We start from the raw sequence: 54742 nt of genomic DNA on the forward strand, positions 1-54742 counted from the left end.
TCCAGATCGGTCGCCATCAGCTTCAGCGTGCCCTCGGCCGTCGCCTCGATCAGCACGTTCGACAGGATGGGGATGGTGTTGCGCCGTTCCACCACGGACTGGACATGGCTCAGCCCCTTGAGGAGCGTTGCGCGTTCGATCGTCGCCTTCATCAAAATTCCCCCGGCCTCCACAGCCGGATTCGGGGCTGGGGGCAATCCGCAGATGGCTTACCCAACAATAAAGGGTCGGAGCAAGCGCCCCGACCCTTCTTTGATCACGGTAAACGTCGCGTTAAACCGCAATCAGAAGCGGAAGCCATAGCTGGCAACGACTTGGTGACGATCGGTGTCGACGTCGAATCGGCCGCTGGTGCCGCCGGTCGCATAGTCGATGTTGCTGCGCTCATAGTTCGAATAGCGATATTCGAGCTTGGCATAGCTGTTCGGGCCGACCGCATGCTCGGCACCCGCGCCGATCCGCCAGCCGTCGAGGTTGAAGTCGGTGTCGGTGGTCTGGTTGGTGTCGCCCGCCAGCACGTTCAGCTTGGCGTTGGTGTAGCCGCCCTTCGCATAGATCATGGTCGTCGGCGCGACGACATAGCCGACGCGACCACCGACATAGATGTCGCGGCCCTGCTTGACGCGACCGAAGCCGAAGTCGCTGGTATAGTCGTTGCGGTCGCTCTTCGCGGTCGAACCGGTCAGTTCGGCCTCGGCGCCGAGCACGATGTTGCTCGAGGTCGCGATGTCGTAGCCGATGCCGCCGCCGTACAGCAGGCCGTCGATCTTCTGGTCGTCGCGCCCGTTGTTGTTGGACACGCTGCTGCCGGCGCCGGTGTGGTCGTAGCCGAGCGTGGCCTCGACGCGCGGGCCGGTGAAGGTCGGGTTGGTCTGTGCCAGCGCGGGGGCGGCAACGGCGGTGGTCGCGAACAGCGATGCGGCGATAAGCTTACGCATTGGGATACTCCATTGATCTTCGTCACCCCCGAACGCGGGGTGGATGGCTCCAATGGACCAATCCGACAGGCGTTGCATGAACCCCAGATAAACACGGAAATCCGTTGCTTTTGCGCAACAGGGGGTTGAAATGCGGGCCATGATTCCAAGCCCTCGGCAACGTGCAGCGGACCTCGGTCCAACCGGCCAACCGCCCGTCAGGCTCGGCCGGGATTTCGTCGCACGGCACGGCGAAACCGTGTTCAACGCTGCGCACCGGTTGCAGGGCGATGCCGCGCACACGCCGCTGACGCGCGCCGGATTCGCGCAGGCCGACGAGCTCGGCCGTGCGCTGCGGGATCTGCTCGGGGCCAGGCCTGCGCTGACCCTGTGGGCGTCGCCGACCGGGCGTGCGCTGCAGACGCTGGCGGTGATCTGCGAGCATCTCGAGCTCGACTGGCACGATGCGCGCACCGACCCACGGCTGGTCGAGATCGACATGGGGTCGTGGGGCGGCCGCTATTATGCCGATGTCGTCGACGAGGTCGGGCCGGTGATGATGCCCGGCGGCACGCTGAAACCCGCACCCGACGGAGAGACCTATCCGCAGATCGCGGCGCGGGTCGGCGGCTGGCTGGCGGACACTGCGCAGGATCCGGGCGACCGGCTGGTGATCATGCACGGGATTTCGAGCCGGGTGATGCTGGGCGCGATGACGAGTGCGCCGGTCGATCCGATGCTCGGCACCGCGGTTGCGCCCGGCTTGCCGCAGGGGTCGGTGACGCTGGTCGAGCAGGGCCGCGCGACGGTTCCGCACCGCGGCACCGGCTTCGCCCCCGCGTGAGGCTGGCGGTCCTGCTGGCCTTCGCGGTCGCTGCACCGGCGACGGCGCGCGACACGATCGGGATCTACCGGGGATGGGGCGCGTTCCGCGACGCGGCGCCGCCGCGCTGCTACGCGATCGCGCGGCCGGTGATGGCGGGCGGACGCACGACGGGTTTCGCGACCATCGCGACCTGGCCGAAGCGCGGCCTGCGCGCCTCGCTGTACATCCGCCTCAGCCGCGAGCGCGATCGCTCCGCCGGGGTGACGCTGACGGTCGGCGAACGCCGGTTCGCGCTGGTCGCGAACGGGTTGGACGCGTGGGCGAGCGATGCCCCCAGCGACCGCGCGATCGTCGCCGCGCTGCGATCGGGGCGGAGCATGAGCGTCGAGGCGGTCGGCGTCGGCGGGCGGCCGTTCGCGGATGTCTATGCGCTGTCGGGCGCGGCGACGGCGATCGATGCCGCGGTGCTGGCGTGTCGCGGGGGATAAGAGCGCGCCCAACACCTGCGCCTCCCCGGCGGAGGCCGGGGCCCAGGTGGAAAGGTGGTCGTCACGACGGGCTGACCGTCCTTACCTCCGTCCCCCAACTGGGCCCCGGCCTTCGCCGGGGAGGTGCTATCATGTGGGGCCACGCGTGGTGTTCATGGCGGCAACTTTTCGCTCCACGCAGCCTGTAGAAAAATCGGCAAAATTCCGCTATGCGCCCGGCCATGCAGACCGCCGCGAACCTCATGCCCATCCCCGGGCACATCGATCCCGTGCCCGTTCCCCGCAGCTTCGTGCCGCGCAGCGACGGGCGTATCGACCTGCTCGGGCTGTCGCTCGCCGATCTGCGGATGGCGCTGGAGACGTCGCAGCTCGAGGAGAAACAGGCCAAGCTGCGCGCAAAACAGTTGTGGCACTGGATCTACAATCGCGGCGCGACCGAGTTTTCGGCGATGACCGACATCTCGAAGACGATGCACCCGTGGCTCGAGCAGCGCTTCGTCATCAGCCGGCCCAATGTGGTCGAGGCGCAGGTGTCGACCGACGGCACGCGCAAGTGGCTGCTGCGATCGGACGACGCGCAGGATTACGAGATGGTGTTCATCCCCGACGCGGATCGCGGCACCTTGTGCGTGTCGAGCCAGGTCGGCTGTACGCTCAACTGCACCTTCTGCCACACCGGCACGATGCGGCTGGTGCGCAACCTGACGCCCGCCGAGATCGTCGGCCAGGTGATGCTCGCGCGCGATTCGCTGGGCGAATGGCCGAGCCAGCCCGAGGGGCGCATGCTCACCAACATCGTGATGATGGGGATGGGCGAGCCGCTGTATAATTTCGAGAATGTCCGCGACGCGCTGAAGCTGGTGATGGACGGCGCGGGGCTCGCGCTCAGCCGCCGCCGGATCACGCTGTCGACCAGCGGCGTGGTGCCGATGATGGCGCGCGCGGGTGCTGAGATCGGCGTGAACCTCGCGGTGTCGCTCCACGCGGTGACCAAGGAGGTGCGCGACGAGATCGTGCCGCTCAACCGCAAATACGGCATCGAGGAACTGCTCCAGGCGTGTGCGGACTATCCCGGCACCAACAATGCGCGCCGCATCACGTTCGAGTACGTGATGCTGAAGGACAAGAATGATTCGGACGCCGACGCGCACGAACTCGTCCGGCTGCTGCGCAAATACGAGCTGCCCGCCAAGGTGAACCTGATCCCGTTCAACCCGTGGCCGGGTGCCGCCTATGAGTGCTCGACGCCCGAGCGGATCAAGTCCTTCTCGAGCATCGTGTTCGGGGCGGGCATCTCTGCGCCGGTGCGCACCCCGCGCGGTCGCGATATCGATGCGGCGTGCGGGCAGTTGAAGACCGCGTCGGAGAAGAAGAGCCGCGCGCAACTCGATCGCGAAGCCGCGCTTGCCTGATTTGGGTGTGGTGGCACTGGCGGCGGGTGCGGGGTTGCTGGGCGGCGCGATGAACGCGCTGGCGGGTGGCGGCAGTTTTGCGACGATGCCCGCGCTGATCGGGCTTGGCGTGCCGTCGACCTTCGCCAATGCGACGAGCAACGTCTCGCTCCAGCCCGGCGCGATGGCGAGCGCATGGACCTATCGGCACGGGCTTGAGCCGGTGTCGGGCGTCGGCATGCGGACGATGGCGGGGATCACCTTCGTCGGCGGGCTCGTCGGCAGCCTGTTGCTCGTCGCGACCTCGGCGCGCGCGTTCGACCTGATCGTGCCGTGGCTGCTGCTGTTCGCGACGCTGGCGATCGCGTTCGGCACGCAGGCGTCGCTCTGGCTGCGGTCGCGGGTCGAGATCGGACCGAAATCGCTCGTCGCTGTGCAGGCGATGCTGGGCGTCTATGGCGGCTATTTCGGCGGCGGGGTCGGCTTGATGCTGACCGCCGCCTGGGGGCTGTTGTCGGGCGCAACGCCCGCCATGCTTGCGGCACCGCGCACGCTGATGCTCGCGGTCGCCAATCTGGCGGCAACGATCATCTTCATCGCCACCGGCATGGTCTATTGGGCGCTGTGCATACCGATGCTCCTCGGCGGGATCGTCGGCGGGCATTTCGGCGCGAAGCTCGGGCTGGTGCTGCCCGCCAAGGTCATTCGGGTGTGGACGCTGCTGGTGACGATCGCGACGACGATCGTGTTCTTCTGGCGAGCGTATGGCTGAGAATTGTTTCCCCGCGAAAGCGGGGATCCAGTCTGGGCACCCGCCTTCGCGGGTGAACCAACCTCCTCAGGTCAGCCCGGTCGGCGCATCTTGAAGAGCGACTCCTCGGTGATCGCGAAATAATCCGCCGGGCCGCCGCCGCGCAGGATCGGTTCGCCGCGCGCGGTCTGGTACACGCCGTCGTCGAGCATCGCCGGGTCGATATGGATCGCAACCGCCTCGCCGAGCACCAGCCACTGGTCGAGTTCGCGCCCCTCCTTGGTTTCCAGCCGGACGATCTGCGTCACCTTGCATTCGAACTGCGCACGGCTCGCGGCGACGCGCGGCGGCTTCACGTGCAACGACGCGAGCGTCTCGAGCCCCGCGAGCGCGAATTCGTCGACGTCCGCTGCGACATTGGCCGCGGTCGCGTTCATCGCCTCGCCAAGATCGCGGCTGACGAGGTTCCAGACGAATTCGCCGGTCGCGGCGATGTTGGCGACGCTGTCCTTCCACCCCATCGACGAAAAGCCGATCAGCGGCGGGGTGTAGTTGAACAGGTTGAAGAAGCTGTAGGGCGCGAGATTGGGCACGCCGTCCGCCGACAGCGTGCTCACCCAGCCGATCGGGCGCGGCGCGACGATCGCGTTGAGCGGATCGTGCGGCAGGCGATGGCCGCTCGCCGGTTTGTAAGAATGCCATTCGGTCATACGCGTATCCCTGCTATGGTCGGAGCTTGTCGCCTAAAGCGAAGGCCAAGCATGAACGATCCCGCCCGCCCTATCGCCACTGCCCCTGTCACCGTCATCAAACGCCACCGGATCGCGACGCGGCTGTGGCACTGGATCACCGCGGTGGCGATGTTCATCATGATCGGCAGCGGGATCGGCATCTTGAAGGCGCATCCGCGATTCTACTGGGGCCGTTATGGTGCGAACTTCGATCAGGCGTGGACGACGCTCGACCAATGGCCGGGCTGGGTGGTGACGCTGATCAACCTGCTGACGATTCCGGCGAGCTACAACCTCGCCATTTCGCGCCGCTGGCACCTGTTCTTCGCGCTGGTCCTGTCGTTCGCGCTGCTCGGCTTCATGATCGTCAGCCTGTTCAACCGGCATTTCCAGCGCGACCTTCGCGTCCGAGCGGGCGAGCTTGCCCCGCGCGAGGTGGCGCATGACGTGCGCGAGCATCTGGCGCTGCGCTTCCACGATCCGAAGCGGCCGGCCGCGTACAACATCCTGCAGAAGCTGTCCTATGTCGCGACGATCTTCATCCTGCTGCCGGTGATGATCCTCACCGGGCTGGCGATGTCGCCGGCGATGGATGCCGCGTGGCCGTGGCTGCTCGACATTTTCGGCGGGCGGCAATCGGCGCGGTCGATCCACTTCATCGCGATGGTCGCGCTCGTGCTGTTCATCATCGCCCACCTCGCGCTCGTGATCCTGGCGGGCGCGTGGAACGAGGTGCGGTCGATGATCACCGGACGCTTTACCGTTCCGGGGCACGTCCCCGCGCATACCGGGGAGGACGCCGCATGAGCACCATCATCACCCGCCGCTCGCTGGTCGCCGGCGCGGCGGTCGGCGCCGGCGCGTTGCTCGCCGGGTGCGACAACATCATCCAGCATCCCGAGGCGCGCAAGATCCTGTTCATGGGCGAGGAGATGCAGCGCGGGCTGCAACGCGCGCTGACCGATCGCAACGCGCTCGTCCCCGAGTTCACCGCGGCGCAGATGTCGCCGATCTTCCGGTCGAACGGCACGCGCAACCCGGGCACCCCGGCCTATACCGAGCTGCTGGTGAACAACTTCGCGGACTATCGGTTGCGCGTCGGCGGGCTGGTCGACCGGCCGCTGTCGCTCTCGCTGCCGGAGCTCCGCCAGATGCCCGCGCGCGCGCAGATCACGCGGCACGACTGTGTCGAGGGCTGGTCGGCGATCGCCAAGTGGCAGGGCCCGAAGCTTGCCACGCTGTTGAAGGCCGCGGGGATCCGCGACACCGCGCGCTACATCGTCTTCACCTGCGCCGACCTGTACCGGGGCACGCCCTATTACGAGTCGATCGACCTGATCGACGCATTCCACCCACAGACGATCCTCGCCTGGGCGTTAAATGACCAGATTCTCGACGTCGCGCACGGCGCCCCCGTCCGGCTGCGCGTCGAACGCCAGCTTGGCTACAAACATGCCAAATATATCATGGCGATAGACGCCGTCGCCAGCCTGGCCGGGATCGGCAAGGGCAAGGGCGGCTATTGGGAAGATAACGTGGATTATGATTGGTATGCGGGAATCTGACGCCGCCCGGGGGGTGGCGCATTTCCGTACCAGTCATTAGCTAACGCGACATGGCCCTATTTGATCGCTTTCTCGCCCGGCAGGTAAAAACCGGCGAACTCACGCTGATCCACGCGGACGGTACCACCAAGCAGTTCGGCACGCCCGACCCTGCCTACAACCCCGTCACGATCCGCCTCACCGCCCCCGGTGTTGCGGGCGCGATCGTCCGCCACCCGGCGCTGGGTGCGGCCGAAGCGTTCATGGATGGCCGCCTGGTGATCGAGCGCGGCGACATCCGCGACCTCGTCAACCTGCTCAAGGGCAACAGCCCGTGGGAGCGCGGTGGCGGGCTCAATCCGTCGCTGCCGATCAAGCTGCTCGACAAGGTCGTCCACCGCGTCGACCGGGTGAACATGGCACGCCGGTCGAAGAAGAACGTCGCGCATCATTACGACCTGTCGGACCGGCTCTACGACCTGTTCCTCGACGCCGATCGCCAATATTCGTGTGCGTACTTCACCGATGCCGGCAACAGCCTGGAACAGGCGCAGGACGACAAGAAGGCGCATATCGCCGCCAAGCTCGCAATCCAGCCCGGCATGCGCGTACTCGACATCGGCTGCGGCTGGGGCGGCATGGCGCTGTACCTGCACGCCAAGACGGGCGCCGAGGTCCTGGGTGTCACGCTGAGCGAGGAACAGCTGAAGGTCGCACGGCGGCGTGCCGAGGAGGCCGGCGTCGCGGACAAGGTGAAGTTCGAGCTGATCGACTATCGCGCGCTGACGGGGACGTTCGACCGGATCGTGTCGGTCGGCATGTTCGAGCATGTCGGCCCGCCGCAGTACAAGACGTTCTTCCGCAAGTGCCGCGACCTGCTGAGCGCGGACGGGGTGATGCTGCTCCACACGATCGGCCGCATGGGCGGGCCCGGCGTGACCGACACCTTCACGACCAAGTACATCTTCCCCGGCGGCTACAACCCCGCGCTGTCGGAGATCGTCCGCGGCTATGAGGGGCTGAAGTTCTTCCCGACCGATATCGAGGTGCTGCGCGTCCATTACGCGCTGACGATCGACCATTGGTACGACCGGACGGTGGCGGCGAAGGACGCGATCGTCGCGCTGTATGACGAGCGCTTCTACCGGATGTGGACCTTCTACCTCGCGGGCGCGGCGGCGGCGTTCCGGACCGGGGGGATGGTCAATTACCAGATCCAGCTGTCGAAGAGCCGGATGACGCTGCCGCTGACGCGCGACTATATGATCGAGGGCGAACGGGCGTTGCGCGCGGGCTGGTTTCCCGCCGTTCGTCATTCCCGCGGAGGCGGGAATCCAGACTGGCAGGCTCCGGTGATGGAGCCGAAAAGCCAGCCGGTCTGGATCCCCGCCTCCGCGGGGATGACGACTTTACGGGGGGACTCCGTAGATGGATGACCGCCCTATAGGCGTGGCCTCAGCGGCTGCCCTGCATCTGTGATTTCGCGGCCGACCGCTCGTCGCCGCCGATCTTGCCGTCCTTGTTCGCGTCATATTTCGCAAAGGTCGCGGCGAGCAGTGCCTGTGCCTCGGGCTGCGTGACCTTGCCGTCCTTGTTGGTGTCGGCGCTGCTGAACCACAGCTCGGCAAGCCGCTTGGCGTGGACCGGATCCGGGCGCCCCGGCCCGACCTTCATCTGGCTGATCCCCGCCTGAACCTCGGCGCGCGTCAGGACGCCGTCCTTGTTGGTATCGCGCGCGGCGAATTCCGCCTTGAACTTGGCGGAAACGGAAGCGCGGGTCTCCTGCGCCAGCGCGGGCGTCGCGAGGCCGGCAAGGACGAACAGGGTAAGCGTTTGACGTAGCACGGTCGGGACACTCCAAATGATCTGGGGGCGCACGTAGCGCGGGTTGGTTGTACGCGCCATGAATGCGGCGGGTTGCATGCTCCGGTTGCATGCAGGGCGTCCAGCGCATAGGGGCGCGGGCATTGGATATTGCCCAAAGGATCTTGCCCGTGACCGATCAGATCAACCGCGCCGCCGGCGACGCCGGCATCAATCGGGTCGTCCTCGCCTATTCGGGCGGCCTCGACACCAGCGTGATCCTGAAATGGCTCCAGCAGACCTACAACTGCGAAGTCGTCACCTTCACCGCGGATCTGGGCCAGGGCGAGGAACTCGAGCCCGCACGCGCCAAGGCCGAGATGATGGGCGTCAAGCCCGAGCACATCTTCGTCGACGATCTGCGCGAGGAATTCGTGCGCGATTACGTGTTCCCGATGATGCGGTCGAACGCGCTGTACGAAGGGCTGTACCTGCTCGGCACGTCGATCGCGCGCCCGCTGATCGCCAAGCGCCAGATCGAGATCGCCCGGATGGTCGGCGCCGACGCGGTCAGCCACGGAGCGACCGGCAAGGGCAACGACCAGGTCCGCTTCGAGCTCGGCTATTATGCGCTGTCGCCCGACATCAAGGTGATTGCACCGTGGCGCGAATGGGACCTGACCAGCCGCACCAGGCTGATCGAGTTCGCCGAACAGCACCAGATCCCGGTCAGCAAGGACAAGCGCGGCGAGGCACCCTTCTCGACCGATGCGAACATGCTCCACACCTCGTCCGAGGGGCTCGTGCTCGAGAATCCGTGGGACGAGGTGCCGGACTATGTCTATTCGCGCACGGTGAACCCCGAGGACGCGCCCGACGTCCCCGAGTACATCACGATCGATTTCGAGCGTGGCGACGGCGTCGCGATCAACGGCGAGGGGATGAGCCCGGCGACCCTGCTGTCGACGCTCAACGACTATGGCCGTCGTCACGGGATCGGCCGTCTCGACCTGGTCGAGAACCGCTTCGTCGGGATGAAGAGCCGCGGCATGTACGAGACGCCGGGCGGGACCATCTATCACCTCGCGCATCGCGGCATCGAGCAGCTGACGCTCGATCGCGGCGCGGCGCATCTGAAGGACGAGCTCGCGCCGCGCTATGCCGAGCTGCTGTACAACGGCTTCTGGTTCTCGCCCGAGCGCGAGATGCTACAGGCAGCGATCGATCACAGCCAGGAAAAGGTCTCGGGCACCGTCCGGCTGAAGCTCTACAAGGGCGGCGTGTATGTGGTCGGCCGCAAGTCGCCCAACTCGCTCTATTCGGAAAAGGTCGTGACGTTCGAGGACGATCAGGGCGCCTATGACCAGCGCGACGCGGCGGGCTTCATCAAGCTGAACGCACTGCGCCTGCGCCTGCTGGGCCGCCGCGACCAGGTGTGAGCGATACCGGCTCCCGTCCCCCGACACTCGGGGGCCGGGAGGCCTAGCGGTGTATTCCGTCGCAATGCGGCGCGGTCGGCGCTTGTCGAATGCCCCCCTGCGGCGCTAGGCGTCGAGGGATGGCGCGGGGGACAACAACGGAACTTCACTGGTGGCAGACGCGCACGTTCGTCGCGTGCGTCGCGCTGGCATCGATTATCCCGCTGCTGTGGCCGGAGGTGCCGCCGCTGGTCGATCTGCCGGGGCATATGGGGCGCTACCGCGTCCAGCTCGCGATCGGCGACAATCCCTGGCTCAGCCAATGGTATGACTTCCGCTGGCAGCTGATCGGCAATCTCGGCATCGACCTGTTGATCGTGCCGCTCGCGCCGATCTTCGGGTTGCAGCTCGCGGTGAAGCTGATCGTCATGGCGATCCCTGCGCTCACCGTCACCGGGCTGCTGTGGATTGCGCGCGAGGTGCATGGCCGGATCCCGGCGACCGCGCTGTTCGCGCTGCCGCTCGCCTATAGCTATCCGTTCCAGTTCGGCTTCGTGAACTTCGCGCTGGCGATGGCGCTCGCGCTCAACATGTTCGCGCTGTGGCTCCGCCTCGGGCGGCTCGAGCGGCTGCGGCTGCGCACGATCCTGTTCGTGCCCGGATCCTGCCTGCTCTGGCTGTGCCATACCTTCGGCTGGGGCGTGCTCGGCGTGCTCGCCTTCTCCGCCGAGCTGATCCGCCAGCACGACATCCGCAAGACCGGGGTGCGCGGCGAAGGCGCGATCAAGGGCTGGATCGGCGCGTTCATCCGCGCCGGGCTAAGCTGCGTCCCGCTGGCGCTGCCGATGGTGATGATGGTGCTGTGGCGGTCGGGCGACCACGTCACCGGCAAGACGCAGGACTGGTTCAACTGGCGCTGGAAGATGAACTGGATCACGATGGTCCTGCGCGATCGCTGGATGGCGTTCGACATCGCGTCGGTCACCGTGCTGTTCGTGATCCTGTTCCGCGGCGTGCGCGACCAGACGATCGAATATTCGCGCAACCTCGCGCTGTCCGCGCTGTTCCTGGCTTTGGTCTATATCCTGTTGCCGCGCATCGTATTCGGCTCGGCCTATGCCGACATGCGGCTCGCGCCGTTCATGCTGGCGTTCGCGATCATCGCGCTGCGCCCGCGCAACCGCCTGTCGCTGCGAGGCGCCGCAACGCTGGCGGTACTGGGGTTCAGCTTCTTCGCGGTCCGGCTGGCGGGCACCACGATCAGCTTCCTGATCTATGACCGCAGCTACGACCAGGCGATCGCGGCGATCGACACCGTGCCCGAGCGGGCGCGCGTGGTCTCGTTCGTCGGACGGCGCTGTCGCGACGACTGGGCCTATTCGCGGCTCGAGCATGTCCCGGCGCTGCTGCTCGAGCGGCGGCTGGCCTTCACCAACGACCAGTGGTCGATGGCGGGCGGACAGCTGATGACGACGCGCTATCCGATCGCGCGCGGCTTCGCGCATGATCCGTCCGAGATCGTTACGGATATCCGCTGTCGTGGCCAGTTCTGGCGGCCGATCGCGATGGCGCTGGAGCATTTCCCGCGCGACGCGTTCGATTATGTATGGCTGATCCATCCGCCGGCGTTCGACCCCGCGCTGATCCGCGACCTGACCCCGATCCGCCGCGACGGCACCAGCGTGCTGTACAAGGTCAACCGGTCGGCGGTTCCGCCCGCCGAAACGGAGTAAGCTCGCCGAGATACTCGCGGTCGGAGGCGACCGCCTCGCGTTCGCGGACGAGAAAGTCGGCGATCGCGCGGCGGAAGCCCGGATCCGGGATGTAATGCGCCGAATAGGTCGCGACCGGCGCATAGCCGCGCGCAAGCTTGTGTTCGCCCTGTGCGCCCGCCTCGACCGTCGTCAGCCCGCGCGCGATCGCCGCATCGATCGCCTGATAATAGCAGAGCTCGAAATGGAGGAACGGCACCTCCTCGGTCGCGCCCCAATAGCGGCCGTAGAGCGTGTCCGCACCGATCAGGTTGAGCGCCCCCGCGATCGGCACGCCGTCACGCTCGGCGAGGATCAGCAGCACCCGGTCGCCCATCGTCTGACCGATCCGATCGAAAAAGGCGCGCGTCAGATAAGGCTGGCCCCATTTGCGGCTGCCCGTGTCCTGGTAGAAGACCCAGAACGCGTCCCAGTGCGCGGGCGTGATCTCCGCGCCCGTCAGGTGGCGGATCGTCAGTCCCTCGACCGCGGCGGCGCGCTCCTTGCGGATCGCCTTGCGCTTGCGGCTGGCGAGCGCGGCGAGGAAATCGTCGAAGCTCGCATAGCCGTCATTGGTCCAGTGGAACTGCGTGCCCTGACGGATCAGCCATCCGGCGGCCTCGAACAGCGCGACCTCGGCTGGAGCGATGAAGGTCGCATGCGCGGAGGACAGACCGCTCTGATCGGTCACCGCCTCGAGCGCGGCGATCAGCGCGGGCGCGACCGCCGGGTCGCGCAGGAGCAGCCGTGGGCCGGGTACCGGGCTGAACGGCGCGGCAATCTGCAATTTGGGGTAATACTGCCCCCCTGCCCGCTCCCACGCATCGGCCCAGCCCTGGTCGAAGACATATTCGCCCTGGCTGTGGCTCTTGGCATAAGCGGGCGCGATGCCGGCCGGCCTGCCGTCGTCGCCATCGACGACCACCGGCAGCGCCTGCCACCCCGATCGTCCACCGACGCTTCTGGACGCCTCGAGCGCGGCGAGGAAGGCGTGGCCGACGAACGGATTCGCGTCGCCGGCGCAGGCGTCCCAGTCCTCCGCCGCGATCGAGGTAACGCCTTGGGCGATGCGGGCGGTGATGGCTGTCATGCGCTCCTAAAATAGGCGCGCAGGCGTCAGGCTCAAGCGGCTGGGCTCAAGCGGCCGAGACCTGGACGATCGCATCGATCTCGACCGCGGCACCCAGCGGCAGCACGGGAACGCCGACGGCCGAGCGGGCATGCTTGCCGGCCTCGCCGAACAGCTGGACCATCAGGTCGGATGCGCCGTTCGCGACCTTGGGCTGATCGGTGAAGTCGCCGTGCGAATTGACGAACACGCCGAGCTTCACGATCCGCTCGACGCGGCCGAGCGAGCCGAGCGCCGCCTTCATCTGCGCGACCAGCATCAGCGCGCAGCGCTGCGCCGCGTCCTGCCCGTCCTCGAGCGACACGCCGTCGCCGAGGCGGCCGGTGACGATCTGGCCATCCTTGAACGGCAGCTGGCCGGAGATGTGGAGCAGCCCGTTCGCCTCGACGGCGGGAACATAGGATGCGACGGGGGCGGCGGCCTGCGGCAGCGTCAGGCCAAGCTCTTCGAGCTTGCGGTCGATACGATCGGTCATGTGCGCGGTCTCACCACAGCCACGGGGGGCGGGTCAAGCGTCCGCGGGCACCCCGGCGGCGAACCGCGCGGCGATCCAGGCCTGCGCCTCGCGCCAGTCGTCGATCCGGGCATGCGCGGCGGGCGCCCTGGGCACCGCCCCCGCCAGCGTCGGCTCGGACACCATGTGCAGCCGGTGGACGCCCGGCGCATGCCGCGCGACCGATTCGTGATGCACCGCAAGGTCGTCGACGAACACCGTGACGGGGTTGCCATATTCGGCGACCAGCCGCGCGACGGGGTCGCCCTTGCCGCCCTGGTTGCACTCGACACGGTGGGCGATGTCGAACGCGGCGAGCTGCTCGATCCGCGGCAGGCGACATTCGTCCTGCAAATTGGTCAGGATCACGATGTCCGCGATCTCGGCGAGCGTCGCGAGCGCCTCGCGGGCATGCGGCACCAAAGTCTGGCGGTGCATCTCTGCAGGAAAGAACCCGCCGAGCAGTGCCCACATGTCCTCGCGCGTGGGCGCGGGCCCGCCGTCGCGGCGCGTCATGCTGTTGGCGAAATCGCCGTGGCCAATCTCGAAATCGATATCATGCGCCTCGTCGAGCCAGGTGCCGAAATGCTTGACCATGTGGAGCAGCACTTCGTCGCAATCGCTGATCAGCAGCGGCTTCATGCCTCGAACCCCGGATCGAGCGTCATCCGCGCGCGGACCAGCGCCTCGGGCCTGATGCCGAGCGTTTCGGCGCAGGCGACAAGATCGGGTTCGTGCGATTCGAGGAAACCGAGTACCGCCGCGAGCACGGCGGGCTCCCCTGCCCGCGTGCGCAGGTCGGCAGGGTCGAGTCCGGTCACCGACAACAGGCGCATCGCTCGGTCCGGCTCGCTCAGCGTCCATACCAGGGCTTGCAGCGCCAGGGCCTCAGCGTCTTCATTTGTAACGGCGCCGCGCATTGCCTATTGTCATCCTTCTTGAAACGAATGGTGGCTCGCGTGGCAAAGAAGGTGCTCGTTGTCGAGGACAACGAACTCAACCTGAAACTATTCTGCGACCTTTTGCGGGCGCATGATTACCTTGCCGAACCTGTACGCGACGGGCGCGAGGCGGTGGTGCGGGCGCGCGAATTCGCCCCCGACCTGATCATCATGGATATCCAGATGCCGCACGTCACCGGCTATGAGATCATCCTCGAGCTCAAGGCCGACGACGTGCTCAGCACGATCCCGGTGATGGCGGTCACCGCCTATGCAGGTCGCGAGGACGAGGACCGGATCCGTGCCGCGGGCGCGGACGCCTATATCTCGAAGCCGATCAGCCTCGCCCGCTTCATGGAAGCGGTGCGCGCGTTCGTCTGAGCGAACCGCGAGACCCGCCGCGCAGGAACGCCAAAGGCCGCGAGTATCGCTACCCGCGGCCTTGCGATCGCATCGTAAACGCGCGACGGCATCGCCGCCGCGTCGACTTACTTGATCTTGGCTTCCTTGAACTCGACATGCTTGCGCACGACGGGATCATACTTGCTGAACGAGAGCTTCTCGGTCTTCGTGCGGGGATTCTTCTTGGTGACGTAGAAGAAGCCGGTGTCCGCGGTGCTGACGAGCTTGATCTTGACGGTAGTCGGCTTGGCCATGAGCCCAATCCTTAAGGCTGAAAATGCTAGGGCGGCAGCACGCATGCCACCGCCCGATCTGTCGCGGCGCATGGCGCATGCTGCCGGCCAAGTCAACCATATCACCCCATATTCGCCCCGGAATCCCGCATCGCAGGGTGTTTAACCCCATCTTTATCGGCATGGGCGCATGATGCATCCCATAAGAAAGACAGGAGGCGGGATCATGGGGCAGGTTGCCGAGCGAGTCGCGGAATTCCAGGATCTGGCACTGGTAAAGGCCGAGCTTGCGGCCCGGATCGCCGCGATCGACGTCCGCGCGCCCTATACCCGCGCGACCGATCTCGCGCCCGATATCGACGCGATCCGCCTGATCGCGCATCGCAACGGCATGAACCCCGCGGTGACCGTCACGCATTTCATCGATTCGGCGCTGTCGCGCGGCGAACATGGTGCGCTCGTCCATGGCTGGCTGATGACGCTGAGCGACGCGATCTACAGCGAGCGGCAGGACGTCCAGGCCTGCCATGTCTTTGCCGCCGCCTGTTCGGTGCGGCTCGCGGGATGACCCGCGCGTGACGCGTTAGCGATGGACGCGCTGATGGCGGCGCTCGTCGCCGCCGCGCTGGCGCAGGTCGGCGATCGGACCGCGTGGCTCGCCGCGATCCTGTCCGATCGGTATCGCAAGCCCCGGCTGGTCATCCTCGCGGCGGCGCTCGCGCTGCTGCTCGCTGGCAGCCTGGCGGTCGCGGGCGGGATCGCGGTCGCGCCGTTGCTGACCCCCAATGCGCGCCAGCTGATGCTGGCGCTGGCGCTGATCCTCCAGGGCGGCGGTGCGCTCCTGCCGGTCAAGGCACCCGATCCGCTGCGCGGGTGGCGGACCGGCGCGGTTGCCACCACGATGCTCGGGCTGTTCATCCTCGCGTTCGGCGACGGCATACAGTTCATCGTGGCCGCCCTCGCGCTTCGCAGCGCGGTGCCGATGCTGGCGGCGGTCGGCGCGACGATCGGATCGCTGGTGGTGATCGTCCCCGCGGCGATGATGGGTGAAGCCGCGTGGCGCCGATGGCCGCTAGCCCGACTGCGCACCGGCATCGGGCTGATATTCGTGATCCTGGGGGTCATTCTGGGCCTGAGCGCTGCGCGATTGATCTAGCGGGGCGATCACTCAGATGAGGAATGGCGCATGCGCAGCGGGAGCATTTCGGCTATCGCTTCGTTGATGCAACGATCCACAGACATTCCCATGCATGGAGTTTTCGATGCCCGCCACCAACCCCGCACTCGACACGCCCACGGATCTCGTCAGCAACAGCACGAAGACAGTTGCCGAAGCGCTCAATGCCTCGCTCGCCGATTGCTATGCCTTGTATCTGAAGACCAAGAACTTTCACTGGCACATGTCGGGTCCGCATTTCCGTGACTATCATCTGTTGCTTGATGACCAGGCGGCACAGATCCTGGGCGTGACCGATGCCATCGCCGAGCGCGTCCGCAAGACCGGCAACACGACGTTGCGGTCGATCGGTGACATTTCGCGCCGTCAGAGCATCCCGGACAATGACAAGGATTTCGTCGGACCGACCGAAATGCTCGCCGAACTGCGCGAAGACAATCTGAAGCTCGTCGAACAGTTCCGGATCGTCAAGGACGCCGCCGACGAGGCCAAGGACAATGCCACCAGCGGCATCGTCGACGAGTGGACCGATCAGGCCGAGGAACGCGCCTGGTTCCTGTTCGAAGCCAGCCGCAAGGCCTGAACCCCGGCGCCCGTCCCGCCCGTGTCGGAACCGACATGGGCGGGACGGGTTCTGTCAGGAACAGGAGAATGCCCATGTTGAAGCTCGCCATCACCTTCTTGATCATCGGCCTCGTGCTGGCCCTGCTCGGATTTGGCGGCGTCGGCGGGGCGTTTATCGGCATCGCCAAGGTGCTGTTCTTCATCGCGATCGCGCTGTTCGTGATCTTCCTGGTGCTCGGTCTGCTGGCTGGCAAGGGGATCAAGAACGCGATCGACTGACGCGACGAGATCGCATCGGCTCGCGCCGATGCCAAGATAAGGCTCTCGCCGGTAACGGCGGGGGCCTTTTTGATGTAGCGCCCGCAGCGACGTGGACGCCGGCCCGGAGCCGAGTGCCGGGCGGCGCGTTGTCGGATGATGCATGCTTTCGCCGCGCTCCTCGATGCCCTCACCTATACGCGGTCGCGCAATGCGAAGCTGAAGCTGATCGGCGATTATCTGCGCGTTACGCCGGACCCCGATCGCGGCTGGGCGATGGCGGCGCTGACCGGCGACCTTGATCTGCCGGGCGTCAAATCGGCGGTCATCCGCGGGTTGATCGAGGACCGGGTCGATCCGGTCCTCTTCCGGATGAGCCGCGATTATGTCGGCGATACCGCCGAGACCGTCGCCCTGCTGTGGCCCGAGCCCGAGCCCTTGGGCCCGGATCCAGTGCCGCCCGAACCGCTGTCGATCTCGCAGGTGGTCGACCGGCTGATGACGCTGTCGCGCGCCGAGGCGCCGGCGGCGCTAGCCGCGATGCTCGATCGCTCGGATGCGGAGGAGCGCTTCGCCCTGCTCAAGATGGCGACCGGCGGGCTGCGGATCGGCGTTTCGTCGCGCCTGGCGAAGACCGCGCTGGCGGATGCCTTCGGGCTCGACGTCGATGCGGTCGAGGAGGTCTGGCATGGCCTGGCAGCCCCCTATCCGACGCTGTTCGCCTGGGCGGAGGGGCATGGCGCGCAACCGACACCCGCCAACGTCCCCGTCTTCCGTCCCTTCATGCTCGCCCATGGTCTGGAGGATCTGCGCGTCGACCTCGCCGACTATGCGGCGGAGTGGAAATGGGACGGGATCCGCGTGCAGATCGTCCATGTCGCGGGCGAAACGCGACTCTACAGCCGGACCGGCGACGACGTGACCGCAAGCTTTCCCGAGATCGCCGCCGCCTTCGTCACGCCGGGGACGGTCGACGGCGAGCTGCTGGTCAAGGGCGAGCATCAGGGCGGCACGCTGGAGGAGGGCGGCGGGGCAGCCAGCTTCAACGCGCTGCAGCAGCGGCTGGGGCGCAAGACCGTGTCGGCGAAGATGCTGGCCGAGTATCCGGCCTTTGTCCGCCTCTATGACCTGTTGATCGATGGCGACGAGGATCTGCGCGCACTGCCCTGGACCGAGCGACGCGCGCGGCTCGAGGCGTTCGTGCCGCAGCTCGATGCCGAGCGGTTCGACCTGAGCCAGGTCATCGATGCGGCGGATTTCACCGCGCTCGAGGCGGTGCGCGCGGGTGCGCGCGACTCGGCGATCGAGGGCGTGATGCTCAAGCGCCGCGACTCGCCCTATGTCGGCGGGCGCCGCGTCGGGCTGTGGTATAAATGGAAGCGCGACCCGCTCACCGCGGATTGCGTGATGATGTACGCGCAGCGCGGCAGCGGCCGGCGGTCCTCTTATTATTCGGACTATACCTTTGGCTGCTGGACCGAAGAGGGCGAGCTGCTGCCGGTCGGCAAGGCCTATTCGGGGATCACCGACGAGGAGCTGCGGATGCTCGATTCGTTCGTCCGCAAGAACACGCTCAACCGGTTCGGGCCGGTGCGCGAGGTCGCCAAGACGATGGTGCTCGAAATCGCGTTCGACGCGCTGCAGGAGTCGAAGCGGCACAAGTCGGGGATTGCGATGCGCTTCCCAAGGATCGCGCGGATCCGGACGGACAAGCCCGCGGCCGAGGCCGACCGGATCGACACGCTCCGCCGAATGATCCCCGCGCCCTAGCCGTTGATCCGGATCTCGAACAGCGTCGGCCAGAGCTTGCCGGTGACGAACAGCCGCTTTTTCGCGGCATCCCAGGCGATGCCGTTGAGGACCGCGTCGCGGTCGCGGGCGCCGATCTCGGCGACCAGCGGACGCAGGTCGATGATCGCGGTGACGCGGCCCGTGCCGGGGGCGATGCGGACGAGATATCCCGTCTGCCAGACATTGGCGAGGATCGCGCCATCGACATATTCGAGTTCGTTGAGCTGCGTCAGCGGACGTCCGTCGATCGTCACGCCGATCCGGCGACGCTCGGCCAATGTCCTGGGATCGCGCAGGATCAACGACGCGCTGCCGTCGGACTGGATCAGGCCGTCCCTGTCGCTCGTCAGGCCCCAGCCCTCGCCCGCATAGCGGTTGGTGCCGGTCGGCTTGAGCGTGCGGGCGTCCCAGCGGTGCGCGATGCCGTCATGCCAGGTCAGACTGATCAGCTCGTTCTTCCACAGCCCGAGCCCCTCGCCGAACTGTGCCGGATCGATCCGGCGGCGCGCGACGATACGACCATCGAGAGTGACGCGGCGGACATCGGACTGCCCCTCCTTGCCTGTGCTCTCGTAGAGCGCGCCGTCGTGCCACAACAGGCCTTCGGTGAATGCCGTCGCATCGTGCGGATAGCGGGCCACGATGCTGACCGACAGGATCGGCACGGCTGGCGCGGGCGCAGGAGCGGCCAATGTGCGCGTGGCGGGCTGGGGCGCCGTTGCGCCCTGCGCCAGAACGGCAACGGCCGGCCCCGCAAGTGCGAGACCGGCCGCTATCAGGCTATGTCCGATCGTCATGCTGGTTCGAAAAACCCCGATGACCGGACGGACGGGATTAGCCGCCTGCGCTCAGGTTGACCGCTGCATACTTGCCGCGACGATCGACTTCGAGCTCGAACTCGAGCTTGTCGCCCTCGTTCAGCGTGGCCATGCCGGCACGCTCGACCGCCGAGATGTGCACGAACGCGTCAGGCTGGCCATCATCGCGCTGAATGAAGCCGAAGCCCTTCATCGCATTGAAGAACTTGACCGTACCCGTTGCCTTCTCACCGGTCAGCTGGCGCTGCGGGGCGCCGCCTGCACCACGATCGGCACCGCCACGGGGTGCACCCGGGCCGGCATCGCGATCACGCGGCGGACCACGATCGGTCACGGCCATCGGCTCGCCATCGATCTTGAGATCGGTTGCCGAGATGCGGCCACCGCGATCGACGAGCGTGAAGCCGAGCGGCTGACCCTCGGCGAGAGCGACCATGCCGGCCTGCTCGACTGCGCTGATGTGCACGAACACGTCCTCGCCGCCGTCATCGCGAACGACGAAGCCGAAGCCCTTCTGTGCGTTGAAGAACTTTACGACGCCGGTGCCTTCACCAACGACCTGGGGGGGCATACCGCGCCCGGCGCCACCGCCGCCGCCGCCGCCACTGAAGCCGCCGCCACCGCCGCCGCCGCGGTAACCACCGCCGCCGCCGCCGCCGAAGCGATCACCGCCGCCACCGAAGCTGCTGCCGCCGCCGTAGCTGCTGCCACCGCCACCATAGCTGCTGCCGCCGCCGCCGAACCGGTCACCGCCGCCGCCGAAGCTGCTGCCGCCGCCGAAATCGTCGCTGCCGCCGCCGAAGCTGTCGCGCTTGTCGCGGCCACGCCCGCCACGGTTCCCGCGGCCACCTTTATCGAAACCCATAAGCCCTGATCGTCTTCCCGGTTCGCCCGCAAAATCTCTCCAAAAGCCGGCGTGTCCGGACGACGAACGCGGGCCCTCGGGCGCGAAACCTTTTGCGCCTTGGGGAAGGGCATAGCGCAAAAATCAAGCTATCGCGAACAGAATCTTGTCCGCTTGCTCCATTGGCGATGATCGCGGCAAAAGCATGGCGCACCCGCGTCATCGCGGAGGACCATTGAGCAAGGCGCCCCCGACCGCTAGGGCCACCGCATGACAGTGTATCTTCATGAAGGCGACATCCCGTCCGGGATCTTCGCACCGGGCGCCTCGATCGCCGTCGACACCGAGACCATGGGCCTCATCACGCCGCGCGACCGGCTCTGCGTCGTGCAGCTGTCGGATGGTGGCGCGGATGAACATCTCGTCCGGTTCGCGGCCGACAGCGACTATGCAGCGCCCAACCTCAAGGCGCTGCTCGCGGATCCGGAGCGGCTGAAACTCTACCATTTCGGACGATTCGATATCGCCGCGGTCCAGCATTATCTCGGCGTCGTCGCGGCGCCGGCCTATTGCACCAAGATCGCGTCGCGACTGGTCCGGACCTATACCGACCGCCACGGCCTCAAGGAGCTGGTCCGCGAACTGCTGGGCCAGGACGTGTCGAAGCAGCAGCAATCCTCCGACTGGGGGAGCCCGCATCTCAGCGAGGCGCAGAAGGACTATGCCGCGTCCGACGTCCGCTTCCTGCACCGGATGAAGGAAGAGCTCGACAAGCGGCTGATTCGCGAAGGCCGCATGGAGCTCGCGCAGAAATGCTTCGACTTCCTGCCGACCCGCGCCGCGCTCGATCTCGCCGGATGGCCCGAGATCGACATCTTCGCGCACGCCTGACATGACCATGGCGCCCCCGTCCGACGCATCGGCGAAGACGATCCGGCAGGCCCGCTCGCCGCGTCAGGTCTGGGCGGCGCCGGGCAGCCGCCACGACCGCGTCGTCGGGCTGGCGCGACTCGGCCTGCCGACCGCGATCGGCGTGCTGACCGCATTCCTGGTGATGGCGCCGCTGACCGCGGGCGGCGACGTGTCGTTCGTGCTCGACAAGAACAAGGTCGAGGTCGCGCAGGAGCGCATGAAGCTGCAGGCCGCGCAATATCGCGGGCAGGATTCGAAGGGCCAGGCGTTCACGCTCGACGCCCGCTCGGCGATCCAGAAGAGTTCGGCCGAACCGATCGTGCAGCTCAACACCCTGAGCGCGCAGCTCCAGCTCGCCGACGGCCCCGTCAACATCAAGGCGAATTCCGGGCGCTACGACATGGACACCGAGAAGGTGCAGCTGAACGGCCCGCTCAACGTCACCGCTCCCAACGGCTATGACCTGAAAACCACCAACGCGACGCTCGACATGCGGGCGCGAACGATGGACAGCGGCAGTGCGGTGACGGGAACCGTGCCGCAGGGCGTGTTCAGTGCAAACAAGCTGCATGCCGATCTGGAAGCCCGCACCGTCAGGCTCGACGGCAATGCGCGCTTGCGGATCGTGCCGCGAGGGCCGAAATAGCCGCCATGCGCCTCATACCAAGCTCCGTCCTCCTGATGCTCTCCGCGGTCGCGGCGACCGGCGTCTCCGCGCAACGTGCGCACAACTCGAACGCGCCGATCGATTTCGGTGCGGACCATATCGAGCTGCAGGACAAGGCGAACCGCGCGGTGCTGAGCGGGGGCGTGTCGGTCAAGCAGGCGGACATGACGCTGAATTCGGCGCGGATGACGGTGGCCTATACCGGCGAAGTGGTCGGCGGAAACCCGCAGGTGTCGCGCCTCGACGCGTCGGGCGGCGTGACGGTGCGCCGGCCGGACCAGACCGCGAAGAGCCAATATGCGATCTACGACCTCAACCGGCGGGTGATCACGATGCTCGGCGCGGTGACGCTGACCCAGGGTGGCAACACCGTGAATGGCGGGCGGCTGACGATGAATCTCGACACCGGTCGCGCGGTGATCGACGGATCGTCGGTCCGCGGCAGCGGCGGCGCGACCGCCAGCGGCGGCACCGTGACCCAGACGGGCGGGCGCGTGACGGGCACCTTCTCGGTTCCCAAGCGCAACTGATCCGATGACCGCACCGCCGGCCATCCGCGAACGTTGCCAGCCGACCGCCCGACGCTTTTACCCGCCCGCCCTCAGCAAGGCCAAAGCCTGATGGATGCCCCCACGCTGCCCCCGATCGAAACCCCCGGCCCGCACGGCGACGCGATCGTCGAAGCGCCGACGACCAACGGCCTTCAGGTCGTGTCGATCGCCAAATCCTATGACAAGCGCACCGTCCTGACCGATGTGTCGGTGTCGGTCGGGCGTGGCGAGGTGGTCGGGCTGCTCGGGCCGAACGGCGCCGGCAAGACGACGTGCTTCTACTCCGTGATGGGGCTGGTGAAGCCCGATTCGGGCCGGATCATGCTCGACGGCGACGATATCACGCGCCTGCCCATGTATCGGCGCGCGATCCTGGGTCTTGGCTATCTGCCGCAGGAAACCTCGATCTTCCGCGGGCTGACGATCGAGAAGAACATCCTGACGGTGCTCGAGCTGTCCGAGCTCGACAAGGCGGTGCGCGAGCGCAAGCTCGACACGCTGCTCGAGGAGTTCGGCCTGACCCGGCTGCGCGCCGCGCCCGCGATGGCGCTGTCGGGCGGCGAGCGGCGCCGGGCGGAGATCGCCCGCGCGCTGGCCGCCGAGCCGTCGATCATGCTGCTCGACGAGCCGTTTGCGGGCATCGATCCGATCTCGATCGCCGACATTCGCGACCTCGTGAAGGATCTCAAGCGCCGCGATATCGGCGTGCTGATCACCGACCACAATGTCCGCGAGACGCTCGACATCGTCGACCGCGCCTACATCATCTACGATGGCCGCGTGCTGTTCTCGGGCAGCCCGGCCGAACTGGTTGCCGACGCGAACGTCCGCCGCCTCTATCTGGGCGAGGGCTTCTCGCTCTAGTGTCATGAGCCTCGCGCCTCGCCTGGACCTTCGCCAATCGCAGTCGCTGGTGATGACCCCGCAATTGCAGCAGGCGATCAAGCTGCTGGCGCTGTCGAACCTGGAGATCGAGGGGTTCATCGCCGAGGAGATCGAGCGCAATCCGCTGCTCGAGGCGGGCGCTGCGGACGATGGCGACAGACCCGACCGCGACGCCGGACCGGAACCTGACGACGCCGCCCCCCGCGACGAACGCGTCGCCGCCGACGAGCTGGTGAGCGGCAGTGTCGGCAGCGACGAGCCCGCGCTCGACATCGACTATGCGACCGAGAGCCATCACCAGGACAGCGTCGCCGACGGTGGCAGCGGCACCGACGGCGCGCTGTCGATGAGCGGGGCCGGCGCGGGCGGTGGCAGCGATGGCGACGGGAACGGTCTCGATCTGGACGGCTTTGCCGATACTGGGCTCAGCCTTGCCGATCATCTGCTGGCGCAGGCGGGCCCCGCGATCGCCGCGGATGATGCGTTCGTCGCGGCGCATCTGATCGACCAGATCGACGAGGCGGGGTATCTGACCGTACCGCTGCTCGAGATCGCCAACCGGCTGGGCGTCGCGCTTGCCCGGGTCGAGCATGTCCTGGCGGTGATCCAGACCTTCGACCCGACCGGGGTGGGCGCGCGCGACCTGGCCGAATGCCTGACGATCCAGGCGCGGGAGGCGGACCGCTATGACCCCTGCATGGCGCGGCTGATCGACAATCTCGACCTGCTGGCACGGGGCGAGATCGGGCGCCTGAAACGGCTGTGCCAGGTCGATGACGAGGATATGGCGGACATGATCCGCGAGCTGCGCGGCTATGATCCGAAGCCCGGATGCCGGTTCGGCGGCGAGCCGAGCCGCGCGGTCGTGCCCGACCTGTTCGTCGCGCGGACCAAGACCGGCTGGAGCATCGAGATCAACACCGCGACGCTGCCGCGCATCCTCGTCAACCGCAGCTATTACACCGAACTGGCGCGTGGCGAGCAGGACAAGGCGTCGAAAGCGTGGCTCAGCGAGTGCCTCGCCAGCGCGAACTGGCTGGTCAAGGCGCTCGACCAGCGGCAGCGCACGATCATCAAGGTCGCGACCGAGATCGTGAAGCAGCAGGAGGCGTTCTTCCTCCACGGCGTCGCACATCTCAGGCCGATGACGCTGCGGATGGTTGCCGACGCGATCGAGATGCACGAATCGACCGTCAGCCGCGTGACCAGCAACAAATATGTCTCGTGCGGGCGCGGGCTCTACGAACTGAAATATTTTTTCACCTCGGCGATCCAGTCGGCGGACGGCGGCGATGCGGTCTCCGCCCAGGCCGTCAAGAGCGCGATCAAGGCGCTGATCGCGAACGAGGGTGCCAAGATCCTGTCCGACGATACTTTGGTGGAATTGCTCGACGGCAAGGGCTTCGACATTGCCCGGCGCACCGTTGCCAAATATCGCGAGGCGCTCGGCATCGGCAGTTCGGTACAACGCCGCCGCGCCCGCGCGCTCGAGGGCACCGGCTGACGCTTGCCTTCGCACCGGATCGGCGTAGCGTCCGGCTTGCATCACGGGGGGGCCCAGACCGATGAACGACCTTTCCGCCAGCCGTGATGGCGACGCCGAGCGCGTCGCGACGTCGCCACCGATGACCGCGGCCGAGCCCGATGGCGCGCCGCGCATCGCGGTTCTCGATATCCTGCGCGGGATCGCGATCCTGGGCATCCTGTTCATGAACATCAACGACATGGGCGGGTCGCTCTACGCGTCGTTCGACGATATCCGGCATTTCGGCTGGACTACGCAGGACCAGATCGCCTGGTGGCTGCGCGAGGTGATCGCCAACGGGACCGCGCGCTGCATGCTCGAGATGCTGTTCGGCGCCGGGATGGTGATCCTGACCGACCGCGCCGCGGAGCTGGCGGGGACGCGCGTGGTGATGAAGCGCTATTATGCGCGCAACCTGCTGCTGTTCGCGTTCGGCGTGGTCCACATCCTCGTCCTGCTGTGGCCGGGCGACATCCTCCACACCTATGGCCTCGCGGCGCTGATCGCCTTCCTGTTTCGCGGACTGCGACCCCGCCTGCTGCTGACCATCGGCCTGTCGGCGGCGGCGCTGCAGTTCGCGGGTGGCACCTATGGCTATGTGTCCACCGCACAGACCCAGGCGCAGGTCGCCGCGATCGAGAGCGCGCAGCGCACCGGGCGACCGGTGACCGCCGCGGACCGCACGCTGCTGACCAAGGTCGCCGAGGGGGCTGCAAGACGCGCTAAAACCAAGGCCGAAGATGCCGCGCGGATCGCCGCCGAGGACAAGGCGCGGACGGGCAATTTCAAGACCTGGGCGGCGTATCAGTGGAGCGTCATCGCCTATCTGCAGAGCCGCGGGCTCGAGCTGGTGTTTGTGTGGGAAGCGGCGGGCGTGATGCTGATCGGCGCGGCGCTGTACAGGCTCGGCATCCTGCAGGGCGGACGATCGCGCGCCTTCTATGCGCGGATGACGCTGATCGCCTACGGGATCGCGATCCCGCTGCGGATGACCGGCGCGGCGGAGCAGATGCGCTTCGATACCGCGCCGAAGACGCTCTGGGCGACCGCGGAGGTCAGCCGGCTGGCGATGACGCTCGGCCATGTCGGCGCTGTCCATCTGCTGGTCGGGACGATCGTCGGCGCGCGGCTGTTGCGGCCTTTCGCCGCCGCCGGCCGGACCGCGTTGTCGCTCTACGTCCTGCAGACGATCATCGGCCTGTGGATCCTGTTCCCGCCCTTCGCGCTCGCCCTGTACGGCCAGTTCGGCTGGGCAGCGCTGATGGGAATCGCGCTGGCGATCAATATCGGCCTGTTGTGGCTCGCCAATGCCTATCTGCGCGCGTTCAATATCGCACCGGTCGAATGGGCGTGGCGGTCGCTGCTCGAGCGGCGTCGGCTGCCGTGGCGCAGGCCCCGCGCCGTGCACGCCGCACGGACGGTATCCGCCTAGTCGTCCTCGTCCTCGAACCCGACCAGCGCCAGCGCGCGTGCCTTGATCTGGCGGGTCATGCACCAGTGGACGAGCGCGTCCTCACGGCCATGCGTGACCCATACTTCGCGCGGTGCGATCTCGGCGAGCGTGTCGATGAGCTCGTCCCAGTCGGCATGGTCGCTGAGGATCAGCGGCAGCTCGACATTCTTCTGCCGCGCGCGCCCGCGGACGCGCATCCAGCCGCTGGCCATCGCGGTGATCGGGTCGGGCAGCCGCCGCGACCAGCGATCGTTGAGCGCGCCGGGCGGGCACATCACGACATGCCCCGCCATGTCGGCCTTCTTGGCGTCCGCAACCGGCAGCAGGGTGCCCAGCCGGACGCCGTGATCGGCGTAGAGATCGCACAGCCGCTGGAGCGCACCATGGATATAGATCGGCGCCTCGTGCCCCCGCGCGCGAAGTTCGGCGATCACGCGCTGCGCCTTGCCGAGCGCATAGGCCCCGACCAGCACGCAGCGGTCGGGATTGGCGTGCAGCGCGGCGATCAGCTTGTCGATCTCGTCGCCGGTATCGGGGTGGCGAAAGACCGGCAAACCGAAGGTCGCCTCGGTGACGAACACGTCGCATTTGACGGGCTCGAACGGCGTGCAGGTCGGATCGCTCCGCCGCTTGTAATCGCCCGAGACGACGACCCGTTCGCCGCGATAGTCGAGCACGATCTGCGCCGAACCCAGGACATGGCCGGCGGGGACGAAACCGATATCGACCTCGCCCATGCGGATCGTCTCGCCATAGGCGACCGGGTGACCCGATTGCGGACCATAGCGGGCATCCATGATCGCCAGCGTCTCGGGCGTCGCCCAGACCGCAGCATGACCGCCGCGCGCATGATCCGCATGGCCGTGCGTGACGAGCGCCCTTTCGCTCGGGATCGACGGATCGATCCACGCGTCGATCGGCTTGACGAGGATGCCGTGCGGATGCGGTTCGAGCCAGTCGCCAAGTTTTGCCATCACGCTACTACGCCCGAGCCACGGCTGCGGTGCCACGCGCAACGGCGGAGCGGCACAAGCGCGGTCGCCTAGCGGCGCCGGCCGACCTTGACCGTCTTCAGGATCGCATCCATCCGCGCCGCGGCGACCGCCTGGGTCGGTGCATTGCGCGGCGGCGGCGATCCCGCCTTGGCCGCATAGGTGATCCGGTCGACCGCGTAGCAGGTGCCGCCGATGACGCTGCGCAGCGTGAGCGCGCGGACCTGCTGGCTCATCCCGGCATCGCCCGTCTCATAGGTCGCCCAGCGCTGGCCGCCGAGCGTGCGATCGGCGAGGCGGCGGCTGTTCGCCGATGTCAGCCCGTCGGTGGTGCAGCGTGCAATCACCGCCGTGCTCCGGCTGAAGCCGACCTGGATCATCTCGGTCACCTGACCCTGCCCATCGGTCGGCTTTGCGACCTGCCAGAACCGGACGATGCCGACGCCCCGCCCGGGCAGCGTGCCGTCCCACATCGTCCGCCAGCCACTGGTCATCAACGCGCGGCCGGCGAAGTTGCGCGTCGGGGTCAGGCTCGACGGATAGGCGAGGCGAACCGTGCCGCCTGCGCCGACGAACTTCTGCGTCGCCGCCGTCGCATTGGCAAAGGGCAACAGTGCGATCAGGGACAGCGGCGCGAGATGGCGAAGAATCGACAAGGTTGGTCTTTCACAGGCTAAACAGATCGATGGTCCGACAAATCGCCGACCGGGTGAGCGCCGTCCATGGCGTTGCGGCATAGTGCACCCATATGACGACCATGCGTGAACAGGCCGTGAGCGACCTTCCCCCCCAACTTGATGACTGGTTCGCGACACGGGGCTGGCGGCCGCGCCGGCATCAGACCGACATGCTGGCGCAGGGACGCGCCGGGCACCACGCGCTGCTGGTCGCGGCAACCGGTGCGGGCAAGACGCTCGCCGGCTTCCTGCCGACGCTCGCCGAGTTGATCGAGGAGCCGACCAGCGGGCTCCACACGCTCTATGTCTCGCCGTTGAAAGCGCTCGCGGTCGACGTCCAGCGCAACCTGCTGACGCCGATCGAGGAGATGGGCGTCGACATCCGCGTCGAGACGCGCACCGGCGACACGCCGTCGGACCGCAAGGCGCGGCAACGCGTGAAACCGCCGCAGATCCTGCTGACGACGCCCGAATCGCTCTCGCTGCTGCTGAGCTATCCCGACAGCATCACGATGTTCGAGGGAATCCGCACGATCGTGATCGACGAGGTCCATGCGTTTGCAACCGGCAAGCGCGGCGACCTACTTTCGCTGTGCATGGCGCGGTTGCAGACAATCTCGCCGGGGATGCGCCGCGTCGCGCTGTCGGCGACGGTCGCGGATGCCGACGGCTATCGCGCGTGGCTCGCCCCCGACGGCGATATCGACCAGGTCGCGATGGTGCAGGGCGAGGCGGGCGCGGACCCGGACATCGCGATCCTGCTGCCCGAGGGGCGCATCCCCTGGTCGGGCCATTCGGGCCGCTATGCCGCCGAGCAGGTGATGGCGGAGATCGAGAAGCATGCGACGACGATCGTGTTCTGCAACACGCGCAGCCTCGCCGAGCTGATCTTCCAGGATCTGTGGAAGGTGAATGCGAACACGCTGCCGATCGGCGTCCATCACGGCAGCCTCGCGCGCGAGGCACGACGCAAGGTCGAGGGCGCAATGGCGGAGGGCAAGCTGCGCGCATTGGTCGCGACCGCGAGCCTCGACCTCGGCGTCGACTGGGGCAATGTCGACTGCGTGATCCAGATGGGCGCACCCAAGGGTTCGTCGCGGCTGCTCCAGCGGATCGGCCGCGCCAATCACCGGCTCGACGAGGCGAGCAAGGCGATCCTCGTCCCCGGCAACCGGTTCGAATATCTCGAGGCGCGCGCCGCATTGGACGCGGTCGAGGCGGGCGAACTCGATCCCGACCTGTTCCGCGTCGGCGCGCTCGACGTGCTGGCGCAGCATGTGATGGCGTGCGCCTGCGCCGCGCCGTTCCGCGAGGAGGACCTGCTCGACGAGGTCCGCTCGGCCCTCCCTTATTCGGCGCTGCCAGCCGAGACCTTCTCGCGCGTGCTCGGCTTCATCAGCGACGGCGGCTATGCGCTCAAGGCCTATGACCGGTTCAAGCGGCTGACGCAGGATGCGGACGGCACATGGCGGATCAGCCACCCCAAGTTCATCGGCCAGCACCGGCTGAACGCCGGGATCATCGTCGAGGCGACGATGCTCAACGTCCGGTTCGGCAATGGCCGCGCGCTCGGCCGCGTCGAGGAAGGCTTCGCGGCGCAGCTCAGCCCCGGCGACACCTTCTTCTTCGCCGGGCTCAGCCTTGAGGTCATCAAGATGGACACCGAGGACCTCGTCGTCCGCGCGACGTCCAAGCCGGCGCGGATCCCGACCTATGGCGGCAGCCGGATGCCGCTGTCGACCAACCTCGCCGACCGCGTCCGCGGGTTCCTGGCGCATCCCGGCGAATGGGCGCGGTTTCCCGACGATGTGCGTGAATGGCTCGAATATCAGCGGCTGCGCTCGGTCCTGCCCGAACCCGGGCAGCTGCTGGTCGAGACCTTCCCGCGTGAGGGGCGGCATTACATGGTCGCCTACAGCTTCGAGGGGTGGAACGCGCACCAGTCGCTCGGCATGCTGATCACCCGGCGAATGGAGACGCAGGGGCTCAAACCGCTCGGCTTCGTCGCGAACGACTATGCGCTGGCGGTATACGGGATCGACAAGATCACCGACCCGGCATCGCTGTTCTCCGCCGATATCCTCGAACATGAGTTCGTCGACTGGGTGCAGCAATCGCACCTGCTCAAACGTGCGTTTCGCGAGGTCGCGGTGATCGGCGGGCTGGTCGAGCGCCAGCATCCCGGCAAGCGCAAGACGGGGCGCCAGGTCACCTTCTCGACCGACCTGATCTATGACGTGCTGCGCAAATACGAGCCGACGCATTTGCTGCTCGAGGCGGCCTGGGCGGATGCGCGGGCGCGGATGACCGATGTCGGCCGCCTGGCCGGGCTGCTCGACCGCGCGGCAGAAACGATGCTGCATGTCGATCTCGAACGCGTGACGCCGCTCGCGGTGCCGATCCTGACGCTGATCGGGCGCGAGAAGGTCGCCACCAACACGTCCGACGACGCCCTGCTGATCGAGGCGGAGGCGCTGGCGGCCGAGGCGATGCGGATCGACTGAACGGACGCGAGACGAACCAGGGACGAACGACTTGTCGTCCGTCGGTTTCGGGCGCAGCATCGGGTCATGCGCAGGTGGTCAGGCCCGGTGTTGCTCATCATCGCTGCCCCGGCTGCGGCCCAGCAGTCTGCCCCGGACGCTACCCCGCAAGCCGCCGCCCCGCCCGCTTATGCTGCACCGGTCGATGATGCAGCATCTGCAGCAAACACGGTGATGCTGTTCGGGCAGGACGAGAGCAGGATGACGGTGCCCGTGTCGATCGCGGGCACCGGTCCGCAGAAGTTCGTCGTCGATACCGGCGCGCAACGCACCGTGATCTCGCGCGAGCTTGCGGCGGTGTTGCGGCTTGCGCCCGGCCGGATCGTCCGCGTCACGGGCATGACCGGATCGGACAGCGTCGCGACCGTGATCATCCCGGCGCTGCGGGTCGGCACGATCGACACCCCGGCAATCGAAGCGCCCGCGATCGCCGCGCAGAATCTGGGTGCGCTGGGGCTGCTGGGGATCGACACGCTGCAGGGACGCGCGGTGGGAATCGATTTCGACACCCGCACGATGACCGTGACGCCCGCCCGCCGGCGCAACCGCCGCGAGCGAACCGAGCGGGGCGAGATCGTGGTCCGGGCGCGCAGCCTGTTCGGCCAGCTTGTCGTCACCGACGCCTATTGCAACGGCGTCCGGATCCGCGTGATCATCGATACCGGGTCGTCGGTCAGCATGGGCAATGCCGCACTGCGCCGCAAGCTGTTGCGCAAGCCGGTCCGGTCGCAATCGATCGCGCTGACCGGTGTCACCGGACAGACGGTGATGGCGGACTATTCGATGATCGATCGCGTCATGATCGGCAGCCTGACGATCACCAGCCTGCCGATCGCGCTGACGGCCGTCGACGCCCCGCCCTTTCGCCAGTTCGGGCTGGCGGAACGGCCCGCGATCCTGCTCGGCATGGATGCGCTGACGTTGTTCCGCCGCGTCGACATCGACTTTGCCAATCGCGAGGTGCGGCTTGCCCTTCCGCGCAATGTCACGCCGCGTTGAGGTTGCGTGATCGATCATTCGCTGCAACGCTGCTGCAATAAACGATCAAGGGGACGACGATGCGCGCAGTAAGCAGGGTGATGGCGGGAGTGATGCTGACGGCCAGTGTCATCACCATGCCCGGTACGGGATTTGCGCAGAGCCGCCCCGACCAGAAGGCGTTCTTCGGTCTCTACAAGGAGCTGGTCGAGACCAACACGACGCTGTCCTCGGGCAGCTGCACACAGGCCGCGGCGCAGATCGGCGCGCGGCTGAAAAGTGCGGGCTATGCCGATGCCGACATCACCTATTTCTCGGTGCCCAAGCATCCCAAGGATGGCGGGCTGGTCGCGGTGCTGAAGGGGTCGGACGCGTCGATCAAGCCGATGCTGCTGCTCGGCCATCTCGACGTCGTCGAGGCCAAGCGCGAGGACTGGGTGCGCGATCCCTTCACGCTGATCGAGGAGGGCGGCTATTATTATGCGCGCGGCACCGTCGACGACAAGGCGCAGGCGGCGATCTGGTCCGACGCGATGATCCGCTTCAAGACATCGGGCTACACGCCGAAGCGGACGATCAAGCTCGCGCTGACCTGTGGCGAGGAGACGACCTTTGCGTGGAACGGCGCGCAATATCTCGCCGCGAGCAAGCCCGACCTGATTGCCGCCGAATTCGCGTTGAACGAGGGCGGCGGCGGGCGGCTCGACGATACTGGCAAGCGCCAGCTGCTGGCGATCCAGGTCGGTGAAAAGGCCGCGCAGAATTACACCTTCACCGCGACCAACCCCGGCGGGCACAGCTCGCAGCCGACGCCCGACAATGCGATATACGAACTCGCGGACGCGGTGAAGGCGGTGCAGAACCATGAATTCCCCGTGACCTTCACCGACACGACGCGCGCCTTCTTCGCCGCGAGTGCAAAGGCGATGCCGGGCACGATGGGCGACGCGATCACGCGCCTGCTCGCCAACCCGCAGGACAAGGCGGCGGACGCGATCGTCAGCCGCGACAAGGCGATGCATTCGACGCTGCGCACCACCTGTGTCGCGACGCTGCTGAGCGCGGGCCATGCCGAAAACGCGCTGCCGCAGCGCGCCACCGCGAATGTGAACTGCCGGATCTTCCCCGGCGAGACGGTCGACGGCACGCTCGCCAAGCTGAAGTCGCTCGCGGGTGCCAAGGTGAGCGTGACCGCGAACCAGCCGGTCCGACCGACCGCGATCCCGCCGACGCTCGATCCCAAGATCATGGGCCCGGTGACGAAGGTCGCGGCCAAGCACTTCCCCGGCCTGCCGATCCTGCCGCTGATGTCGACCGGCGCGACCGACGGTATCTTCTTCGAGGCGATCGGCATCCCGGTCTACGGCGCACCGGGCGTGTTCATCGACAAGGACATGGGCGGGATCCACGGCCTGAACGAACGGATCCGGATCGCGTCGCTCTATGACGGCCGCGACTATCTGTACGATCTGGTCAAGGCGTTCGCGGGATGACGCTGAATCCCTTTCCCCTTGGGGGAGAGGGAGGGAGGAGCCGCGCGCGACGGAAGGGTGAGGGGTATTGGGACAGGGTCCCGAGCCACACTCCCCTCACCCTTCCCACCCGGCTTCGCCGTGCGGGCCCCTTCCCTCTCCCCTAGGGGGAGAGGGAGATCAGACGGTGACCTGTTCGCCGAGTTCGAGCACCTTGCCCGGCGGGATCCGCAGGAAATCGGTCGGATCGCTCGCGTTGCGTTGCAGGAACATGAAGATCCGGTCCTGCCAGGGCGGCATGCCCTTTTCCGCGTCGGGCTTGAGCGTGTTGCGGCCGATGAAGAACGACGTCCGCATCGGGTCGAGCCCGAGCTGCTCGGTCTTCGCGCCGACACCAAGGTCGCGCGGCACGTCGGGCGATTCCATGAAACCGTAGGTCAGCACGACGATCGAGAAATTGTCGTCGACCCGCTCGACCTTGGCGCGGCCCGCCTGATCGACGAACGGGCGATCCGCGGTGCGGATGCTGACGATCAGGTTGCGCTCGTGCAGAACCTTATTGTGCTTCAGGTTGTGGAGCAGCGCGCCGGGCGTGGCGTGCGGATTGGCGGTGAGGAACACCGCGGTCCCCGATACGCGTTCGGGCGGGCGCTTCTCGAGCGCGGCGGCGAGATCGCTGAGCGGGATGCTCTGCCGCTTCTCGAACGCGCTGACGATTTTCTTGCCGCGCACCCAGGTGAAGATGATCAGCCCGATCGACGCCGCGATCACCAGCGGCACCCAGCCGCCCTCGATCACGCGCAGGATGTTCGCGCCGAAGAAGATCAGGTCGAGCGTCAGGAACGGCAGGATCGCGGCGAGCGCCAGCGGCCGCGACCAGTTCCAGCGGTGGCGCACGACGATGTAGGCGAGCAGCGTGGTGACGACCATCGTGCCGGTCACCGCGATACCGTACGCGGCGGCCATCGCCGACGAGGTCTTGAACTGGATCACCAGGACCAGCACGCCGATCAGCAGCAGCCAGTTGATCGCGGGCAGGTAGATCTGCCCCGCAAACACCGCCGAGGTCTGGCGGATGCGCAGCCGCGGCAGCAGGCCGAGCTGGATCGCCTGCTGCGTCAGGCTGAACGCACCGGTGATCACCGCCTGGCTGGCGATGACCGTCGCGAAGCCCGCGAGAATGATCAGCGCGGGGCGCAGCGATTCGGGTGCCATCAGGAAGAACCAGTCCTGATTGACGAACGGGACGCCCCGACGCGCGGCATCCTCGAGCTGCGACAGCGCAAACGCGCCCTGCCCGAGATAGTTGAGCGCGAGCGCCGGAAAGACCAGGAAGAACCAGCCGATCCGGATCGGCATCTTGCCGAAATGGCCCATGTCCGCGGTCAGCGCTTCGGCGCCGGTGACGGTCAGGAACACCGCGCCGAGCACGAACAGCCCGGTGACGCCGTGGGTCGCGAGAAACGCGACGCCGTAGGTCGGCGAGAAAACACGGACGATCGAGGGCTCGTCGGCAATATGCCACACGCCCAGCGCACCGATCGCGACGAACCAGACGATGCAGACCGGACCGAACAGCTTCGAGACATGCGCCGTCCCGCGCGACTGGATCACGAACAGGACGATGAGAATGGCGATCGTCAACGCGCGCACCACGCCTTCGTTGAAGATGTGCGCCGCGCTCGGGATCGTGCGCAGCCCTTCCATTGCCGAGAGGACGGACAGGGCCGGCGTGATGATCGCATCGCCGTAGAACAGCGACGCGCCGGCGGCCCCGAGCACGATCGCGATCTTCGACCGGACCCCCAGCGCGCGCCGCGCGAGCGCCGCGAGCGCAAGCACGCCGCCCTCGCCCTGATTGTCCGCGCGCATCAGGAAGATGACGTATTTCACGGTGACGACGAGGAACAGCGACCACAGCGCCAGGCTGAGCACGCCGAGAATCTCGCTCGGATCGATACCGCCCGCCGCACTCTGGCCGAGCGCTTCGCGGAAGGCATAGAGCGGGCTGGTGCCGATATCGCCGAACACCACGCCGATCGCCCCCACGGTCAGCGCGGCAAGCGCCGGGTGCGGGTGAAGATGCGCCGCCGACAGATCGGTGGACGTTTCAGCGGGCTGGGGTGTTCCGGCGACGGACGACATGGCGCGAAAAGCGCTCCTCCTGATGGGACGGCGCGCTTTACGCCGATTGCAGCCATGCGCAAGTGTTCGACGCTGCGCTGCACAATCGCTTGATTCGAACGTCGACCGACGGCATGGCCACCTGATGGTTCCCTTTTCGTTCGGCGGACACACGCTTTCGGGGCTGGCGGCAGGTGCGGTTTACTGGCCCGCGCGACACGCCTTGCTGGTCGCCGACCTGCATTTCGAGAAGGCGAGCTGGTTCGCCAGCCGTGGCCAGATGCTGCCACCTTATGATTCGATCGCGACCTTGACCGAACTCGCCGCCGTGCTCGATGCGACCGGCGCGACCGAGATCTGGTGTCTCGGCGACAGTTTCCATGACAACGACGGCTGCGTCCGGCTGCCGCAGCGCGCGCAGGAGATGCTGCGCGCCATGACGCAAAAGACGCACTGGACCTGGATCACGGGCAATCATGACCCGATGATCCTCGACCGGTGCGGTGGAACGGTCGTCGACGAGGCCTGTGTCGATGGCCTGGTACTGCGCCACGAGGCCGATCCCCGTGAAACCCGACCCGAACTCTCGGGCCATTTCCATCCAAAATTGCGGCTTCGGCTGCGCGGCAAGCAAGTCGCGCGGCGGTGCTTCGTCGCGACGGAGAGCAAGCTGATCCTGCCCGCCTTCGGATCACTGACGGGCGGGCTGGACGTCGACCATCCCGAGATCATCCGCGCGGTGGGTCCTGGTGCGCAGGCGCTGTTGCCGGTCGCGGACCGGATGCTGCGCTTTCCGGTCGCCGCGCAGCGACCGGACACGCGGATCGCCGTGTCTGCCTAAAGCGATCAGCCGGCGTCAGCTGGCGATCGTCGGGAAGGCCTTGCGGAACGCCGCGAGCTTGGGCTTGTCCCAGGCGACGATGTAGGGATGCGTCGGATTCCGGTCGAAAAAGTTCTGATGATAGGCTTCGGCGGGATAGAAGCTGCCGGTTTCCAGCGTCGTGACGATCGGCCGCGCGAACGCCCGCGTCTGACCGAGTTGTGAGATATAGGCGCGTGCGACCTGCGCCTGCTGCGGGGACTGCGGGAAGATCGCGGAGCGATAGCTGGTGCCGCTGTCGGGGCCCTGCCGGTTCAGCTGCGTCGGATCATGCGCGATCGAAAAATAGACGCGCAGCAGCGTGGCATAGCTCACGACGCGGGGATCATAGCTGATCCGCACCGCCTCGGCATGCCGCGTGGTTTCGCTCGACACCTGCTCGTAATTCGCGGTCGCCTTGGTCCCGCCGGCATAGCCTGCGGTCACGCCCTTGACGCCGCGGACATGCTCGAACACCGCCTCGAGCCCCCAGAAGCAGCCGCCCGCCAGCACCGCGGTCTGCAGGCCGCCCGTCCGCGGGACGTCGACGGTCGCGGCCGGGATGATGACCGCGCGCTCTGCCTGCGCAGAACCGGTGGCGATGACCGCACCGGCGAGTCCGACGGCGGCGAGCGTTGCGAAAAGGGGCGTGTGCATGTTGATCATGTGGGGCGTCTCGATGACGTTTCCAGCCCCGGCGCGGAATGCCTTTCGGCGACCGATCACCGGGATCCTGCAGGCTCAGCGCTGGGCGGGAGCGGTGTGCACGGGCGCGCCATACACCGGCTGCGTTGCCTCGGCGGGCTGGAACGCAAGGAGACCCAGCGCACCCAGAACAAAACCGCCAGTAAACTGCCAGAGAAAGCTCGACTTGATAAGATTGCGCATCATGCGCTCCTGTTGAAATCAGACTTGGCGTGATCCCGGTGGATCACGTCAGCTACGACCCAGCATGTCGTGGGGATGCCGCGTCTTCACAATGCCGTTTTATGAAACGGTCGATTAACGCGATGTGGCCAATCCGTTCATCCGCCAGCAGGGTTGCTGGCGGATGTCCGGGCATGTCCACGATGTTGCCGGGCGTGCCGGATCAGCGCAGCGCGGCGCAGGCGGTCTGGATCCGCGTGCAGGCCTCGCGCAGCAGCGTGTCCGACGTGGCATAGCTGATCCGGAACGCCGGGCTGAGGCCGAACGCCGCGCCCTGAACGACCGCGACCTTGGCATCGTCGAGCAGATAGCCGACCATCGCCTCGTCGGTATCGATCAGCCGACCGTTCGGCGTCGACTTGCCGATCAGCGCGGCGAACGACGGATAGACATAGAACGCCCCCTCGGGCGTCGGGCATTCCATGCCGTCGATTTCGTTCAGCATCTTCACGACCAGATCGCGGCGGCCCTGGAAGGCGGTGTTGCGCTCGGCGAGGAACGACTGGTCGCCGTTCAGTGCGGCAACGGCGGCGGCCTGCGCGATCGAGCACGGGTTCGAGGTCGACTGCGACTGGAGCTTGGCCATCGCCTTGATCAGCCAGCTTGCGCCGCCCGCATAGCCGATCCGCCAGCCGGTCATCGCATAGGCCTTCGAACAGCCATTGACGGTCAGCGTGCGCTCGAACAGCTCGGGGCAGGCCTCGGCGATCGTCGCGAACCTGAAGCCGTCATAGACGATATGCTCGTACATATCGTCGGCGAAGATCCAGACATGCGGGTGCTTCGCGAGCACCGCGCCCAGAGCCTTCAGCTCGTCGATCGTGTAGCCGGCGCCGGTCGGGTTCGACGGCGAGTTGAGGATCACCCACTTGGTCCTGGGTGTGATTGCGGCGTCGAGCGCCTCGGGTGCGAGCTTGTAGCCGACCTCGGGGCCGGCCTTGACGATCACCGGCACGCCGCCGGCGAACTGCACGACGTCGGGATAGCTGACCCAATAGGGCGCGGGGATCACGACCTCGTCGCCCGGGTCGATCGTCGCGACCATCGCGTTGAACAGGGTGTGCTTGCCGCCGACGTTCACGCTGATCTGGTCGGTCGCATAGGTCAGGCCGTTGTCGCGCGCGAACTTGGCGGCGATCGCCTGCTTCAGCTCGATCGTGCCGTCGACATTGGTGTATTTCGTCTTGCCGTCGCGAATCGCCTGGATCGCGGCCTCCTTGACGAAATCGGGCGTGTCGAAATCAGGCTCGCCCGCCCCCAGCCCGATCACGTCGACGCCGGCGCGCTTCAGTTCGAGCACACGCGACGTGATCGCGAGGGTCGGCGAAGGGCTGATGCGGCCAAGGGCGGCGGATGCGTGCATGGTGAAACCTCTGCGGTTGACCGCAGCGGCGCCTGCGGAATTCGCGCGGGCTATACGCCGCGATCGCCTGATTTCGCAACCGCAACAACGGCCGGAACGAGCCCGCGCACCGCATTTCCCATACGGAACCCGTTGGCGAGGTCGGCGCGCGTCAACCGTCCCTCGACCGCCTGGCCGCTGGCGAGCAGATCGGCGCGCAGCACGCCGGGGATCAGCGCGCCCACAGGCGGGGTCACCAGCACCCCGTCGCGCGGCACGAACAGCGAGGTGAAGCTCCCCTCCGTCAGGAAGCCGTCGGGCCCCTCGAACACCACTTCGGTGGTGCCCGCGGCACGCCGCGCGTCGTCGTAAAAGGCGCGGTCGCTGGTCTTGTGGCGCAGCCGGATATCGGCGGGCGCGACGGGCAGCGGGACGATCGCCACCGTCATCTGCGCGGGCGTGACCGGCAACGGACCGACCTGGATCGCGACCGCGCCCGATGCCGCGACGACCAGCCGGATCCGCCGCGGACCGCGCAACCGGAAGGTCGCCGCCTGCAGCTCGTTCCGAACCGCGTGACGATCGAAGCTGAACCCCAGCGCCGCAGCACTCGCGGTCAGCCGGGCGAGATGCAGTTCGAGCCGCATCACCCCATGTTCGGGGTCGAACGCCATCGTCTCGATCAGGTCCAGCTTGCGCTGTCCGGCGGTGACGAAGGCCGCCTTGTCCGCGCATTCCTGCCATTCCTGGTCGGCGACGCTGTCCGCGACGATCCCCGAGCCGAGCCCCATCACCGCGCCACCGTCGCGCACCGTCAGCGTGCGGATCGCGACGTTCAGCGCGGCGTCGCCACTCGGATCGAACCGGCCGATCGCGCCGGTATAGAGGCCGCGGGGGCGGGCCTGCTCGACCTCTGCGATGACCTCCATCGCGCGCTGCTTGGGCGCGCCGGTGATCGAGCCGCAGGGGAACAGCGCGGCGAGCACATCGATCGCATCGCGACCGGGGGTCAGCCGCGCTGCCACCGTCGAGGTCATCTGGTGGACGGTTGGATAGGTCTCCACCGTGAACAGGTCGGGGACCGAGACACCCTGCGCGACCTGCGACAGATCGTTGCGCATCAGGTCGACGATCATCAGATTTTCCGCGCGCTGCTTCGGATCGGCGGCCAGCTCCTCGGCAAGGCGGCGATCGACGTCGGGCGTGGCGCCGCGTGGCGCGGTGCCCTTCATCGGCCGACAGGTCAGCCGATCGCCCTCGAGCGTGAAGAAGAGTTCGGGCGACAGCGACAGACAGGTCTCGTCGCCCGTGTCGATCAGCGCGCCATAGCCGGCGCGCGCCTGGTGTCTGAGGCGGGCATAGAGCGCGCGGGGATCGCCGATGAACGGTACGGTCGCGGCAAAGGTCAGATTGGCCTGATAGATGTCGCCCGCCGCGATCAGCGCGAGCAGCCGTGCGATTCGCGCATCATAGGCCTCGCGGTCGATCTGCGGCTGCGGCGGCCCGACCCAGATCCCGGCAGGATCGGGCAACAGCGCGGGCAGCGCCGCCGCGGGGATCGTCTCGTAGCGCTCGAACAGGCCGAACCACAGCAACGGGCCGTCCGGCGGGCCGGCATCGACCGCACGCGACGCGAACGTCATCCCCGCTTCGTAGGCCAGCATCCCCGCGGCATGCAGCCCCTCGGCCAGTCCGCGGCGGATCTCGGCAAGTGCCGGTTGCACGGCATCGGGGGTGTCCGCGCGAACGACCCGGACAGGCCGATCGTACAGGCGCGCGGGGGCCCCCGCCTCCCGGGCATCATCAAGCAGCACGAAGGGCGCAGTCCACATCGTGCCGACTGATGCACGGGGCGGCAGGCAAACCGCAAGCGGCGATTGCCCGAAACCGCCCGCCGCCCTATTTTGCCGGAATGACAAAGACCTCCCTGCCGCCGCTGCGTGCCGCGATCATCCCCGTCACGCCGATCCAGCAGAACTGCACGTTGCTGTGGTGCACCGCGACGATGAAGGCGGCGGTGGTCGATCCCGGCGGCGACCTGCCGCGAATCAAGGCGGCGATCGCGGAGGCGGGCGTGACGGTCGAGAAGATCCTGCTGACGCACGGGCATATCGACCATGCCGGCGAGGCGAAGGCGCTAGCCGACGATCTGGCGGTGCCGATCGAGGGGCCGCACGAGGCCGACCGCTTCTGGCTCCAGCGGCTCGACCAGGACGGGCCGAAATACGGGATCGCCGGCGTCAATTTCGAACCCGACCGGTGGCTGGTCGAGGGCGACCGGGTGTCGGTCGGCGATCTCGTTCTCGATGTCTACGAAACGCCAGGGCACACCGAAGGCCATGTGATCTTCCATCACGCGCCATCGAAATTCGCGCAGGTCGGCGACGTGCTGTTCCAGGGGTCGGTCGGACGATCGGACATGCCCGGCGGCAATCACCGGGTGCTGCTGTCGTCGATCGTCGAGAAGCTGTGGCCGCTGGGCAGCGACACGAGCTTCATCCCGGGTCACGGCCCGGCGAGCACGTTCGCGCATGAGCGCGCGACGAACCTGTTCGTGAGCGATCGGGCGCTGGCGGCGTAGGTCCCTGTTCTCCCGCGGAGGCGGGAGAACACCGGGAAGCAGATGTCCAACGCGCCAATCACCCCACCCCGGCGAAGGCCGGGGCCCAGTTGGGGGACCAAGATTGGCGGAGGTAGCGCGCCGTTACTGCAACCTTCCCAACTGGACCCCGGCCTTCGCCGGGGTGGTAGCCAGTGTGGGCTGAGTCCTACTTCCGCTCCCCCGCGCTTTCAGCCCGGACCGACTTGAACTCGGAGTCGTCGCGCCACTTCGGCCAGAGCCGGCTGTTCGCCAGCTTCGTGCCGATCGTCTGGAACAGACCGACATCCTGCGCCGCGCCGCGCAGATCCCAGTCCGCACTCCAGGCGTCGCACGTCTGGTGATAGCATTTCATATAGCCGTCGAGCCACGCCTGCCCCGCCGGGCGACCACCGGTCACGAGGTCGGACGCACCGCTGATCGCCATCAGCAACAGCGTCGGCACGCCGCGCCGCGCGACCGAGAAATGATCCGCGCGGTAGAACAGCCCCCGTTCGGGGAGGGCTTCGGGGGTTACGACACGGCCCTGCGCCTTCGCCGCATCGCCCAGCATGTCCTCGAGGCTGTTCTGGCCCGCGCCGACCAGCAGGACGTCGCGCGCCGGCCCCGCCGTCTGGAGAATGTCGAGCGTCAGGTTGGCGACCGTCTTCGCCGCGGGATAGACGGGCTTCACCGCATAGGTTTCCGACCCGAGCAGCCCCCGCTCCTCCCCGCTCCACAACGCGAAGACGAGGCTGCGATCGGTGCGCGGCGCGGCGGCAAAGCTGCGGGCAAGGCCGAGCACGCCCGCGACGCCGAGCGCATCGTCATTGGCACCCGGCCGGATCGTGCGCCCCTGCGCGTCGGGCGCGCCGACGCCATACGCATCCCAGTGCGCCCCGAACATCACCACTTCGTCGGGACGGGTCTTGCCGGGCAGCATCGCCAGCACGTTGCGGCTCTCCGCCGTGTCATGACGGACGGGAAGGTCGGTCGTGAACCGCTGCTTCAGCGCGACGGGGCGGAAATCGCTGCGCCGCGCGGCCTTGCGCAACGTGGCAAGGTCGAGACCGGAGGCGGCAAAGAGCCGGGTTGCGGCGGCCCCTTCGATCCACCCCTGCAGCAGCACGCGCGAGGCCGGATCCTCGCGCATGATGTCGTAATTCTCGCCCGCGGGTGCGGTGACCGTCGCCCAGCCATAACCGGCACCCGGCGTGTCGTGGACGATCAGCGCCGCCACCGCGCCGCGCCGCGCGGCCTCCTCGAACTTGTAGGTCCAGCGTCCGTAATAGGTCATGCGCCGATCGCCGAACCGGCCCTTGGCATCATCGCCCGCCACCGCCTCGAAATCGGGGTCGTTGACCAGGAAGACCGCAACCTTGCCCTTGAGGTCGAGACCCTTGAAGTCGTCCCAGCCGCGTTCGGGCGCGGTGACGCCGTAGCCGACAAAGACCATCGGCGCGTCCGCGATCGCGACGCGGTCGACCCCGCGCACCGTGCTGAGATAGACGTCGCGGCCCTGGACCAGCGGCGTGGCCCCGGCGCGCACGCTGCCCTGCCCCAGGCGCGTGTGGACCAGCGGCACCGCCTGCGTCCAGCTGCCGTCCGGCCCGCCCGGCGACAGCTTCATCGCCTTGAACTGCGCGATGAGCCAGTCGATCGTCCTGGTTTCGCCTGCGGTTCCCGGGGCCCGGCCCTCGAACGCGTCCGACGCCAGCGTCCTGACATCGGCGGACAGATGCTCGGGCGAGATGGCGTCCTGCGCCAGGCCGTCCTTCGCAAGGCCGGGCGTCGCGACCGCGAGCAGCATCGGCGTGGCGAGGAGGGCGGCGACATTCTGGACGATGCTCATGCGCGACCCTCGATCGGTGCGGTCTGGAACGTCGTGACCGACGGCGTGGCACCGGCCTGATAGGCGATCGCGAGGGCCCAGCCCGCGAGCAGCGCCATCAGCGCCCAGGTCGCGAGTGCGCCACCCGCGCGCGGCAGGTTCGACGTCGTCTTGTCCATGCCGAAGGCGTGCGCGATTCGCGCGACAACGAAAACGACTCCCGCGATCCACAACCAGCGGGGAGATCCGCCGCCCAGTTCGATCAGCGCGAACAAGATCAGGATGAAGGGCGCATATTCGACGAAATTCGCCTGCGCCCGCATCCGCCCCTGCAGGACCGGATTGCCATTGTCGCCCAGCAGGACATTGTCCTTGAGGCGAGTCGGCACGATCCGGAAGGCCAGCCAGAGATTGATGACCGCGGCCGCGGCGGCGATCGTCAGGGTTACGGGCAGGATCATGCAGCTTATTCCTCGATGTTTCCGGTGTGCGCGGGTCGTGCCACTGTGCCACCATGCTTGCAACGCAGGCGATTATCGCTATAGCGCCACGCTTCGCGATGCGTCAGGCCGTATGGTAGCTCACGCGGCCGACCTTAACAGTCGGTTGCCGACTCCTTCGTCCGGGCCTATCGGAGCCCCGACCTTTATAAAGAACAAGGTGCCGAAATGGCCGTCCCCAAGAGAAAAACCTCGCCCTCCAAGCGCGGCATGCGCCGTGGCCACGATTCGCTGACGATCGCGGCATTTCAGGAGTGCCCGAACTGTGGCGAACTCAAGCGCCCGCACAACCTCTGCACGTCTTGCGGCCACTATAACGGTCGCGAAATCCTTTCGGTCGAGGGCTGAGCCCTTACCTGAGCGAAGGACGTGAGCATGCCCGACAGCGCCTGGATCGCCGTCGATGCGATGGGTGGCGATGACGGGCTGGCGGTAATGCTGGCGGGTGTCGCGCGCGCGCGACGCCAGTTTGATGGCATGCATTTCCTGCTGGTCGGTGACGAAACCGCGATTCGCGACGGGCTGAAAGCCCATCCGAATCTCGAACTCAACTCCGAGATCGTCCACGCCCCCGAGGTGGTTGGCTCGAGCGACAAGCCGAGCCAGGCGATTCGTCGCGCCAAGACGACATCGATGGGCATCGCCATCGATCTCGTCAAAAAGGGGCGGGCCGCAGCCGCGGTCTCGAGTGGCAATACCGGCGCGCTGATGGCGATGGCGAAGCTGTCGCTCAGGACCCTGCCGGGCATCGATCGCCCGGCGCTCGCCGCGCGTCTTCCGACGCTTGGCGACACCGACATGGTGATGCTCGACCTCGGTGCGAATACCGAGTGCGATGCGCGCAACCTCGTCCAGTTCGCGATCATGGGCGGCGCCTATGCACGGACCGCGCTCGACATCGCGCATCCGCGTGTCGCGCTGCTCAATATCGGCAGCGAGGACATGAAGGGCACCGACGAGATTCGCGAGGCCGCCGCCATGCTACGCGCGACGCCCAAGCTCGACATGGACTTCACTGGCTTCATCGAAGGCGACCGACTGTCGCGTGGCGATGTCGATGTCGTCGTGTGTGACGGCTTTTCGGGCAATATCGCGCTCAAGACCGCCGAGGGCACCGCGCGATTCGTCGCCGACCTGCTCAAGCGCGCATTCCGCAGCTCGGTCCGGTCGAAGCTCGGCTTCCTGATTTCGAAGCCCGCGACCGAATTGCTGCGCGATCATCTCGATCCCAATAATCACAACGGCGCGGTGTTTCTCGGGCTCAACGGCATCGTCGTCAAAAGCCATGGCGGCGCCAATGAGCGCGGCGTGGCGACGGCGATCGGCAATGCCGCCAAGATGGTGAGAAACGACCTCGTCCGCCGGATCAGCGACGATCTGGGCAACGTCAAGGAAGCCGCATGATCCGTTCGGTCATTACCGGCACCGGATCGGCTCTGCCGGTCCGCCGCGTCTCGAATGCGCAGCTGGCGGAACAGGTCGACACCAGCGACGAATGGATCGTCGAGCGCACCGGCATCCGGTTCCGCCATATCGCCGGCGAAGGCGAGACGACCGCGACTCTGGCCGCCGACGCCTGCCGCGCGGCTCTCGCTGCAGCAGGCGTGGACGCGCAGGACATCGACCTGATCGTGCTCGCCACCGCGACGCCCGACCAGACCTTCCCCGCCAGCGCCACCAAGGTGCAGGCGATGCTCGGCATCGACGACTGCGTCGCGTTCGACGTCGCCGCGGTCTGCTCGGGCTTTCTCTACGCGGTCCAGGTCGTCGACAGCATGATCCGCAGCGGCGTCGCCAAGCGCGCGCTGGTGATCGGCGCCGAGACGTTCAGCCGGATCCTCGACTGGGAGGATCGCACGACCTGCGTCCTGTTCGGCGACGGCGCGGGCGCGATCGTGCTCGAGGCGCAGGACACCGCCGATGAGGGCGGACGCGGCATCCTGACCACCAAGCTGCACGCCGATGGGCGGCACAACCAGCTTCTCTATGTCGATGGCGGCGTCTCGACCACCGGGACGGTCGGCAAGCTCAGGATGAAGGGCCGCGAGGTGTTTCGTCACGCGGTGACCAACCTCGCCGCCGTCATGACCGAATCGCTGGCGATGGCGGGCTTGTCCGCGGACCAGGTCGACTGGGTCGTGCCGCATCAGGCGAATGCCCGGATCCTCGACGCGACCGCGCGCAAGCTGGGCCTTGCCCCGGAGCGTGTCGTCGTCACCGTCGACCAGCATGCCAACACCTCCGCGGCGTCGGTACCGCTCGCGCTCGACGTGGCAGTCCGTGACGGACGGATCCAGCAGGGCCAGATCGTCGTGCTCGAGGCGATGGGTGGCGGCTTTACTTGGGGTGCGGCGGTCATCCGCTTCTAAACGCAACTGAAAGCCAGTTGCAATTTGTCCGATAAAGCTCTTCCGATGATCACGCTGCTTGTGTAGGTACCGCAATGGGTGTGGGAGTTTCGGAATGACAATGACGGGTACGCTGACACGAGCCGATCTAGCCGAATCGCTTCATCGCGAAATCGGACTTTCGCGATCGGATGCTTCTAAAGTCGTCGAACAGATCCTGACCGAGATGTGCGAAGCGCTGACCAGCGGGCAGAATGTCAAGATTTCGGGCTTTGGTACGTTCGTCCTGCGCGACAAGGGTGAGCGCATCGGTCGCAACCCCAAGACGGGCGTCGAGGTGCCGATCGCACCGCGCCGCGTGCTGACGTTCCGCGCAAGCCAGATGATGCGCGAACGCATCGTCGGCGCAGGCTGAGGCACGCGATGCCGGACAGTTCCGGCAAGGCCAGTACCGCATTCCGGACCATCGGCGAACTGTCGAACGATACCGGCTTGCCACAGCATATCCTGCGCTACTGGGAAACGCGTTTTCCCCAGCTCCGACCGCTCCAGCGTGCCGGGAATCGTCGCTATTACCGCGTCGAGGACGTCGCGCTGGTGCGCCGGATCGACCAGCTGCTCAATCGCGACGGCTATACCGTGCGCGGCGTCCAGCAGCTGCTGGCCGCCGAAAAGGGCGCACCGCCCGCGGTCGCTGCCGAGATCGTTGCGCCCGCCGAGACGCCGATCACGGCACTGCGCGCGATCCGCGACATGCTCGCCGAGGCCCTGGCCGCGGATTGATCCGCATGCCTGCCGGTTCGTCATCCTCGCGCGGGCGGGGATGACGATCGACGGCGGTCCCTTACCGTTCGCGGGTCGCGGCGAAGCGGATCTTCGAATAGCGGTCGGCAATATAGTTCACTTCCCACGCGCTCTTGGCGAGGAACACCGGGTTCCCGTCGCGATCCTTCGCCATTGCGCCGCGGTTGATTTCGGCGAAGGTCTTGAGCTCCTGCGGGTCCTCCGCCGATATCCAGCGTGCGGTCTCGTAGGGCGCGGGTTCGAGCCCCGCCGCGACCTTATACTCCGCGTCGAGCCGCGAGAGCAGCACCTCGAGCTGGAGCTGCCCGACGACGCCGATGATCCAGTTCGAGCCGATGTCGGGGTAGAAGACCTGCGTCACCCCCTCCTCCGCCATGTCGTCGAGGGCTTTTCGCAACTGCTTAGTCTTGGTGAAATCCTTCAGCACGACGCGGCGCAGGATTTCGGGCGCGAAGTTCGGCAGCCCGGTGAAGCGGATCGCGGCGCGTTCGCTCAGCGTATCGCCGACGCGCAGCGTGCCGTGGTTGGGGATGCCGATGATGTCGCCCGGAAACGCCTCGTCCGCCAGCTCGCGGTTCTGCGCGAAGAACAGGATCGGCGAGTGGACCGCGATCGGCTTGCCGTGACCCGTGGGGGTCAGCTTCATGCCGCGCTTGAACACGCCCGAGCATAGCCGCATGAACGCGATGCGATCGCGGTGGTTGGGGTCCATGTTGGCCTGCACCTTGAACACGAAGCCGGTGACTTCGCTTTCGTCGGGCGAGATGGGGGCGGGCTCGGCAGGCTGCGCGCGCGGTGGCGGGGCGTAGTCGGCGAGCGCGGCGATCAGTTCGGCGACACCGAAATCCTTGAGTGCCGAGCCGAAATACACCGGCGTCAGATTGCCTGCGCGATAGGCGTCGGCGTCGAAGCTCGAATAGCCGCCCTGTGCGAGTTCGGCCTCGTCGGAGAGGCGGACGATCCCTTCGGGGCTGAGGATCTCGGCGAGCTTGGGGTCGTCGATACCCGCGAACGGGATCGCCTTGCCCATGAACTCGCGGCTGTCGCCTTCGGGGCGGCTCAAGGTATTGGCGTAGAGATCGTAAACGCCCTCGAACTCGCCGCCCATGCCGACCGGCCAGCTCATCGGGCAGACGTCGAGCTGGAGCATCTCGGCCACCTCGTCGAGCAGCGAGAACGGGTCACGGCCCTCGCGGTCGACCTTGTTGACGAAGGTGATGATCGGCACGTTGCGCAGGCGGCAGACCTCGAACAGCTTGCGCGTCTGCGGCTCGATGCCCTTGGCGGCGTCGATCACCATGACCGCCGAGTCGACCGCGGTCAGCGTGCGATACGTATCCTCGGAAAAGTCTTCATGGCCCGGCGTATCGAGCAGGTTGAAGGTGATTCCCTGGCGCTCGAACGTCATGACGGACGAGGTGACCGAGATGCCGCGCTGCTGCTCGATCTTCATCCAGTCGGAGCGCGCGCGCCGGTTCTGGCCGCGCGCCTTCACCTCGCCCGCAAGATGGATCGCGCCGCCGAAATAGAGCAGCTTCTCGGTCAGCGTGGTCTTGCCGGCATCGGGATGCGAGATGATCGCGAAGGTGCGGCGGGGAAATTGGGTCATGGCGTGGGTCCGGGGAGCCTGTCGCGGCTCGCAAAGAAGGTTGGGCCGGGAGTCCGGCGGTCATGCTGCCGCTCTTGGCAGATGCGGGGGCCGGAGGACAGGGGGGCCGTCGCGGCGATAGCTGCTCCCCTCCCCTGAAGGGGAAGGGCTGGGGGCGGGGTCTCACCACGGGCGTGGCGCTTGCGGCTATACCCCACCCCAACCCCTCCCCTGAAGGGGAGGGGCTTTCAGCGGAGCAGCGTTACGTGGAGCGCGATGCTCTTTGTGCCGCCTGCTGGAATCTCGAACACGCCGGGCTTGGCGCGGAAGTCGCCGTCATAGCCTTCGGGGTCGGCAATGCCGTGCCACGGCTCGACACAGACATAGGCGGCGCCGGGCTTGGTCCAGAGGCCGAGCATCGGCGTGTCGGGGAAGTCGATCCGCAGTTGCGGGCCGGTCTCGGCGCCATAGGTGACCGAGTCGGACCGGACCGAATCCCAGACCAGCGCATCCTTTGCGAACAGCGCGTCCTGCAGGCGCAGCGTCCGCCCCTCCAGTGGCGAGGGCCGCTCCCCCTCCGCGATCGTGCCGTCGTCGGCGATCATGCGCAGCGCATCGGGCTCGTCGGCTGAGAAGACGATGCGGTGGTCGGCGCGATCCTTCCCGTAAGGCAGCGGCCAGGCGAAGGCGGGATGGAAGCCGAAGCTCGCCGGAAGCGGCTGCGCGGCGGGGTTGGTGATCGCGACGTCGACGCTCAGCGTCGCGTCGACCAGCGCGAACGTCACCGTCAGCCGGAAATCGAACGGATAGACCGCACGCGTCTCGGGCGTCGCCTCGAGCGTGAAGGCGACCGATCCGGGCTGCTGCTCGGATACGGCGAACACCATGCGCCGCGCGAAGCCGTGCTGCTTCATCGAATATTCGGTGCCGTCGACGCGAATCGTGTCGCGGTAGGGGCGACCGACGACGGGGAAGAGGATCGGTGCGTGGCCGGTCCAGAAGGCCGGGTCGGCGTTCGTCATCAGCTCGCGCCCGTCCGCGTCCTTCAGCGAGGTGAGCTCGGCCCCGAGCAGGTTGATCTGCGCAGTGAGGTGGTCGTTGGCGATCGTGATCAGGTCGGTCATTGGGGTCCTTCCTTCGTGGTCGAACGCGCGGGTCTTCAAAACGCTCATCGGACAGCCCGGCGGCCCCACCCCGGCGAAGGCCGGGGTCCAGTTGGAAAGGTGGAAGTAACGAGGGACTGTCCGCCGTTACACCCGTTCCCCAACTGGGCCCCGGCGTTCGCCGGGGTGGTGTTGGAGGGTGAGGAGACGCTCAGACGCGCAGGCTCGCGCCCTGCTTGGCGGCCGCCGCGACGACCTTGTCCGCCACCGCCTTCAGCTCCTCGTCGGTGAAGCTCTTGGCGGTGGGTTGCAGGACGATCTCGACCGCGACCGACTTGTGGCCGTCCTCGACGCCCTGCCCGGTGAACACGTCGAAAACACGCGCCGAGACGATCGCTGCCTTGTCGGCGCCCTTGACCGCACGGACCAGCGCGTCGGTCGCGAGCGCCGCCGGCACGAGGAACGCGAAGTCGCGGCGGACCGCCTGCAACGCCGGCGGCGTGTAGGCCGGGCGCGCGAAGCCAGAGGCGCGCTTGGGCGGGATCGCGTCGAGATAGACTTCGACCGCAGCGACCGCGCCGTCGAGGTCGAACGCCTTGAGCACCAGCGGATGCAGCATGCCGAAGCTCGCCAGCACCGTCTTCGGTCCGAGCCGAAGCGTGCCCGACTGGCCCGGATGCCAGGCATCACCCGCCTCCCCCATCACCTGGAGATTGTCGACCGGTGCGCCCGAGGCGGCGAGCAGTGCCAGCGCTTCGGCCTTCGCATCATACGCGTCGAAGCTCGCGGCCTTGCCGTCGCGCCAGCCGCGCGGGCGGCGGTCGCCCGCCAGCACCACGCCGAGCGTCGCGCGTTCGGCGTCGGCGAGATAGCGGCGACCGATCTCGAACAGGCGGACGCTCTGCTGCCCGCGCTTGAGGTTGCGCCCCGTTGCGGCGAGCAGGCCGGGGAGCAGCGAGGGGCGCATGACCTTGAGGTCTTCGCTGATCGGGTTGGCGAGCGTCCACGCGCCGCCACCGAACGGTGCGGCTTCGGCCTCCGACAGGAAGCTCCACGTCACCGCTTCGTCGAGCCCGCGGGCGGCGGCGGCGCGACGCGAGCGGCGTTCGAGCTTCTGCTCGGGCGTGGCGGTCGGCTTGGCGACGCCGGGCATGCGCGGCAGCGGGGTCGAGGGGATGCTGTCGATGCCCTCGATCCGGACGACTTCCTCGACGAGGTCGGCGGGGCCGTCGACGTCGCGGCGCCAGCTCGGGACCGTGACCGGCCATTTGCCCTCGATCGTCGAGAACAGCGCGTCGCTGAACGCATCCGCGCTCTTGATCGCACCGATCGTGAAGCCGAGCGACAACAGCGTACGTGCCTGGCGTTCGGGGGCGACGTGGAGGCCGCCGAGATCCGCGCTGAGGCGCGGGTCGTAATGGATCACGCGCGGCTCCGACGGCACTTCGCCCGAGCGCGTGACCTCACTCGCGGTGCCGCCGCAGACGTGAAGCACGAGCGCGGTGGCGATCGCGAGGCCGTCGTCGAGGAACGCCGGATCGACGCCGCGTTCGAAACGGCTGCGCGCGTCGGAGGTGAGCGTGAGCTTCTGGCCGGTGCGCGCGATGTGGTCGGGATCGAAATAGGCGCATTCGATCAGCACGTCGGTGGTGTCCGCCGAGACGCCCGAATGCTCGCCGCCCATGATGCCGCCGATGTCGTGCACGGCGGTATCGTCGGCGATGACGGTCATGCTGGCGTCGAGCGCGTAGGTCTTGCCGTTGAGCGCGACGACCTGTTCGCCGTCCTTGGCCTTGCGCGCGACGAGACCGCCCGACAGCTTGGCGCGGTCATAGACGTGCAAGGGGCGGCCGAGGTCGATCATCAGGTAATTGGTGATGTCGACGAGCGCGGAGATCGGCTTCTGGCCGATCGCGAGCAGACTGCGGCGCATCCAGTCGGGAGACTCGCCGTTGGTCACGCCGGTGACGGTCTGCGCGAAGAAGGCGGGGCAGCCCGCGGTGTCCTCGGTGCGGACCGATGGCCCTGCCCCGTCGGTGACGATCGGATCGAAGATCAGCGGCGTGAGCGTGCCCATGCCCGCCGCGGCGAGATCGCGGGCGATGCCGCGCACGCCCATGCAATCCTGGCGGTTGGGGGTGATCGCGACGTCGATGACGGGGTCGGTGAGCCCGGCATAGTCGGGGTAGGGCGTGCCGATCGGCGCGTCCGCGGGCAGCTCGATGATGCCGTCATGATTCTCGCCGAGCTCCAGCTCGCGCGTCGAGCACATCATGCCGTTCGATTCGACCCCGCGGATGCTCGCGAGCTTGAGCGTGACGTCGAGACCGGGGACGTAGGCGCCCGGCGCACCGAACACGCCGACCAGCCCCGCGCGCGCGTTGGGCGCGCCGCAGACGACCTGCAGCGGGCCGTCACCGGCGTCGACCGACAGGATCTGGAGCTTGTCGGCCTGCGGATGGCGTTCTGCGCTGAGAACCTTGGCGATTCGGAACGCGGCGAGCTTCTCGCCCGGATTCTCGACGCCTTCGACTTCGAGGCCGATACGAGTCAGCGCGTCGACGATCTGGTCGAGCGTGGCGGTGGTTTCGAGATGCTGCTTGAGCCAGCTGAGCGTGAACTTCATGCGCCGACTCCTGCCGACAAAGTGGGGACGTCGAGGCTCGAGAAACCATAATGTTTCAGCCAGCGGATATCGCCGTCGAAGAACGGGCGGAGGTCGTCCATGCCGTATTTGAGCATCGCGAGCCGATCGATGCCGCAGCCGAACGCAAAGCCCTGCCACTCGTCGGGATCGAGCCCGCAGGCCTCGATCACCTTGCGGTGGACCATCCCCGAGCCGAGGATCTCGAGCCAGCCATCGGGCTCCGCGCCGCCGACGACGCGCTTGCCCTTGACCAGCGTGTAGCCGACGTCGATCTCGACCGAGGGTTCGGTGAACGGGAAGTAGCTCGGGCGCATCCTGAGCACGATGTCGTCGCGCTCGAAGAACGCCTTCACGAAGGTTTCGAGCGTCCACTTCAGATGGCCGAGCGTGATGCCCTTGTCGATCACGAGGCCCTCGACCTGGTGGAACATCGGCGTGTGCGTGGCGTCCGAGTCCGAGCGGTAGGTGCGGCCCGGCGCGATGATGCGGATCGGCGGCTTCTGGCTCAACATCGTGCGGATCTGGACGGGCGAGGTGTGCGTGCGGAGCAGCGAGAAGGTCGTCTTCTCGTCGGCGGTGCCCGCGGCCTTCGCGTCGATCCCCTGCTGGAGATAGAAGGTGTCGTGCATCGCGCGCGCCGGATGCGTCTCGGGAATGTTGAGCGCGGAGAAATTATGCCAGTCGGTCTCGATCTCGGGCCCGGTCGCGACCGCGAAGCCCAAGTCGGCGAAGATCTCGGCGAGTTCGTCCATGACCTGGCTGACCGGGTGGATCGTGCCGGGCATGGGCGCGTCGGCGGGCAGCGTCATGTCGAGCGTTTCGCTGGCGAGGCGCGCGTCGAGCGCGGCGCGTTCGAGCGTCGCTTTGCGCTCTGCGATGCCATTGGCGACGGCTTCGCGCAGGCCCTGGATCACCGGGCCCTGCACGAGGCGCTCGTCGGGGGTCATCTTGCCCAGCGTCTTCAGCAGCGCGGTAATCGTGCCCTGCTTGCCGAGCGCCTCGACCCGGCACGCCTCCAGCGCGTCGAGGCCGGATGCCGCGGCGATCGCCGCCAACATGTGTTCGCGCATCTGGTTCAGGTCTTGCGTCACTGTCTCACATCCTAACTTCGTTGCCCCTGCGAAAGGCATTACGCACGTGCCTCGCGGCTACCACCGACGCTGCCGCTATGGATTCCCGCGTTCGCGGGAATGACGGAGCGGGGCAAACCCCAGACCGATCGCGAGATCATCCCAATCGAGGTTTGTCGCTTCGATCAGTCGCAGCTTCCAGTCGCGATTCCACTTCTTCAGCTGCTTCTCGCGTGTGATCGCCGCTTCCATCGTTTCGGCCATTTCGTAATGCACGAGCCGGTGGATGCCGTAGCGGGAGGTGAAGCCCTTGATCAAGCCTTCGCGGTGCTGGTGGATGCGGCCGAGCAGGTTTGAGGTGACGCCGATGTACAGCGTGCCGTGCCGGCCGCTCGCGAGGATGTAGACGCAAGGCTGCCAGTCCATCCGCCATCCCCTCGTACCGTCATCCCCGATCTCGTCATCCCCGATCTCGTCATCCCCGCGGAGGCGGGGAACCATATTGGCTGACGCTCGCAGTAATCACAACGGTTCGGAGTTTATGGGTTCCCGCCTGCGCGGGAATGACCCGTTGGGGCGGGCGGATGATCACCATCGCGGAGTTTCGATTTCCCCAAACGCGAAAAAGGGCACCGGTGGTTTCCCACCGGCGCCCTTTTCAAACCCAACCTCAGTCGCGAATTACGCGGCCTGGGGAAGCGCTGCCTTCGCCTGTGCGACGATCGCGCTGAAGGCTGCGCCCTCGTGCATGGCGATGTCGGCCAGGACCTTCCGGTCGAGTTCGATACCCGCCAGCTTCACGCCGTGCATGAACTGCGAATAGGTCAGACCCTCGGCGCGGACGCCGGCGTTGATGCGCTGGATCCACAGGCCACGGAAGGTGCGCTTCTTAACCTTGCGGTCACGATATGCGTACTGTCCGGCCTTTTCGACGGCCTGACGGGCGATGCGGATGGTGTTCTTGCGACGGCCATAATAGCCCTTCGCCTGAACCAAAATGCGCTTGTGCTTGGCGCGGGTGGTAACACCCCGTTTTACGCGTGCCATTGTCTAATTCCTTCTCAGCTCAACGCAGGCCGTAAGGCGCCCAGGCCTTCACTGCTGCGGTATCGGCCTTGGACAGCAGCTTGGTGCCGCGGTTCTGACGGATGTACTTGCCGTTGTGATGCGCCAGACGGTGACGCTTGCCGGCGACGCCGTGCTTGAGCAGGCCGGTGGCGGTGAGCTTGAAGCGCTTCTTGACGCCGCTCTTGGTCTTCAGCTTGGGCATTTTTATCCTTTCGGTTACGAAGGGAAACGCTGAAATCGCCGCGGCAGCCCACACTGGCCGGGCGATTCGTCGAACGCGCATCCCTTCGAGGAAGCGGGGCCGATACCCGCATCGGTCCGAAATCTCAAGTCGCATTCCCGGATTAATGCGGCATCCGACCACAGTGGAACCGCTACGCCCGCCATGCGATAGGCTTATCATGGACGCCAGCCCGACGCAGCCGATCGACGCCCCCCCGCCCGCCGCGGCGCAGAAGAGGCGCAAACGGCGGATCCTGCGCAACATTCTGATCGGGATCGTCGCGGTGATCGCCGCGATCTGGCTGGTACTCTACATCACCAAGGGTCGCTTCCTGAAGCATCCGTTCGAGCGGATCGTCGGGTCGATGACCCACCGCACGGTGACCGTCGGCGGCGATTTCCAGCTCTATTTCGCGCCGTTCCGAATCAAATTCTATGCCGAGCGCTTCACGCTCTCCAACCCCGACTGGGCGAGCCGGCCCAACCTGTTCCAGGCGGACAAGCTCGACACGCGGATCGCGCCGCTGTCGCTGATCTTCGGCAAGCGGCGGCTCTACTGGCTCGACCTGGTCAACGGCACGGTCGATCTCGAATGGAATGCCGCGCATACCGCCAACAGCTGGACGTTCAGCGACAAGAAGGGCGGCGAGCCGCTCGAATTCCCGCGGATCGACGTGGCGACGGTGACGGGGACGAGCGTGCGCTATCTCGACCCGCGAATGCGCGTGCTCGCCAATCTCGACGTCGCCGACATCCGCTCGGTCGATGCGACGATCGGCCGCGCGGTCGGCCTCAAGGGCACCGGC

General features: G+C 67.1%; 59 protein-coding genes (2 of these 59 cut by a window edge). 32 read left to right on the plus strand and 27 right to left on the minus strand.

From position 1 onward, the window contains the following. Window positions 1-152, minus strand: the start of a protein-coding gene (dnaN, locus tag IFT71_RS10400) for a DNA polymerase III subunit beta (protein WP_031395114.1). The gene continues 967 nt to the left of window position 1, outside the view; only the first 152 of its 1119 coding nucleotides appear in the window; it begins with the start codon at window positions 150-152; its stop codon lies beyond the left edge, outside the window. Between the two features lie 132 nt (window positions 153-284). Continuing rightward, window positions 285-938 carry an outer membrane protein gene (locus IFT71_RS10405; RefSeq protein WP_031439125.1) on the minus strand — a complete coding sequence of 218 codons (654 nt, stop codon included), beginning with the start codon at window positions 936-938 and terminating at the stop codon, window positions 285-287. Window positions 939-1077: 139 nt separating this feature from the next. Between IFT71_RS10405 and IFT71_RS10410 the strand changes: the two genes are divergently transcribed. The 4 genes from IFT71_RS10410 to IFT71_RS10425 all read left to right on the plus strand — a co-directional run bounded on the left by IFT71_RS10410 (window position 1078) and on the right by IFT71_RS10425 (window position 4394). Then, window positions 1078-1761 (plus strand): histidine phosphatase family protein, encoded by a 684-nt coding sequence (locus IFT71_RS10410; RefSeq protein WP_192140690.1) that lies wholly within the window; start codon window positions 1078-1080, stop codon window positions 1759-1761. Then, window positions 1758-2231, plus strand: coding sequence for an invasion associated locus B family protein (locus tag IFT71_RS10415; protein ID WP_192098019.1), 474 nt, complete (start codon window positions 1758-1760; stop codon window positions 2229-2231). The genes IFT71_RS10410 and IFT71_RS10415 overlap by 4 nt, the downstream gene beginning before the upstream one ends. 221 nt (window positions 2232-2452) lie before the next feature. Then, window positions 2453-3643: a 23S rRNA (adenine(2503)-C(2))-methyltransferase RlmN gene (gene rlmN, locus IFT71_RS10420; protein ID WP_042466312.1), complete on the plus strand. Its 1191-nt coding sequence runs from the start codon at window positions 2453-2455 to the stop codon at window positions 3641-3643. Next, window positions 3636-4394: a sulfite exporter TauE/SafE family protein gene (locus IFT71_RS10425; RefSeq protein WP_037530331.1), complete on the plus strand. Its 759-nt coding sequence runs from the start codon at window positions 3636-3638 to the stop codon at window positions 4392-4394. Before rlmN ends, IFT71_RS10425 begins: the two co-directional genes overlap by 8 nt. Before the next feature lie 71 nt (window positions 4395-4465). Here the strand turns inward: IFT71_RS10425 and IFT71_RS10430 are convergent, their stop codons facing one another. Continuing rightward, a complete protein-coding gene (locus IFT71_RS10430; protein ID WP_192140692.1) occupies window positions 4466-5083 on the minus strand; it encodes a flavin reductase family protein in 618 nt (205 codons plus the stop codon). Between the two features lie 51 nt (window positions 5084-5134). On the opposite strand from IFT71_RS10430, the gene IFT71_RS10435 reads away from it, so the two are divergent. From IFT71_RS10435 to IFT71_RS10445, 3 genes are read left to right on the plus strand one after another with little or no spacing between them, the layout of a single operon-like run. After that, window positions 5135-5911, plus strand: a complete 777-nt coding sequence (locus IFT71_RS10435; protein WP_031396583.1) for a cytochrome b/b6 domain-containing protein — start codon at window positions 5135-5137, stop codon at window positions 5909-5911. After that, entirely contained in the window at window positions 5908-6669 is a 762-nt protein-coding gene (locus IFT71_RS10440) for a molybdopterin-dependent oxidoreductase (protein ID WP_192140693.1), read from the plus strand. Before IFT71_RS10435 ends, IFT71_RS10440 begins: the two co-directional genes overlap by 4 nt. Window positions 6670-6719: 50 nt before the next feature. After that, window positions 6720-8084 (plus strand): SAM-dependent methyltransferase, encoded by a 1365-nt coding sequence (locus IFT71_RS10445; RefSeq protein ID WP_192140695.1) that lies wholly within the window; start codon window positions 6720-6722, stop codon window positions 8082-8084. 19 nt (window positions 8085-8103) lie between these two features. Here IFT71_RS10445 and IFT71_RS21850 read toward each other — a convergent pair whose 3' ends face one another. After that, window positions 8104-8493, minus strand: coding sequence for an EF-hand domain-containing protein (locus tag IFT71_RS21850; RefSeq protein WP_031396586.1), 390 nt, complete (start codon window positions 8491-8493; stop codon window positions 8104-8106). Window positions 8494-8642: 149 nt separating this feature from the next. Between IFT71_RS21850 and IFT71_RS10455 the strand changes: the two genes are divergently transcribed. Continuing rightward, on the plus strand, window positions 8643-9890 hold the full coding sequence (locus tag IFT71_RS10455) for an argininosuccinate synthase (RefSeq protein WP_234387459.1): 1248 nt from the start codon (window positions 8643-8645) through the stop codon (window positions 9888-9890). A 119-nt stretch (window positions 9891-10009) separates the two neighbouring features. Further along, window positions 10010-11602 carry a hypothetical protein gene (locus IFT71_RS10460; RefSeq protein WP_192069434.1) on the plus strand — a complete coding sequence of 531 codons (1593 nt, stop codon included), beginning with the start codon at window positions 10010-10012 and terminating at the stop codon, window positions 11600-11602. Here the strand turns inward: IFT71_RS10460 and IFT71_RS10465 are convergent. From IFT71_RS10465 to IFT71_RS10480, 4 genes are read right to left on the minus strand one after another with little or no spacing between them, the layout of a single operon-like run. Then, complete coding sequence (locus IFT71_RS10465; protein WP_192140697.1) at window positions 11565-12710, minus strand: GNAT family N-acetyltransferase; 1146 nt, start codon at window positions 12708-12710, stop codon at window positions 11565-11567. The genes IFT71_RS10460 and IFT71_RS10465 overlap by 38 nt on opposite strands. A 46-nt stretch (window positions 12711-12756) precedes the next feature. Next, the gene (locus IFT71_RS10470; protein ID WP_031396590.1) at window positions 12757-13224 is read right to left on the minus strand and encodes a RidA family protein; all 468 of its coding nucleotides are present in this window, start codon (window positions 13222-13224) and stop codon (window positions 12757-12759) included. A 33-nt stretch (window positions 13225-13257) separates the two neighbouring features. Continuing rightward, on the minus strand, window positions 13258-13884 hold the full coding sequence (locus IFT71_RS10475) for a hypothetical protein (RefSeq protein WP_056406780.1): 627 nt from the start codon (window positions 13882-13884) through the stop codon (window positions 13258-13260). Next, complete coding sequence (locus IFT71_RS10480; protein WP_031395281.1) at window positions 13881-14162, minus strand: DUF3572 domain-containing protein; 282 nt, start codon at window positions 14160-14162, stop codon at window positions 13881-13883. Before IFT71_RS10480 ends, IFT71_RS10475 begins: the two co-directional genes overlap by 4 nt. A 39-nt stretch (window positions 14163-14201) precedes the next feature. Here IFT71_RS10480 and IFT71_RS10485 point away from each other — a divergent pair, with 39 nt between their 5' ends. Next, a complete protein-coding gene (locus IFT71_RS10485; RefSeq protein ID WP_056675138.1) occupies window positions 14202-14564 on the plus strand; it encodes a response regulator in 363 nt (120 codons plus the stop codon). A gap of 107 nt (window positions 14565-14671) precedes the next feature. On the opposite strand, the gene rpmG is transcribed toward IFT71_RS10485, so the two are convergent. After that, complete coding sequence (rpmG, locus tag IFT71_RS10490) at window positions 14672-14839, minus strand: 50S ribosomal protein L33 (RefSeq protein ID WP_017977469.1); 168 nt, start codon at window positions 14837-14839, stop codon at window positions 14672-14674. A 205-nt stretch (window positions 14840-15044) separates the two neighbouring features. Between rpmG and IFT71_RS10495 the strand changes: the two genes are divergently transcribed. From IFT71_RS10495 to IFT71_RS10515, 5 genes are all read left to right on the plus strand, one after another. Then, window positions 15045-15386: a hypothetical protein gene (locus IFT71_RS10495; protein ID WP_042466204.1), complete on the plus strand. Its 342-nt coding sequence runs from the start codon at window positions 15045-15047 to the stop codon at window positions 15384-15386. Window positions 15387-15407: 21 nt separating this feature from the next. Then, the gene (locus tag IFT71_RS10500) at window positions 15408-15974 is read left to right on the plus strand and encodes a TMEM165/GDT1 family protein (RefSeq protein WP_183936047.1); all 567 of its coding nucleotides are present in this window, start codon (window positions 15408-15410) and stop codon (window positions 15972-15974) included. 106 nt (window positions 15975-16080) lie between these two features. Further along, window positions 16081-16578 carry a Dps family protein gene (locus IFT71_RS10505; protein WP_031395539.1) on the plus strand — a complete coding sequence of 166 codons (498 nt, stop codon included), beginning with the start codon at window positions 16081-16083 and terminating at the stop codon, window positions 16576-16578. 74 nt (window positions 16579-16652) lie between these two features. After that, window positions 16653-16838, plus strand: coding sequence for a DUF1328 domain-containing protein (locus IFT71_RS10510; protein ID WP_031395540.1), 186 nt, complete (start codon window positions 16653-16655; stop codon window positions 16836-16838). 138 nt (window positions 16839-16976) lie between these two features. After that, a complete protein-coding gene (locus tag IFT71_RS10515; RefSeq protein WP_192141242.1) occupies window positions 16977-18587 on the plus strand; it encodes a cisplatin damage response ATP-dependent DNA ligase in 1611 nt (536 codons plus the stop codon). Here the strand turns inward: IFT71_RS10515 and IFT71_RS10520 are convergent. Then, window positions 18584-19405: a glutaminyl-peptide cyclotransferase gene (locus tag IFT71_RS10520; protein ID WP_192007902.1), complete on the minus strand. Its 822-nt coding sequence runs from the start codon at window positions 19403-19405 to the stop codon at window positions 18584-18586. The two genes, IFT71_RS10515 and IFT71_RS10520, sit on opposite strands and share 4 nt — an antisense overlap. Before the next feature lie 37 nt (window positions 19406-19442). Then, window positions 19443-20291 (minus strand): cold-shock protein, encoded by an 849-nt coding sequence (locus IFT71_RS21705; RefSeq protein ID WP_192140699.1) that lies wholly within the window; start codon window positions 20289-20291, stop codon window positions 19443-19445. Between the two features lie 249 nt (window positions 20292-20540). On the opposite strand from IFT71_RS21705, the gene IFT71_RS10530 reads away from it, so the two are divergent. The 6 genes from IFT71_RS10530 (at window position 20541) to IFT71_RS10555 (ending at window position 26242) form a co-directional block, all read left to right on the plus strand. After that, a complete protein-coding gene (locus tag IFT71_RS10530; protein ID WP_166746487.1) occupies window positions 20541-21161 on the plus strand; it encodes a ribonuclease D in 621 nt (206 codons plus the stop codon). Window position 21162: 1 nt separating this feature from the next. Then, the gene (lptC, locus tag IFT71_RS10535; protein ID WP_244654863.1) at window positions 21163-21828 is read left to right on the plus strand and encodes an LPS export ABC transporter periplasmic protein LptC; all 666 of its coding nucleotides are present in this window, start codon (window positions 21163-21165) and stop codon (window positions 21826-21828) included. A 5-nt stretch (window positions 21829-21833) separates the two neighbouring features. Then, complete coding sequence (locus tag IFT71_RS10540) at window positions 21834-22379, plus strand: LptA/OstA family protein (RefSeq protein ID WP_107930894.1); 546 nt, start codon at window positions 21834-21836, stop codon at window positions 22377-22379. 90 nt (window positions 22380-22469) lie between these two features. Further along, complete coding sequence (lptB, locus tag IFT71_RS10545; RefSeq protein ID WP_192140701.1) at window positions 22470-23264, plus strand: LPS export ABC transporter ATP-binding protein; 795 nt, start codon at window positions 22470-22472, stop codon at window positions 23262-23264. A 4-nt stretch (window positions 23265-23268) separates the two neighbouring features. Further along, window positions 23269-24789 (plus strand): RNA polymerase factor sigma-54, encoded by a 1521-nt coding sequence (rpoN, locus tag IFT71_RS10550; RefSeq protein WP_037529967.1) that lies wholly within the window; start codon window positions 23269-23271, stop codon window positions 24787-24789. A gap of 61 nt (window positions 24790-24850) precedes the next feature. Beyond that, window positions 24851-26242: a DUF418 domain-containing protein gene (locus tag IFT71_RS10555; protein WP_192140703.1), complete on the plus strand. Its 1392-nt coding sequence runs from the start codon at window positions 24851-24853 to the stop codon at window positions 26240-26242. Here the strand turns inward: IFT71_RS10555 and IFT71_RS10560 are convergent. Both IFT71_RS10560 and IFT71_RS10565 read right to left on the minus strand, forming a co-directional pair. Further along, window positions 26239-27237, minus strand: coding sequence for a ligase-associated DNA damage response exonuclease (locus IFT71_RS10560; RefSeq protein ID WP_031438833.1), 999 nt, complete (start codon window positions 27235-27237; stop codon window positions 26239-26241). The genes IFT71_RS10555 and IFT71_RS10560 overlap by 4 nt on opposite strands. A gap of 68 nt (window positions 27238-27305) precedes the next feature. Beyond that, a complete protein-coding gene (locus tag IFT71_RS10565; protein ID WP_192140704.1) occupies window positions 27306-27911 on the minus strand; it encodes a hypothetical protein in 606 nt (201 codons plus the stop codon). A gap of 101 nt (window positions 27912-28012) precedes the next feature. Here IFT71_RS10565 and IFT71_RS10570 point away from each other — a divergent pair, with 101 nt between their 5' ends. The 3 genes from IFT71_RS10570 (at window position 28013) to IFT71_RS10580 (ending at window position 32946) form a co-directional block, all read left to right on the plus strand. Beyond that, window positions 28013-30436 (plus strand): ligase-associated DNA damage response DEXH box helicase, encoded by a 2424-nt coding sequence (locus IFT71_RS10570; protein WP_192003305.1) that lies wholly within the window; start codon window positions 28013-28015, stop codon window positions 30434-30436. A gap of 66 nt (window positions 30437-30502) precedes the next feature. Beyond that, the gene (locus tag IFT71_RS10575) at window positions 30503-31474 is read left to right on the plus strand and encodes an aspartyl protease family protein (protein WP_192140705.1); all 972 of its coding nucleotides are present in this window, start codon (window positions 30503-30505) and stop codon (window positions 31472-31474) included. 92 nt (window positions 31475-31566) lie between these two features. Beyond that, window positions 31567-32946 (plus strand): M20/M25/M40 family metallo-hydrolase, encoded by a 1380-nt coding sequence (locus IFT71_RS10580; RefSeq protein ID WP_244654864.1) that lies wholly within the window; start codon window positions 31567-31569, stop codon window positions 32944-32946. Between the two features lie 159 nt (window positions 32947-33105). Here IFT71_RS10580 and IFT71_RS10585 read toward each other — a convergent pair whose 3' ends face one another. Next, complete coding sequence (locus IFT71_RS10585) at window positions 33106-35070, minus strand: potassium transporter Kup (RefSeq protein ID WP_042466152.1); 1965 nt, start codon at window positions 35068-35070, stop codon at window positions 33106-33108. A gap of 124 nt (window positions 35071-35194) precedes the next feature. Here IFT71_RS10585 and pdeM point away from each other — a divergent pair, with 124 nt between their 5' ends. Then, window positions 35195-35890 (plus strand): ligase-associated DNA damage response endonuclease PdeM, encoded by a 696-nt coding sequence (gene pdeM / locus IFT71_RS10590; protein WP_192140708.1) that lies wholly within the window; start codon window positions 35195-35197, stop codon window positions 35888-35890. A gap of 15 nt (window positions 35891-35905) precedes the next feature. Here the strand turns inward: pdeM and msrA are convergent, their stop codons facing one another. The 4 genes from msrA to pabB form a co-directional block, all read right to left on the minus strand. Continuing rightward, complete coding sequence (gene msrA / locus IFT71_RS10595; protein ID WP_192141246.1) at window positions 35906-36565, minus strand: peptide-methionine (S)-S-oxide reductase MsrA; 660 nt, start codon at window positions 36563-36565, stop codon at window positions 35906-35908. 84 nt (window positions 36566-36649) lie between these two features. Continuing rightward, complete coding sequence (locus tag IFT71_RS10600) at window positions 36650-36796, minus strand: hypothetical protein (protein WP_166746496.1); 147 nt, start codon at window positions 36794-36796, stop codon at window positions 36650-36652. A gap of 202 nt (window positions 36797-36998) precedes the next feature. Continuing rightward, window positions 36999-38198: a pyridoxal phosphate-dependent aminotransferase gene (locus IFT71_RS10605; RefSeq protein ID WP_192140710.1), complete on the minus strand. Its 1200-nt coding sequence runs from the start codon at window positions 38196-38198 to the stop codon at window positions 36999-37001. Window positions 38199-38248: 50 nt separating this feature from the next. Next, window positions 38249-40009, minus strand: coding sequence for an aminodeoxychorismate synthase component I (gene pabB / locus IFT71_RS10610; RefSeq protein ID WP_192140712.1), 1761 nt, complete (start codon window positions 40007-40009; stop codon window positions 38249-38251). An 80-nt stretch (window positions 40010-40089) separates the two neighbouring features. Here pabB and IFT71_RS10615 point away from each other — a divergent pair, with 80 nt between their 5' ends. Next, window positions 40090-40758: an MBL fold metallo-hydrolase gene (locus tag IFT71_RS10615; protein WP_031394761.1), complete on the plus strand. Its 669-nt coding sequence runs from the start codon at window positions 40090-40092 to the stop codon at window positions 40756-40758. A 187-nt stretch (window positions 40759-40945) separates the two neighbouring features. On the opposite strand, the gene IFT71_RS10620 is transcribed toward IFT71_RS10615, so the two are convergent. Continuing rightward, on the minus strand, window positions 40946-42565 hold the full coding sequence (locus IFT71_RS10620; RefSeq protein WP_244654905.1) for a M28 family metallopeptidase: 1620 nt from the start codon (window positions 42563-42565) through the stop codon (window positions 40946-40948). A 38-nt stretch (window positions 42566-42603) separates the two neighbouring features. Next, the gene (locus IFT71_RS10625; protein ID WP_056406758.1) at window positions 42604-43047 is read right to left on the minus strand and encodes an MAPEG family protein; all 444 of its coding nucleotides are present in this window, start codon (window positions 43045-43047) and stop codon (window positions 42604-42606) included. A gap of 207 nt (window positions 43048-43254) precedes the next feature. On the opposite strand from IFT71_RS10625, the gene rpmF reads away from it, so the two are divergent. The 5 genes from rpmF (at window position 43255) to IFT71_RS10650 (ending at window position 46217) form a co-directional block, all read left to right on the plus strand. Beyond that, window positions 43255-43434: a 50S ribosomal protein L32 gene (gene rpmF, locus IFT71_RS10630; RefSeq protein ID WP_031438822.1), complete on the plus strand. Its 180-nt coding sequence runs from the start codon at window positions 43255-43257 to the stop codon at window positions 43432-43434. Between the two features lie 27 nt (window positions 43435-43461). Further along, window positions 43462-44490, plus strand: coding sequence for a phosphate acyltransferase PlsX (gene plsX, locus IFT71_RS10635; protein WP_031395324.1), 1029 nt, complete (start codon window positions 43462-43464; stop codon window positions 44488-44490). Next, window positions 44487-45455 carry a beta-ketoacyl-ACP synthase III gene (locus IFT71_RS10640; RefSeq protein ID WP_107930921.1) on the plus strand — a complete coding sequence of 323 codons (969 nt, stop codon included), beginning with the start codon at window positions 44487-44489 and terminating at the stop codon, window positions 45453-45455. The genes plsX and IFT71_RS10640 overlap by 4 nt, the downstream gene beginning before the upstream one ends. 94 nt (window positions 45456-45549) lie before the next feature. Further along, window positions 45550-45849, plus strand: coding sequence for an integration host factor subunit alpha (locus IFT71_RS10645; protein WP_031395326.1), 300 nt, complete (start codon window positions 45550-45552; stop codon window positions 45847-45849). A gap of 8 nt (window positions 45850-45857) precedes the next feature. After that, window positions 45858-46217: a MerR family transcriptional regulator gene (locus tag IFT71_RS10650; RefSeq protein ID WP_056673414.1), complete on the plus strand. Its 360-nt coding sequence runs from the start codon at window positions 45858-45860 to the stop codon at window positions 46215-46217. Between the two features lie 61 nt (window positions 46218-46278). On the opposite strand, the gene IFT71_RS10655 is transcribed toward IFT71_RS10650, so the two are convergent. The 7 genes from IFT71_RS10655 to rpmI all read right to left on the minus strand — a co-directional run bounded on the left by IFT71_RS10655 (window position 46279) and on the right by rpmI (window position 53916). Further along, window positions 46279-47847: a peptide chain release factor 3 gene (locus tag IFT71_RS10655; RefSeq protein ID WP_192140716.1), complete on the minus strand. Its 1569-nt coding sequence runs from the start codon at window positions 47845-47847 to the stop codon at window positions 46279-46281. Between the two features lie 227 nt (window positions 47848-48074). Continuing rightward, window positions 48075-48950, minus strand: a complete 876-nt coding sequence (locus tag IFT71_RS10660) for an aldose 1-epimerase family protein (RefSeq protein WP_192140718.1) — start codon at window positions 48948-48950, stop codon at window positions 48075-48077. 190 nt (window positions 48951-49140) lie between these two features. Beyond that, window positions 49141-51555, minus strand: coding sequence for a phenylalanine--tRNA ligase subunit beta (gene pheT / locus IFT71_RS10665; protein ID WP_192140720.1), 2415 nt, complete (start codon window positions 51553-51555; stop codon window positions 49141-49143). Then, window positions 51552-52646 carry a phenylalanine--tRNA ligase subunit alpha gene (pheS, locus tag IFT71_RS10670; protein ID WP_192141248.1) on the minus strand — a complete coding sequence of 365 codons (1095 nt, stop codon included), beginning with the start codon at window positions 52644-52646 and terminating at the stop codon, window positions 51552-51554. The genes pheT and pheS overlap by 4 nt, the downstream gene beginning before the upstream one ends. 96 nt (window positions 52647-52742) lie before the next feature. Beyond that, entirely contained in the window at window positions 52743-53072 is a 330-nt protein-coding gene (locus IFT71_RS10675; RefSeq protein ID WP_159512876.1) for a GIY-YIG nuclease family protein, read from the minus strand. Between the two features lie 255 nt (window positions 53073-53327). Beyond that, window positions 53328-53693 (minus strand): 50S ribosomal protein L20, encoded by a 366-nt coding sequence (gene rplT / locus IFT71_RS10680; RefSeq protein ID WP_031395288.1) that lies wholly within the window; start codon window positions 53691-53693, stop codon window positions 53328-53330. Between the two features lie 19 nt (window positions 53694-53712). Beyond that, complete coding sequence (rpmI, locus tag IFT71_RS10685) at window positions 53713-53916, minus strand: 50S ribosomal protein L35 (protein WP_031395289.1); 204 nt, start codon at window positions 53914-53916, stop codon at window positions 53713-53715. A 199-nt stretch (window positions 53917-54115) separates the two neighbouring features. Here rpmI and IFT71_RS10690 point away from each other — a divergent pair, with 199 nt between their 5' ends. Further along, window positions 54116-54742: the 5' end (the start) of an AsmA family protein gene (locus IFT71_RS10690; RefSeq protein WP_192140722.1), read on the plus strand. Its footprint extends 1497 nt past the window's final position; only the first 627 of its 2124 coding nucleotides appear in the window; the start codon lies at window positions 54116-54118; its stop codon lies beyond the right edge, outside the window.

The organism is Sphingomonas sp. CFBP 13733, from assembly GCF_014841795.1.
Lineage (GTDB): Bacteria > Pseudomonadota > Alphaproteobacteria > Sphingomonadales > Sphingomonadaceae > Sphingomonas > Sphingomonas aerolata.

Excerpts from the sequence above, each read along its gene's own strand:
- IFT71_RS10560 (WP_031438833.1), bottom strand. The coding sequence starts at position 27,237 with ATGGCAAAACTTGGCGACTGGCTCGAACCGCATCCGCACGGCATCCTC.
- IFT71_RS10585 (WP_042466152.1), bottom strand. The coding sequence starts at position 35,070 with ATGTCGTCCGTCGCCGGAACACCCCAGCCCGCTGAAACGTCCACCGAT.
- IFT71_RS10520 (WP_192007902.1), bottom strand. The coding sequence starts at position 19,405 with ATGACGATCGGACATAGCCTGATAGCGGCCGGTCTCGCACTTGCGGGG.
- IFT71_RS10580 (WP_244654864.1), top strand. The coding sequence starts at position 31,567 with ATGCTGACGGCCAGTGTCATCACCATGCCCGGTACGGGATTTGCGCAG.
- IFT71_RS10470 (WP_031396590.1), bottom strand. The coding sequence starts at position 13,224 with ATGACCGATCGTATCGACCGCAAGCTCGAAGAGCTTGGCCTGACGCTG.
- IFT71_RS10435 (WP_031396583.1), top strand. The coding sequence starts at position 5,135 with ATGAACGATCCCGCCCGCCCTATCGCCACTGCCCCTGTCACCGTCATC.
- pabB (WP_192140712.1), bottom strand. The coding sequence starts at position 40,009 with ATGTGGACTGCGCCCTTCGTGCTGCTTGATGATGCCCGGGAGGCGGGG.
- IFT71_RS10540 (WP_107930894.1), top strand. The coding sequence starts at position 21,834 with ATGCGCCTCATACCAAGCTCCGTCCTCCTGATGCTCTCCGCGGTCGCG.
- rpmG (WP_017977469.1), bottom strand. The coding sequence starts at position 14,839 with ATGGCCAAGCCGACTACCGTCAAGATCAAGCTCGTCAGCACCGCGGAC.
- IFT71_RS10480 (WP_031395281.1), bottom strand. The coding sequence starts at position 14,162 with ATGCGCGGCGCCGTTACAAATGAAGACGCTGAGGCCCTGGCGCTGCAA.
- IFT71_RS10505 (WP_031395539.1), top strand. The coding sequence starts at position 16,081 with ATGCCCGCCACCAACCCCGCACTCGACACGCCCACGGATCTCGTCAGC.
- rpmF (WP_031438822.1), top strand. The coding sequence starts at position 43,255 with ATGGCCGTCCCCAAGAGAAAAACCTCGCCCTCCAAGCGCGGCATGCGC.
- IFT71_RS10605 (WP_192140710.1), bottom strand. The coding sequence starts at position 38,198 with ATGCACGCATCCGCCGCCCTTGGCCGCATCAGCCCTTCGCCGACCCTC.
- IFT71_RS10475 (WP_056406780.1), bottom strand. The coding sequence starts at position 13,884 with ATGAAGCCGCTGCTGATCAGCGATTGCGACGAAGTGCTGCTCCACATG.
- IFT71_RS10495 (WP_042466204.1), top strand. The coding sequence starts at position 15,045 with ATGGGGCAGGTTGCCGAGCGAGTCGCGGAATTCCAGGATCTGGCACTG.
- IFT71_RS10620 (WP_244654905.1), bottom strand. The coding sequence starts at position 42,565 with ATGCTGCTCGCGGTCGCGACGCCCGGCCTTGCGAAGGACGGCCTGGCG.
- IFT71_RS10510 (WP_031395540.1), top strand. The coding sequence starts at position 16,653 with ATGTTGAAGCTCGCCATCACCTTCTTGATCATCGGCCTCGTGCTGGCC.
- plsX (WP_031395324.1), top strand. The coding sequence starts at position 43,462 with ATGCCCGACAGCGCCTGGATCGCCGTCGATGCGATGGGTGGCGATGAC.
- IFT71_RS10465 (WP_192140697.1), bottom strand. The coding sequence starts at position 12,710 with ATGACAGCCATCACCGCCCGCATCGCCCAAGGCGTTACCTCGATCGCG.
- IFT71_RS10575 (WP_192140705.1), top strand. The coding sequence starts at position 30,503 with ATGCGCAGGTGGTCAGGCCCGGTGTTGCTCATCATCGCTGCCCCGGCT.
- pdeM (WP_192140708.1), top strand. The coding sequence starts at position 35,195 with ATGGTTCCCTTTTCGTTCGGCGGACACACGCTTTCGGGGCTGGCGGCA.
- IFT71_RS10650 (WP_056673414.1), top strand. The coding sequence starts at position 45,858 with ATGCCGGACAGTTCCGGCAAGGCCAGTACCGCATTCCGGACCATCGGC.
- IFT71_RS10460 (WP_192069434.1), top strand. The coding sequence starts at position 10,010 with ATGGCGCGGGGGACAACAACGGAACTTCACTGGTGGCAGACGCGCACG.
- IFT71_RS10655 (WP_192140716.1), bottom strand. The coding sequence starts at position 47,847 with ATGACCCAATTTCCCCGCCGCACCTTCGCGATCATCTCGCATCCCGAT.
- pheT (WP_192140720.1), bottom strand. The coding sequence starts at position 51,555 with ATGAAGTTCACGCTCAGCTGGCTCAAGCAGCATCTCGAAACCACCGCC.
- IFT71_RS10440 (WP_192140693.1), top strand. The coding sequence starts at position 5,908 with ATGAGCACCATCATCACCCGCCGCTCGCTGGTCGCCGGCGCGGCGGTC.
- IFT71_RS10430 (WP_192140692.1), bottom strand. The coding sequence starts at position 5,083 with ATGACCGAATGGCATTCTTACAAACCGGCGAGCGGCCATCGCCTGCCG.
- lptC (WP_244654863.1), top strand. The coding sequence starts at position 21,163 with ATGACCATGGCGCCCCCGTCCGACGCATCGGCGAAGACGATCCGGCAG.
- IFT71_RS10500 (WP_183936047.1), top strand. The coding sequence starts at position 15,408 with ATGGACGCGCTGATGGCGGCGCTCGTCGCCGCCGCGCTGGCGCAGGTC.
- rplT (WP_031395288.1), bottom strand. The coding sequence starts at position 53,693 with ATGGCACGCGTAAAACGGGGTGTTACCACCCGCGCCAAGCACAAGCGC.
- lptB (WP_192140701.1), top strand. The coding sequence starts at position 22,470 with ATGGATGCCCCCACGCTGCCCCCGATCGAAACCCCCGGCCCGCACGGC.
- IFT71_RS21705 (WP_192140699.1), bottom strand. The coding sequence starts at position 20,291 with ATGGGTTTCGATAAAGGTGGCCGCGGGAACCGTGGCGGGCGTGGCCGC.
- rlmN (WP_042466312.1), top strand. The coding sequence starts at position 2,453 with ATGCAGACCGCCGCGAACCTCATGCCCATCCCCGGGCACATCGATCCC.
- IFT71_RS10660 (WP_192140718.1), bottom strand. The coding sequence starts at position 48,950 with ATGACCGACCTGATCACGATCGCCAACGACCACCTCACTGCGCAGATC.
- IFT71_RS10625 (WP_056406758.1), bottom strand. The coding sequence starts at position 43,047 with ATGATCCTGCCCGTAACCCTGACGATCGCCGCCGCGGCCGCGGTCATC.
- rpoN (WP_037529967.1), top strand. The coding sequence starts at position 23,269 with ATGAGCCTCGCGCCTCGCCTGGACCTTCGCCAATCGCAGTCGCTGGTG.
- IFT71_RS10600 (WP_166746496.1), bottom strand. The coding sequence starts at position 36,796 with ATGCGCAATCTTATCAAGTCGAGCTTTCTCTGGCAGTTTACTGGCGGT.
- IFT71_RS10530 (WP_166746487.1), top strand. The coding sequence starts at position 20,541 with ATGACAGTGTATCTTCATGAAGGCGACATCCCGTCCGGGATCTTCGCA.
- IFT71_RS10555 (WP_192140703.1), top strand. The coding sequence starts at position 24,851 with ATGAACGACCTTTCCGCCAGCCGTGATGGCGACGCCGAGCGCGTCGCG.
- IFT71_RS10410 (WP_192140690.1), top strand. The coding sequence starts at position 1,078 with ATGATTCCAAGCCCTCGGCAACGTGCAGCGGACCTCGGTCCAACCGGC.
- IFT71_RS10675 (WP_159512876.1), bottom strand. The coding sequence starts at position 53,072 with ATGGACTGGCAGCCTTGCGTCTACATCCTCGCGAGCGGCCGGCACGGC.
- pheS (WP_192141248.1), bottom strand. The coding sequence starts at position 52,646 with ATGCGCGAACACATGTTGGCGGCGATCGCCGCGGCATCCGGCCTCGAC.
- IFT71_RS10515 (WP_192141242.1), top strand. The coding sequence starts at position 16,977 with ATGCATGCTTTCGCCGCGCTCCTCGATGCCCTCACCTATACGCGGTCG.
- rpmI (WP_031395289.1), bottom strand. The coding sequence starts at position 53,916 with ATGCCCAAGCTGAAGACCAAGAGCGGCGTCAAGAAGCGCTTCAAGCTC.
- IFT71_RS10615 (WP_031394761.1), top strand. The coding sequence starts at position 40,090 with ATGACAAAGACCTCCCTGCCGCCGCTGCGTGCCGCGATCATCCCCGTC.
- IFT71_RS10570 (WP_192003305.1), top strand. The coding sequence starts at position 28,013 with ATGCGTGAACAGGCCGTGAGCGACCTTCCCCCCCAACTTGATGACTGG.
- msrA (WP_192141246.1), bottom strand. The coding sequence starts at position 36,565 with ATGCACACGCCCCTTTTCGCAACGCTCGCCGCCGTCGGACTCGCCGGT.
- IFT71_RS10640 (WP_107930921.1), top strand. The coding sequence starts at position 44,487 with ATGATCCGTTCGGTCATTACCGGCACCGGATCGGCTCTGCCGGTCCGC.
- IFT71_RS10645 (WP_031395326.1), top strand. The coding sequence starts at position 45,550 with ATGACAATGACGGGTACGCTGACACGAGCCGATCTAGCCGAATCGCTT.
- IFT71_RS10405 (WP_031439125.1), bottom strand. The coding sequence starts at position 938 with ATGCGTAAGCTTATCGCCGCATCGCTGTTCGCGACCACCGCCGTTGCC.
- IFT71_RS10445 (WP_192140695.1), top strand. The coding sequence starts at position 6,720 with ATGGCCCTATTTGATCGCTTTCTCGCCCGGCAGGTAAAAACCGGCGAA.